This window comes from Rhizobium atlanticum (assembly GCF_030182485.1).
In the GTDB taxonomy this organism is placed as follows: domain Bacteria; phylum Pseudomonadota; class Alphaproteobacteria; order Rhizobiales; family Rhizobiaceae; genus Rhizobium.
In genome coordinates, this window is sequence record NZ_JAQJCJ010000007.1 from 113,983 (window position 1) to 171,653 (window position 57,671).

General features: G+C 61.2%; 51 protein-coding genes, 1 tRNA gene and 1 pseudogene (2 of these 53 only partly in view). 34 read left to right on the forward strand and 19 right to left on the reverse strand.

Features of this window, described 5'->3' with window-relative positions; all coding sequences use genetic code 11:
• The 3 genes in view from PH551_RS12420 to PH551_RS12430 are tightly spaced (at most 9 nt apart) and all read right to left on the reverse strand, a layout consistent with a single transcriptional unit that may run on beyond the window.
• Positions 1-659: the 5' portion of an amino acid ABC transporter ATP-binding protein gene (locus tag PH551_RS12420; RefSeq protein WP_285193215.1), read on the reverse strand. 142 nt of this gene lie to the left of the window's left edge; only the first 659 of its 801 coding nucleotides appear in the window; it begins with the start codon at positions 657-659; the stop codon falls past the left edge of the window.
• A gap of 3 nt (positions 660-662) precedes the next feature.
• Complete coding sequence (locus PH551_RS12425) at positions 663-1,406, reverse strand: amino acid ABC transporter permease (RefSeq protein WP_285193216.1); 744 nt, start codon at positions 1,404-1,406, stop codon at positions 663-665.
• A 9-nt stretch (positions 1,407-1,415) separates the two neighbouring features.
• A complete protein-coding gene (locus PH551_RS12430; protein WP_285193217.1) occupies positions 1,416-2,333 on the reverse strand; it encodes a substrate-binding periplasmic protein in 918 nt (305 codons plus the stop codon).
• Between the two features lie 148 nt (positions 2,334-2,481).
• Between PH551_RS12430 and PH551_RS12435 the strand changes: the two genes are divergently transcribed.
• Positions 2,482-3,150, forward strand: a complete 669-nt coding sequence (locus PH551_RS12435; protein ID WP_157131437.1) for a GntR family transcriptional regulator — start codon at positions 2,482-2,484, stop codon at positions 3,148-3,150.
• A gap of 170 nt (positions 3,151-3,320) precedes the next feature.
• On the opposite strand, the gene efp is transcribed toward PH551_RS12435, so the two are convergent.
• Complete coding sequence (gene efp, locus PH551_RS12440; RefSeq protein ID WP_064696465.1) at positions 3,321-3,890, reverse strand: elongation factor P; 570 nt, start codon at positions 3,888-3,890, stop codon at positions 3,321-3,323.
• Positions 3,891-4,036: 146 nt separating this feature from the next.
• Between efp and epmA the strand changes: the two genes are divergently transcribed.
• From epmA to PH551_RS12485, 9 genes are all read left to right on the forward strand, one after another.
• On the forward strand, positions 4,037-5,098 hold the full coding sequence (gene epmA, locus PH551_RS12445; RefSeq protein ID WP_285193218.1) for an EF-P lysine aminoacylase EpmA: 1,062 nt from the start codon (positions 4,037-4,039) through the stop codon (positions 5,096-5,098).
• Positions 5,095-6,147 carry a lysine-2,3-aminomutase-like protein gene (locus PH551_RS12450; RefSeq protein WP_285193219.1) on the forward strand — a complete coding sequence of 351 codons (1,053 nt, stop codon included), beginning with the start codon at positions 5,095-5,097 and terminating at the stop codon, positions 6,145-6,147. Before epmA ends, PH551_RS12450 begins: the two co-directional genes overlap by 4 nt.
• A gap of 263 nt (positions 6,148-6,410) precedes the next feature.
• Positions 6,411-6,662 (forward strand): acyl carrier protein, encoded by a 252-nt coding sequence (locus PH551_RS12455; RefSeq protein WP_085779839.1) that lies wholly within the window; start codon positions 6,411-6,413, stop codon positions 6,660-6,662.
• The gene (locus PH551_RS12460) at positions 6,662-7,843 is read left to right on the forward strand and encodes an acyl-CoA dehydrogenase family protein (protein WP_285193220.1); all 1,182 of its coding nucleotides are present in this window, start codon (positions 6,662-6,664) and stop codon (positions 7,841-7,843) included. The genes PH551_RS12455 and PH551_RS12460 overlap by 1 nt, the downstream gene beginning before the upstream one ends.
• 4 nt (positions 7,844-7,847) lie before the next feature.
• On the forward strand, positions 7,848-8,756 hold the full coding sequence (locus tag PH551_RS12465; protein WP_285193221.1) for an amino acid--[acyl-carrier-protein] ligase: 909 nt from the start codon (positions 7,848-7,850) through the stop codon (positions 8,754-8,756).
• Positions 8,757-8,764: 8 nt separating this feature from the next.
• On the forward strand, positions 8,765-9,724 hold the full coding sequence (locus tag PH551_RS12470; RefSeq protein ID WP_483315418.1) for a DUF1839 family protein: 960 nt from the start codon (positions 8,765-8,767) through the stop codon (positions 9,722-9,724).
• Between the two features lie 16 nt (positions 9,725-9,740).
• Positions 9,741-12,221 (forward strand): glycoside hydrolase family 2 protein, encoded by a 2,481-nt coding sequence (locus PH551_RS12475; RefSeq protein WP_285193222.1) that lies wholly within the window; start codon positions 9,741-9,743, stop codon positions 12,219-12,221.
• A gap of 41 nt (positions 12,222-12,262) precedes the next feature.
• Entirely contained in the window at positions 12,263-13,441 is a 1,179-nt protein-coding gene (locus tag PH551_RS12480) for a glycosyltransferase family 4 protein (protein ID WP_285193223.1), read from the forward strand.
• A gap of 191 nt (positions 13,442-13,632) precedes the next feature.
• Positions 13,633-16,944, forward strand: a complete 3,312-nt coding sequence (locus PH551_RS12485; RefSeq protein ID WP_285193224.1) for an oligosaccharide flippase family protein — start codon at positions 13,633-13,635, stop codon at positions 16,942-16,944.
• Between the two features lie 22 nt (positions 16,945-16,966).
• On the opposite strand, the gene PH551_RS12490 is transcribed toward PH551_RS12485, so the two are convergent.
• The 3 genes from PH551_RS12490 to PH551_RS12500 all read right to left on the reverse strand — a co-directional run bounded on the left by PH551_RS12490 (position 16,967) and on the right by PH551_RS12500 (position 19,502).
• Positions 16,967-18,145 carry a glycosyltransferase family 4 protein gene (locus PH551_RS12490; RefSeq protein ID WP_285193225.1) on the reverse strand — a complete coding sequence of 393 codons (1,179 nt, stop codon included), beginning with the start codon at positions 18,143-18,145 and terminating at the stop codon, positions 16,967-16,969.
• Positions 18,146-18,288: 143 nt separating this feature from the next.
• On the reverse strand, positions 18,289-18,525 hold the full coding sequence (locus PH551_RS12495) for an Lrp/AsnC ligand binding domain-containing protein (protein WP_003567502.1): 237 nt from the start codon (positions 18,523-18,525) through the stop codon (positions 18,289-18,291).
• Positions 18,526-18,593: 68 nt separating this feature from the next.
• On the reverse strand, positions 18,594-19,502 hold the full coding sequence (locus PH551_RS12500; protein ID WP_285193228.1) for a LysR family transcriptional regulator: 909 nt from the start codon (positions 19,500-19,502) through the stop codon (positions 18,594-18,596).
• A gap of 101 nt (positions 19,503-19,603) precedes the next feature.
• Between PH551_RS12500 and hglS the strand changes: the two genes are divergently transcribed.
• From hglS to PH551_RS12530, 6 genes are all read left to right on the forward strand, one after another.
• Positions 19,604-21,016 carry a 2-oxoadipate dioxygenase/decarboxylase HglS gene (gene hglS, locus PH551_RS12505; protein ID WP_285193229.1) on the forward strand — a complete coding sequence of 471 codons (1,413 nt, stop codon included), beginning with the start codon at positions 19,604-19,606 and terminating at the stop codon, positions 21,014-21,016.
• Positions 21,017-21,082: 66 nt separating this feature from the next.
• The gene (locus tag PH551_RS12510) at positions 21,083-22,366 is read left to right on the forward strand and encodes an NAD(P)/FAD-dependent oxidoreductase (RefSeq protein ID WP_285193230.1); all 1,284 of its coding nucleotides are present in this window, start codon (positions 21,083-21,085) and stop codon (positions 22,364-22,366) included.
• Positions 22,367-22,411: 45 nt separating this feature from the next.
• Entirely contained in the window at positions 22,412-23,950 is a 1,539-nt protein-coding gene (amaB, locus tag PH551_RS12515) for an L-piperidine-6-carboxylate dehydrogenase (RefSeq protein ID WP_285193231.1), read from the forward strand.
• Between the two features lie 193 nt (positions 23,951-24,143).
• Positions 24,144-25,166: an iron ABC transporter substrate-binding protein gene (locus tag PH551_RS12520; RefSeq protein ID WP_285193232.1), complete on the forward strand. Its 1,023-nt coding sequence runs from the start codon at positions 24,144-24,146 to the stop codon at positions 25,164-25,166.
• A 104-nt stretch (positions 25,167-25,270) separates the two neighbouring features.
• Entirely contained in the window at positions 25,271-26,938 is a 1,668-nt protein-coding gene (locus tag PH551_RS12525; protein ID WP_285193233.1) for an ABC transporter permease, read from the forward strand.
• Positions 26,935-27,972: an ABC transporter ATP-binding protein gene (locus PH551_RS12530; RefSeq protein ID WP_285193234.1), complete on the forward strand. Its 1,038-nt coding sequence runs from the start codon at positions 26,935-26,937 to the stop codon at positions 27,970-27,972. Before PH551_RS12525 ends, PH551_RS12530 begins: the two co-directional genes overlap by 4 nt.
• Positions 27,973-28,014: 42 nt before the next feature.
• Here PH551_RS12530 and PH551_RS12535 read toward each other — a convergent pair whose 3' ends face one another.
• From PH551_RS12535 to PH551_RS12550, 4 genes are all read right to left on the reverse strand, one after another.
• Positions 28,015-29,349, reverse strand: coding sequence for a glucoamylase family protein (locus PH551_RS12535; RefSeq protein WP_285193236.1), 1,335 nt, complete (start codon positions 29,347-29,349; stop codon positions 28,015-28,017).
• Between the two features lie 352 nt (positions 29,350-29,701).
• On the reverse strand, positions 29,702-31,144 hold the full coding sequence (locus PH551_RS12540) for a M81 family metallopeptidase (RefSeq protein ID WP_285193237.1): 1,443 nt from the start codon (positions 31,142-31,144) through the stop codon (positions 29,702-29,704).
• Between the two features lie 288 nt (positions 31,145-31,432).
• The gene (locus PH551_RS12545) at positions 31,433-31,792 is read right to left on the reverse strand and encodes a Fic family protein (protein WP_285193238.1); all 360 of its coding nucleotides are present in this window, start codon (positions 31,790-31,792) and stop codon (positions 31,433-31,435) included.
• A 22-nt stretch (positions 31,793-31,814) separates the two neighbouring features.
• On the reverse strand, positions 31,815-32,522 hold the full coding sequence (locus PH551_RS12550; RefSeq protein WP_285193239.1) for a Fic family protein: 708 nt from the start codon (positions 32,520-32,522) through the stop codon (positions 31,815-31,817).
• A 503-nt stretch (positions 32,523-33,025) separates the two neighbouring features.
• On the opposite strand from PH551_RS12550, the gene PH551_RS12555 reads away from it, so the two are divergent.
• Positions 33,026-34,216, forward strand: a complete 1,191-nt coding sequence (locus tag PH551_RS12555) for an IS481 family transposase (protein WP_285193240.1) — start codon at positions 33,026-33,028, stop codon at positions 34,214-34,216.
• A 44-nt stretch (positions 34,217-34,260) separates the two neighbouring features.
• On the opposite strand, the gene PH551_RS12560 is transcribed toward PH551_RS12555, so the two are convergent.
• Positions 34,261-34,350 (reverse strand) — tRNA-Ser (locus PH551_RS12560).
• A 305-nt stretch (positions 34,351-34,655) separates the two neighbouring features.
• Here PH551_RS12560 and rplU point away from each other — a divergent pair.
• The 4 genes from rplU (at position 34,656) to PH551_RS12580 (ending at position 36,643) form a co-directional block, all read left to right on the forward strand.
• Positions 34,656-34,973: a 50S ribosomal protein L21 gene (rplU, locus tag PH551_RS12565; RefSeq protein WP_007824851.1), complete on the forward strand. Its 318-nt coding sequence runs from the start codon at positions 34,656-34,658 to the stop codon at positions 34,971-34,973.
• Between the two features lie 34 nt (positions 34,974-35,007).
• The gene (gene rpmA / locus PH551_RS12570; protein ID WP_004676172.1) at positions 35,008-35,277 is read left to right on the forward strand and encodes a 50S ribosomal protein L27; all 270 of its coding nucleotides are present in this window, start codon (positions 35,008-35,010) and stop codon (positions 35,275-35,277) included.
• 125 nt (positions 35,278-35,402) lie between these two features.
• On the forward strand, positions 35,403-36,059 hold the full coding sequence (locus PH551_RS12575; RefSeq protein WP_285193242.1) for a GNAT family N-acetyltransferase: 657 nt from the start codon (positions 35,403-35,405) through the stop codon (positions 36,057-36,059).
• Positions 36,056-36,643: a GNAT family N-acetyltransferase gene (locus PH551_RS12580; RefSeq protein WP_285193243.1), complete on the forward strand. Its 588-nt coding sequence runs from the start codon at positions 36,056-36,058 to the stop codon at positions 36,641-36,643. Before PH551_RS12575 ends, PH551_RS12580 begins: the two co-directional genes overlap by 4 nt.
• Before the next feature lie 70 nt (positions 36,644-36,713).
• On the opposite strand, the gene PH551_RS12585 is transcribed toward PH551_RS12580, so the two are convergent.
• Positions 36,714-37,580 carry an endonuclease/exonuclease/phosphatase family protein gene (locus tag PH551_RS12585; protein WP_285193244.1) on the reverse strand — a complete coding sequence of 289 codons (867 nt, stop codon included), beginning with the start codon at positions 37,578-37,580 and terminating at the stop codon, positions 36,714-36,716.
• Between the two features lie 84 nt (positions 37,581-37,664).
• Here PH551_RS12585 and obgE point away from each other — a divergent pair, with 84 nt between their 5' ends.
• The 7 genes from obgE (at position 37,665) to modC (ending at position 45,094) form a co-directional block, all read left to right on the forward strand.
• The gene (obgE, locus tag PH551_RS12590) at positions 37,665-38,753 is read left to right on the forward strand and encodes a GTPase ObgE (RefSeq protein ID WP_285193245.1); all 1,089 of its coding nucleotides are present in this window, start codon (positions 37,665-37,667) and stop codon (positions 38,751-38,753) included.
• Entirely contained in the window at positions 38,740-39,909 is a 1,170-nt protein-coding gene (gene proB, locus PH551_RS12595) for a glutamate 5-kinase (protein WP_285193246.1), read from the forward strand. The genes obgE and proB overlap by 14 nt, the downstream gene beginning before the upstream one ends.
• Positions 39,902-41,185 (forward strand): glutamate-5-semialdehyde dehydrogenase, encoded by a 1,284-nt coding sequence (locus tag PH551_RS12600; RefSeq protein ID WP_285193247.1) that lies wholly within the window; start codon positions 39,902-39,904, stop codon positions 41,183-41,185. The genes proB and PH551_RS12600 overlap by 8 nt, the downstream gene beginning before the upstream one ends.
• 37 nt (positions 41,186-41,222) lie before the next feature.
• Positions 41,223-41,822 (forward strand): nicotinate-nucleotide adenylyltransferase, encoded by a 600-nt coding sequence (locus tag PH551_RS12605; protein WP_285193327.1) that lies wholly within the window; start codon positions 41,223-41,225, stop codon positions 41,820-41,822.
• A 475-nt stretch (positions 41,823-42,297) separates the two neighbouring features.
• Positions 42,298-43,086: a molybdate ABC transporter substrate-binding protein gene (modA, locus tag PH551_RS12610; protein ID WP_285193248.1), complete on the forward strand. Its 789-nt coding sequence runs from the start codon at positions 42,298-42,300 to the stop codon at positions 43,084-43,086.
• 242 nt (positions 43,087-43,328) lie between these two features.
• Positions 43,329-44,030, forward strand: a complete 702-nt coding sequence (modB, locus tag PH551_RS12615; protein WP_285193249.1) for a molybdate ABC transporter permease subunit — start codon at positions 43,329-43,331, stop codon at positions 44,028-44,030.
• Positions 44,027-45,094 (forward strand): molybdenum ABC transporter ATP-binding protein, encoded by a 1,068-nt coding sequence (gene modC, locus PH551_RS12620; RefSeq protein WP_285193250.1) that lies wholly within the window; start codon positions 44,027-44,029, stop codon positions 45,092-45,094. The genes modB and modC overlap by 4 nt, the downstream gene beginning before the upstream one ends.
• Here modC and PH551_RS12625 read toward each other — a convergent pair whose 3' ends face one another.
• Complete coding sequence (locus PH551_RS12625) at positions 45,095-45,472, reverse strand: winged helix-turn-helix domain-containing protein (RefSeq protein WP_097598295.1); 378 nt, start codon at positions 45,470-45,472, stop codon at positions 45,095-45,097. It abuts the gene before it with no gap.
• Positions 45,473-45,681: 209 nt separating this feature from the next.
• On the opposite strand from PH551_RS12625, the gene rsfS reads away from it, so the two are divergent.
• From rsfS to PH551_RS12655, 6 genes are all read left to right on the forward strand, one after another.
• Positions 45,682-46,125 carry a ribosome silencing factor gene (gene rsfS / locus PH551_RS12630; protein WP_085779863.1) on the forward strand — a complete coding sequence of 148 codons (444 nt, stop codon included), beginning with the start codon at positions 45,682-45,684 and terminating at the stop codon, positions 46,123-46,125.
• 117 nt (positions 46,126-46,242) lie between these two features.
• Positions 46,243-46,725 (forward strand): 23S rRNA (pseudouridine(1915)-N(3))-methyltransferase RlmH, encoded by a 483-nt coding sequence (gene rlmH, locus PH551_RS12635; RefSeq protein WP_221113834.1) that lies wholly within the window; start codon positions 46,243-46,245, stop codon positions 46,723-46,725.
• A 177-nt stretch (positions 46,726-46,902) separates the two neighbouring features.
• Complete coding sequence (locus tag PH551_RS12640) at positions 46,903-48,303, forward strand: murein hydrolase activator EnvC family protein (protein ID WP_285193252.1); 1,401 nt, start codon at positions 46,903-46,905, stop codon at positions 48,301-48,303.
• Positions 48,293-49,615, forward strand: coding sequence for a S41 family peptidase (locus PH551_RS12645; protein WP_003543943.1), 1,323 nt, complete (start codon positions 48,293-48,295; stop codon positions 49,613-49,615). Before PH551_RS12640 ends, PH551_RS12645 begins: the two co-directional genes overlap by 11 nt.
• Positions 49,616-49,691: 76 nt before the next feature.
• The gene (locus tag PH551_RS12650; protein ID WP_285193253.1) at positions 49,692-50,888 is read left to right on the forward strand and encodes a divergent polysaccharide deacetylase family protein; all 1,197 of its coding nucleotides are present in this window, start codon (positions 49,692-49,694) and stop codon (positions 50,886-50,888) included.
• A gap of 24 nt (positions 50,889-50,912) precedes the next feature.
• Positions 50,913-51,446: an RNA pyrophosphohydrolase gene (locus PH551_RS12655; RefSeq protein WP_085779867.1), complete on the forward strand. Its 534-nt coding sequence runs from the start codon at positions 50,913-50,915 to the stop codon at positions 51,444-51,446.
• Between the two features lie 81 nt (positions 51,447-51,527).
• Here PH551_RS12655 and bfr read toward each other — a convergent pair whose 3' ends face one another.
• The 5 genes and pseudogenes from bfr to PH551_RS12680 all read right to left on the reverse strand — a co-directional run.
• Positions 51,528-52,013, reverse strand: coding sequence for a bacterioferritin (gene bfr / locus PH551_RS12660; RefSeq protein WP_064805736.1), 486 nt, complete (start codon positions 52,011-52,013; stop codon positions 51,528-51,530).
• Positions 51,979-52,387 (reverse strand): annotated as a pseudogene (locus PH551_RS12665) ((2Fe-2S)-binding protein). Before PH551_RS12665 ends, bfr begins: the two are co-directional and overlap by 35 nt.
• A gap of 99 nt (positions 52,388-52,486) precedes the next feature.
• The gene (locus tag PH551_RS12670; protein WP_285193254.1) at positions 52,487-55,942 is read right to left on the reverse strand and encodes an error-prone DNA polymerase; all 3,456 of its coding nucleotides are present in this window, start codon (positions 55,940-55,942) and stop codon (positions 52,487-52,489) included.
• Positions 55,939-57,486 carry a Y-family DNA polymerase gene (locus tag PH551_RS12675; protein WP_285193328.1) on the reverse strand — a complete coding sequence of 516 codons (1,548 nt, stop codon included), beginning with the start codon at positions 57,484-57,486 and terminating at the stop codon, positions 55,939-55,941. Before PH551_RS12675 ends, PH551_RS12670 begins: the two co-directional genes overlap by 4 nt.
• Positions 57,398-57,671, reverse strand: partial view of an ImuA family protein gene (locus tag PH551_RS12680; RefSeq protein WP_285193255.1) — the end only. Its footprint extends 680 nt past the window's final position; 274 of the gene's 954 nt are visible here — the last part of the coding sequence; the start codon falls outside the window, past its right edge — the gene reads right to left on this strand; its stop codon occupies positions 57,398-57,400. The genes PH551_RS12675 and PH551_RS12680 overlap by 89 nt, the downstream gene beginning before the upstream one ends.

Genomic DNA, 57,671 nt, shown 5'->3' on the forward strand with positions numbered 1-57,671 from the left:
GGCAGCTCATGGGTGACGAGGATCATCGTCATGCCGTCGGCAGCAAGCTCCCGCATGACGCGGAGGACCTCGCCGGTCGATTCAGGATCGAGCGCCGATGTCGGCTCGTCGAACAGCAAAACCGTCGGTTCCAGCGCCAAGGCGCGTGCAATCGCCACACGCTGCTGCTCGCCGCCCGACATCTGTTCCGGATAGGCCATCGCCCGTTTGGCAAGGCCCACTCTCGTCAGAAGTTTCACTGCCCGTTTCACAGCCTCTTTCTCGCCGATCCCGGCTGCGTGTATCTGAGCGAGAACGACGTTCTCGACGGCCGTCAGATGCGGGAACAGATTGAAACGCTGAAACACCATGCCGACGCGCTGCCGAAGCTTTGCAAGATTGCGGCAGGTCACCTGGCCGTCGGCGAAGATCGTCTCATCGCCGACGGTGATCGTTCCCTCGTCGGGACGTTCAAGCAGATTGACGCAGCGCATGAGAGTGGTCTTTCCTCCGCCGCTCTGGCCAATGATACTTATGATTTTGCCGACAGGAACCTCGAGATCGACGCGGTCGAGCACCAGGCGCCCATCGAAAGACTTGCGCAATCCGCTAATTTTGACGGCGGGGCGACCGGCCGGCTGGTTTGATACGAAGACGGTTTTGGCAGGAGTGGTCGTCATGGGTCAGACTCTCCCCTGGGCGAGATAGGTTCTGGCTAACTTGAGCCGTCGCCTTCTGGCCAATGACAATGGCGCGCCGGCATGGATCTTGCGCTCCAGCAGAAGCAGACATTGTGACACCGGGTAGCAGATGGCGAAATAGGCCGCGGAGATCACGAGATAAACTTCAAGCGCCCGGAATGTTTCCGAGGCTATCAACTGTGCTTGCGTCATCAGTTCAGCAGCGGAGATCGTCACAAGCAGCGAGGTCGATTTGATCAAGTCGACGAACATCGTATTGGTGCCGGGAAGCGCCAGCCGAACCGCCTGCGGCAGGACGACATGGCTGAATGTCTTGCCTCGCCCTAGCCCGAGAGCTTGAGACGCCTCTTGCTGGCCTTGGTGTACGCCGGCGATAGCTGCCCGAAAGATCTCGGACAGATAAGCGGCGTAGAAGAGCATTAAGCTCAACACTCCGGCCTCGAAAACCTCCAGCCTGATGCCTACGGAAGGCAGGCCGAAGTAGGTGAGAAAAATGATCGCCAGAAGCGGTACGTTTTTAAAGAGCTCGGTGTAAAAGGCTGCGGGGACACGGACCAGGCGCAGCCGATTGAGCCTCATCAGCGCAAGGGCAAGACCAAGGATCGTCGCGCCGATGAAGCCGGCCACGGTGTAGCCGAGGGTCCTGAGCAGACCCACGACAATGTTTCCGACGTAGTCATTCCAGGGCACCTGGAAAATATCGGTGAGGGATGACAACGCCGTCATGCTTCGATCTCACTTTTCGATGGAGGGCGGGTTCCAGTCGGCGGGACGGTCAACGCCGCGCCGCCGTGCCGCCATTTCGGGCGATGGAACCAGGAACTGCTTGGGATCACCGCCCCATTTCGTGATCAAGGCGGCAAGGGATCCGTCCTTGTACATGGCGTCGATCTGATCGGACACAGCCTTGGCCAGCTTCGGCGACTGCTTGGGAAGGTAGAATCCGGTCATGTAGGCCTGGAAGTATTTGTAATCGGGGTGAGCGGCCACCTGCTCGTTTGTCGGCTGCTTCAGGTATTCGATGCGAACCTTCATGTCGGGGCGCTGCTGTTGTTGATAGGTGATCAGCAGCGGATCGAGAAAGCCGACGTCCAGACGCCCGGAAGAAATATCCTGGAACACACCCTCGGCGCTCGGGAAGGTATGAGGTGACGCGTTAGGGACCTGCGCGATCGATTTCGCCCAGACATACCCCGTCACAGTGCCGAGATTCTTGCCTTCCAGGCTCGCAACATCCGGAAAACTCGTCGTGCCGCTCACGGCCATAGCCGGCGGCGAATAATACGGAGGATCCGTAAACAGGCCGACCTTCTGGCGCGCATCGGACCATGCAATTCCGCCAATGGTTATATCAGCCCGCTGCGTCTGCACGGAAGCGAGCATGCCTGGAAAGTCGGTGACGTTGATTTCCATCTTGAGACCAAGCTTATCGGCCACGGCCGTCAGGATATCGCTGTCGAGGCCGACCAGCTTTCCATCCTTGACCGCCGTATAGGGCATGTAAGGCTCGACCGTAACGACGAGCGTGCCCGGCTTCATCAGTTCCAGATCGTCGGCATTGGCCGCGGACGGCACAGCCGTCGCCAACAACCCCAAACTCAGGATTGCCAGAACGAACCCCTGCGCTTTTTTCGTCAATTCAGCATGTTTCATTTGAACCCCTCTTGGCGGTTATATATTGCTGATATATTAAGAATATGCAGACATGATATGAAGTCAAGCAGATTCGTTAACCGCCTTTTTTCTATGCGGAATAGCGCTTAGCTGTGCGGAAATGGACAGAGAGAGGAACGCGCCGAATATGTTCGAAGTGGATTACGAAGCGGCTGAATCAACGCTGGCGGAGCGGACCTATATTCGGTTGCGAGACGACATCATCACGACACTGCTTCCTCCGGGCACGCTTCTGCGGGAAGCCGAGATCATGAAACGCATGGAGGTCGGGCGCACGCCGGTCCGGGAGGCGATTCAGCGTCTGCAGTATGATGGTTTCGTTGTCGTCAGCGCGCGGCGCGGCACATTTGTCAGTAAGATCGATATCAATGATCTTACGGCGGTCTATGAGGCACGGGCTCGGATCGAGTCCTGGGCAACCCGACTGGCTGCGGAAAGGCTGCGCGAGTTCGAGCGGCAAGAAGCGCGGCAACTGATCGATGAGCTCAAGCAAACAACCGGTCCGATGGCGCTGGATGATATCCTTGCTTTAGATCGCCGGGTTCACCGATTCATTTACAGGGTGGCGAAAAACCCTTTCTTGTCCGCTACGCTGGATCACTACCACAATCTGTCGCTGAGAATTTTGTACGTCGCCATGAAACGGTTTCCGACCTTGGTGCCGCGCCTCGAGGACGTGTTGCATGACCAGGTCCTCATGCTTGAGGCGGTATGCAGAGGGGATTCAGATGAAGCTGAAAAGATCGCAATGGCTCATGTCATGAGCTTCGAGAGCGAGGTCCGAAAGGTAATCTGATTCGGCTCTTGGAATTGGGTGCAGCTTTGGCTGAGCGAAAATACTCCGGCAAACGAGCAGTCCGAAACAATCGCGCGCTGCGAGTGGACGCGGCATCGACACCTGCCTGCATTCCACATTTCAGTCAGAGGCCGGCGTGAGCCGGCCTCTTCAATTGATGAAAACCAGGATCAGTCCTTGGCGCGTTCGACGTAGGAATTGTCTTCCGTCGCGATGACGACGCGGGTGCCGGCGTCGATATGCGGCGGGACCGAGGTGCGGATGCCGTTGGAGAGCATGGCCGGCTTGTAGGACGAGGATGCCGTCTGGCCCTTGACGACCGGTTCGGTCTCGACGATCTCGAGCGTGACGTGGCGGGGCAGTTCGAGCGCCAGCGGAATGCCTTCGTGGATCGACAGGATGCAGGTCATGCCTTCCTGCAGATAGGCCTTCTGGTCGCCCATGGTTTCCGCGCTGACGACCACCTGGTCGTAGGTCGCCGGGTTCATGAAGTGGAAACCTTCGCCATCTTCATAGAGGTACTGGAAGTTGACGTCTTCGACGAAGGCGCGCTCGACCTGTTCGGTGGTGCGCCAGCGTTCGGAGACCTTCACGCCGTCGACGATGCGGCGCATGTCGACCTGGGTGACCGGCGTGCCCTTGCCCGGATGAAAGTTCTGGGCGGTGAGAACGACGTAGAGCTTGCCGTCCACGTCGAGAACGTTGCCCTTGCGGACCGAAGAGGCGATGACCTTGACCATAAGACTTCCTTGTAACTCGGCTTTCGGCGTCGTAGAGGACTGTCGAGACGCCCCAAGACGCAAATGTTTTTCTTTGGGGCGCAACTAACCTAAAATCCGGGAAATAGCCACCCCCATACCGGCTTCTCCGGCGAAGAAAGCTTGGAATGAACTTTTCGGCCAAAGCGTCCCCCTGGTGGACCCCGTCCGTGCATGCCGACCGCCGCCCGTTCCTGATCGGGCGCAATGCGATTCAGGCTGCGCTGCGCGGGTTTTTCGCGCGCGAGGATTTCATCGAGGTCGACACGGCGGTGCTGCAGGTCTCCCCCGGCAACGAAGCGCATCTGCATGCCTTCGCGACGCAAGCGATAACGACGGACGGTCAGGCGGCACCGTTCTATCTGCACACCTCGCCGGAATTCGCCTGCAAGAAGCTGCTTGCTGCGGGCGAACAACGCATCTCGTGTTTTGCCCATGTCTATCGCAATCGCGAGCGCGGGCCGTTGCACCATCCAGAATTCACCATGCTCGAATGGTATCGGGCCGGTGAAAGCTATGAGAGCCTGATGATGGATAGCGTGCGGATCCTGGCGCTGGCGGCCGAAACAGTGAAGACGGACAAACTTTCCTATCGTGGCAGCGAAAGCGATCCCTTCGCCGGGCCGGAGCGGATCAGCGTCGCAGAAGCCTTTGAGCGGCATGCCGGCATCGATCTTCTTGCCTCCGTTGCCGCCGACGGTTCGACCGATCGCGAGCATCTGGCGGCCGAACTCAGGCGTGTCGGCATGCGCGTCGCCGGCGACGACGGCTGGGCCGATCTGTTCAGCCGGGTGCTGGTCGAAAAGATCGAGCCGCATCTCGGCTTCGGCCGTATCACCATTCTCGACGAATATCCGGTCTCGGAGGCCGCACTTGCACGTCCCTCGCCGCGCGACCCCCGGGTTGCCGAACGCTTCGAGCTCTATGCCTGCGGCGTCGAGCTTGCCAATGGTTTCGGCGAACTCACCAAAGCCGGCGAACAACGGCGGCGCTTCGAGATCGAAATGGCCGAGAAGGCGCGGATCTATGGCGAGACTTATCCGATCGATGAGGATTTTCTTGCCGCGCTGTCGCTGATGCCCGAGGCAAGCGGCATCGCGCTCGGCTTCGACCGGCTGGTGATGCTGGCCACGGGGGCGTCGCGGATCGACCAGGTGCTGTGGGCGCCGGTTGCGGAGTACGGAAGATGAATGCCGTCAAACCGATCAAGAGCGTCGACGATCTCGTGAAGGCGGGGCTTGCCGCGCCTGCCGACCGCGCAGCGCTCGAGGCGGTCGCCGCGCGTTACGCCATCGCGCTGACGCCTGCCGTCACCAGGCTGATCGATCACGCCGATCCCAGCGACCCGATCGGCCGGCAATTCGTGCCCGATGCGGCCGAACTCATCGTCGCGCCCGAAGAACGTGTCGATCCGATCGGCGATCACGCCCACAGCCCGGTCGAGGGCATTGTGCACCGTTACCCGGACCGGGTGCTGCTGAAGGCCGTGCATGTCTGCCCGGTCTATTGCCGTTTCTGCTTCCGCCGCGAAATGGTCGGGCCGCAGGGTCTCGGCACGCTCGATGCGGCGGCGATGGAGGCAGCCTTCGATTACATCGGGAGTCATCAGGAGATCTGGGAGGTCATCCTGACCGGAGGCGACCCGCTGGTGCTTTCACCGCGGCGACTCCGCGAGATCATGGAGGCGCTCGCTAATATTGCCCATGTGAAGATCGTGCGTTTCCATACGCGCGTCCCCGTCGTCGATCCGGAGAAAATCGATGCGGCGCTCATTGCCGCGCTGAAGGCAAGTGGCAAGACGATCTATGTGGCGCTGCACGCCAATCATGTCAGAGAGTTGACGATGGAAGCGCGGGCGGCCTGCGCGCACTTGGTCGATGCCGGCATCGCCATGGTCAGCCAATCGGTGCTGCTCAAGGGGATCAACGACGACCCTGCGATTCTTGCCGAACTGATGAAGGCTTTCGTCGAAATCCGCGTCAAACCTTACTACCTCCATCATCCCGATCTCGCGCCCGGCACCAGCCATTTCAGACTGACGATCGAGGAGGGGCAGAGGATCGTCGCGGCGCTGCGCGGCCGGATTTCCGGCCTCTGCCAGCCGACTTACATTCTCGACATCCCGGGCGGCCATGGTAAAGCCGTTGTCAGCGGAAGCACTGTTCGGACGACGGGCGACGGGTGTTATTCCATCTCGGATTACCGCGGCGGCGAGCATTCCTATCCGCCGGCTGACTGACCCGAGGTCGCGCTTTTGCGTATCATTTCTGTACTCGCCGCGTCGGAAGCCGCGTCGAGCATTTCCATTGAAATGATCTTAGCTCATTGATGTAAAATGAATATTCCTGCCGTCACCGGAAGGATCGTTAAAATCCTAACTATGAGGACCCATCATCTTTAACCCAACCTGTTAGCGGAATGTTCTGTTTTCCGCACTAAAAGGACGCTCATGACAAGGCGATGAACGCCGGTTCGGGATCATGAGAACCTTGGAGTGATGGGATGAATAAGACAATCCGCGACCTCGTAGCCAAATTCGGCAAACTTCCTACGCCGGTTGACCAGATCGCCGACGACGCCGATCTTTATGCGGCAGGTCTGACGTCCTTTGCCTCGGTGCAGCTGATGCTCGGCATTGAAGAGGCGTTCGACATCGAATTTCCCGACAATCTGCTGAACCGCAAATCCTTCGCGAGCATCTCGGCCATCGCCAAGACGGTCGATATCATCCAGGATGGTCGGAAGGTCGCCTGATGAACTTCCCCGTCAAGATCATAGAGGACGGTCTTGTCGCAAGGGTCGCCCGTGTCGCCGAAGTTGCGGCGAGACATGCGGATGCCGTCGACATCGAAGGCCGCTTCCCCAGGGAAGCCGTGGATGCGATGAAGGCCGAGAGGCTGCTCGGCATTCAGGTGCCGCGTCCGCTCGGCGGTGAATCGGCCTCGATCACCCAAATCGCCGAGTTGTGCTCGATGCTCGGCCAAGCCTGTGCCGCAAGCGCCATGGTCTTCGCCATGCACCATATCAAGCTGTCCAGCCTCGTTGAACACGGCGCCGACAGCGAATGGCATTGCGGCTTCATGCGCGGCATCGCAGCAGAACAACTGCTGATCGCGTCGGCCACCACCGAAGGCGGCATCGGCGGAAACCTGCGCAACAGCATTTGCGCGATCGAGATCGACGGTGATACCTGCCGCCTCGAAAAGGATGCGACCGTCATTTCCTACGGCTCGCATGCCGACGCCATCCTTATCACTTCGCGTGCCCATCCGCAGGCGGCCTCCTCCGATCAGGTGCTGACGGCCTTCCTCAAGGACCAGTACACGCTCGAGAAAACGCATGTCTGGAATACGCTCGGCATGCGTGGCACCTGCTCCGACGGCTTCCTCTTCAAAGGCCAAGCGCCAGCGCGGCAGATCCTGCCGAAGCCATTCGCCGAGATTGCGGCGCAATCCATGCTCGCCTCCTCGCACCTGCTCTGGAGCGGCGTCTGGTATGGCATCGCGGTCGATGCTGTTGCCCGCGCCCAGGCCTTTGTGCGCGCCGCTGCCCGCAAAGCGCCGGACGCCCAGCCGCCGGGCGCGCTGCGCCTCGCCGAAGTCTCGAACCTGCTGCAAATGGTGAAATCCAATGTCGTTGCCGGGTTGAAGGCTTATGACGATGCCAAATCAGACCCGGACAGGCTGTCGTCGATGGGTTTTGCGGTGGCGATGAACAACGTCAAGATTGCCTCTTCCGAGACGATCCTGGAGATCGTCAATCACGCCATGCTGATCTGCGGCATTATGGGCTACAAGAACGGCACGCCCTTCAGCCTCGGACGCCATCTGCGCGATGCTCATTCCGCACAGCTCATGATTTCGAACGACCGCATCCTCGCCAACACATCGAGCATGCTTCTCGTCCACAAGCAGGACACTAGCCTACTGGGATAAAGCCATGGATATGCAGACCTCGTTTCTGGACCGGCTCTTCGAGTCCGGCCTGCTGATCGATACCGGCGTTGACGGTCTCTATGGCCGCAGCGGCCAGTTCGAAGATGTCATCACAGCCTTCGAACGGCTGATCGACAGGTTCGGCGGTGCCGACGGCGCCGAGGCGATGCGTTTCCCGCCCGGCATGAACCGCGCGCTCTTCGAAAAGAGCGGTTACATGAAAAGCTTCCCGCAGCTTGCCGGCACGGTGCACAGTTTCTGCGGCAGCGAGCTCGACCATATGAGCCTGCTTGAATGCATGGAAGTCGGCGAGGACTGGACCAAGGATCAGCAGGCGACCGATATCGTGCTGACGCCGGCTGCCTGCTACCCGCTCTATCCGACGGTCGCCAAGCGCGGCGACCTGCCGAAGACGGGCGGCCTGTTCGATCTGCAATCCTATTGTTTCCGTCACGAGCCGTCCAAGGATCCGGCCCGCCAGCAGCTCTTTCGCATGCGCGAATATGTCTGCATGGGAACGGAGCAGCACGTCACCGATTTCCGTCAGAAATGGATGGACCGCGGTGTCGAGATGATGAAGCAACTCGGCCTCGATGTGACCATCGACGTTGCCAACGACCCCTTCTTCGGCCGCGCCGGCAAAATGATGGTCAACAACCAGCGCGACCAGAACCTGAAGTTCGAGCTGCTGATCCCGATTACCTCTAGGGCGAAGCCGACGGCCTGCATGAGCTTCAATTACCATCAGGACTCCTTCGGTCTGAAGTGGGGCCTCAATCTGGAAGACGGCAGCGTTGCGCACACCGCTTGCGTCGGCTTTGGCCTGGAGCGTATCGCGCTCGCCCTCTTCCATCATCACGGGCTCGACATGAAGCAGTGGCCAGCCAGCGTGCGGAAAACGCTGTGGGGCTGATGACGGCGATGACATCGGTCTTCCCGGCGATCAGTCCGGAAACCTACCGGCAGCATGCGCTGCATTCCGGCGAGCGCGCATGGCCGGAAACCAACTGCTATGTCGATCTCTGGATCGAGGTGCTGAACACCGCGGGCGTCGCGCCCGAGGCGATGCTGGGTTTCACCCTGGCGCAGGATTTCGAAGGCGATCAGTTCACCTTCTTCAAGGTGCCGCTCGAAGATCTCGAAGCGCTTTACGGCATCCGCGCGACCGAGCTTGCCATCTACGACCGTGTCGAACGGCATGTCGAAGTGCAGATCGCGCGCGGTCGTCTCTGCCTGATCGAGATGGATTCCTTCTACATGCCGGATACGCGCGGCACCTCCTATCGGCAGGAGCATGGCAAGACGACGGTTGCGGTCAACCGGCTTGATGTTGCGGCAAAGCGCGTCGAGTATTTTCACAATGCCGGCTATTTCCGCCTCGAAGGCGAGGATTTCGATGGGCTGTTCCAGCAGCAGCTGACGGAGAACGACCCGCCCTTCTTGCCCTATACGGAATTTGCCCGGTTTCCGGAAAAGCCCGCTGACGAAGCGCATCTGCGCGCGACCGCACGGCGGCTTGCGGGTTTTCACTTCGCCAGGCGTCCCCGCGAAAACCCGATCCGCGCCTTCGCGCGCGTCTTACCCCAACAGGTGGAAGCGGTGGCGGAGCGGCCGTTCGGCTTCTTCCACAAATACGCCTTCAACACGCTTCGACAGGTCGGCGCCAATTTCGAACTGGCGGCCGATCATCTGCTCTGGCTCTCTCCCGAATTTACGGCCGCCGCCGAGGATGCGCGACGCATTTCAGACGCGGCGAAGTCCGTGCAGTTCCAGCTTGCCCGCGCCGTTGCCCGCAGGAGGTTCGAGCCGCTGCAGGCAGCCCTTGATCCGGCCGCCGATGCATGGGATTCCATGATGGCATCGCTTGCGGAGCGAATCTGAAGCCGGAGATCAGACAATGCGGGGGCGTTTGGCAAGCATCGGAGCCCGGGAAAGCGTGCTTTCCGAAGGCTGGAATTTAATCCTGACGGAGCCGGGCGCCTGCGCCGTACCGCACGATATCCCTCTTTCCGCGCAGTTCATCCCTGCGCCCGTTCCCGGCACGGTTGCGGCAGCGCTTGAAAAAGCCGGGCTCTTCGATCGGGAAAATCCCGAACCGTTGAATACGAAGGACGCTTGGTATCTCTGCCGGCTTTTTGATGCCGAGCCCGGCGAAGCCATCCTGCGTTTCGGCGGGCTGGCCACGATCTGCAATGTCTTCCTCAACGGCCAGGAAATCCTCTTTTCCGAAAGCATGTTCACGGCGCATGAGCTCCCGGTGACGCTTTCGGGTGGCGACGAGCTGGCGCTCTGCTTCCGGGCGCTCGGCCCTCGGTTGTCCGAACCCGGTCCGCGTGCGCGCTGGCGGCCGCAGATGATCACGCCGGCGGGCCTGAAGAATTTCCGTACGACGCTGCTCGGCCATATGCCAGGCTGGTGCCCCGATATCCACGCCGTCGGGCCATGGCGGCCGATTTCATTGGTGCAACGCGATCCCAAATCGATCGACAATGTCTGCATCCGCGCGGTACTGGAGGAAAGCGGCGCCGGCCGGCTGAGCGTTTCCTTGCATAACAATGCAGAAGACCCGGCAATGCTGCTGCGCTGCGGCGGCATGGAACAGCCCTTCGAGAAGATCGGCGAAAATCATTATTCGGCTATCCTCAAGCTGTCCGACATTGAGCCCTGGTGGCCGCATACGCACGGCACGCCACGTCTCTACGATCTGACGCTGGTTTCCGCCGGCGAGGAATATTCGCTCGGCAGCACCGGCTTCCGGCGCATCGACGTCGACCGCGGTGCGGATGGCGAAGACTTCGCGCTCCTTGTCAACGGCGAGCGTGTCTTCTGCCGCGGCGCGGTCTGGACGACCGCCGATATTGCGCAGCTGCCGGGCGGGCGCGCGGATTATGAGCCGTTCCTGCGGCTTGCCTGCCAAGCCGGCATGAACATGATCCGCATCGGCGGCACCATGGCCTATGAGACGCCCGATTTCTTTGCGCTCTGCGACGAACTCGGTCTGCTCGTGTGGCAGGATTTCATGTTCGCCAATTTCGATTATCCGCGCAACGACAAGGCTTTCCTCGGCCATGTGCATGCCGAGGTTGAGGAATTCCTGCACGGTGTCCAGGCGTCGCCTTCGCTCGCGGTACTTTGCGGCGGCAGCGAGATTCATCAGCAGGCGGCGATGCTCGGCCTGCCCATGGAATTTTGGAGCGGACCGGTCACCGACGAAATCATCCCGGCGATCGCCGCGCGCATGCGTCCCGACGTGCCCTATGCGCCGAATTCGCCCTATGGCGGAGCGATGCCCTTTGCGCCCAATTCCGGCATTGCGCATTATTACGGGGTCGGCGCCTATATGCGGCCGATTGCCGATGCCCGCCGCGCCAATGTGCGCTTTGCCTCCGAAAGCCTCGCCTTTGCGCATGTGCCGCAGCAAAGGACGCTGCAGCGCCATCTCGACGTACCCGCCGTCCACAGCCCGCTGTGGAAGGCGCGTGTGCCCCGCGATCGCAGCGCATCGTGGGATTTCGAGGATGTTCGCGACTTTTATCTGGAGCTTCTCTACGACTTCGATCCGGCCCGGCTGCGCCGCGAAGATCAGGAACGCTATCTGGACTTTTCCCGTGCCGTGACCGGCGAGGTCATCGAAGAGACCTTCGCCGAATGGCGGCGCAAAGGCTCCGGCTGCAACGGAGCGCTCGTCTGGACGCTGCAGGACCTGCTGCCCGGCCCCGGCTGGGGCGTGATCGATTCCACCGGCGAACCGAAACCTGTCTGGTATGCGATGCGCCGAGCCTTCCGGCCGGTTCAGGCGATCTTCACCGATGAGGGAACCAACGGTCTCGACGTGCATGTCGTGAACGAGACCGACACCGACCTTGACCTGGAACTCGAGGTCGCCTGCCTGCGTGATGGAAAACAGCAGGTCGTCAGCGGCAACATGGCTTTCAAGCTGGCTGCAAGAAGCGCCGAACGCTTTGCCACCACCGCGCTGTTCGGCGCCTTCTTCGATACGACCTATGCCTTCCGTTTCGGCCCGCCGGCCCATGATGCCAGTGTGGCGCGCCTGCGCTCGCTCGCCGATGGCGTCGTTCTCGCGGAAAGCTTCCATTTCCCCTGCGGACGCGGAAAGGCCCTGCACGACGCCAGCATCGAGGCGTCACTCGGCAGAGACGGCGACAGCTGGGTCATCGATCTCAGGACCGACCGACTGGCGCAATCGGTGCATATCGACGTCGAAGGCTACAGAGCCGACGACGACTGGTTCCATCTTGCTCCCGGCCCGGTGCGGCGCGTGAAGCTCTCCGCGCTCTCCGGCACTGAGAGCGATGTTCCACCGACGGGCGAAATCAGAAGTCTTGGCAGTTCGCGTCGCATCGGGCTCACGGCCTGAGGCTCGCAGGGAACAATGCAAACTCACCGAAAGATCGCAATTTGAGAACGATATACCGCTATCTACGCGCCCATCTCCTGCAGCGGCTGATCCCGCGGTCGCGTCTCGCCTTCAATCCGCGCAAGCCGGTCGAAATCATCGGCTATTTCTCGATGCCCGTTGGTGTCGGTGAATCGGCAAGGCTTTGTGCCGGGGCGCTTTCGCAAGCGGGACGGGCGATTTCGCTCTCAGATGTCAGCACGCATCCGGATGAAAAATCCTTTGACGGCTGGGTGTCGTCGGACCTTCCGGCCGAACCGCCGGGAAGCCGTATCTGGCATCTCAACCCGCCGATGCTGCCGCGCGCCATCCTGAAGATGGGTGTCGCCAATTTCACCCGCGCCTTCAACATCGGCTATTTCGCCTGGGAGCTTGAAGTCGCGCCGGCGGAGTGGCGCAACGGGTTGCGCTACATGAATGCCGTCTTCGTACCCTCGGAATTCACCAGACGGACGATTGCACCGCTGACGGCGGCGCCCGTCATCGTGGTTCCGCATCCCGTCACCGAGAAGCCGGCCGCAGAGGGCATACGGGAGAAGTTCGGCATCGAGAAAGATGCCTTTCTCGTCAGCTTCATCTTCAGCGCCGGCTCCTCGATCAACCGGAAGAACCCGCAAGCCGTCATCGAAGCCTTCAGACTGTTCAGCGCCGAATGCCAGAGCGCCTTTCTGCTGATGAAGGCGAGCGGTGATATCGGCAAGGATCAGGGATTACGCGAACTGATTGCTTCGGTCGCTGGCGATAGCCGTATCCGGATCATCACCGACAAGCTCTCGAATGCCGAGATCAACGGCCTCATCCGCTCTTCCAATGCCTATCTCTCGCTGCATCGCTCGGAAGGTTTCGGGCTGACGGTTGCTGAGGCGATCATGCATCGTACCCCTGTCATATCAACCGCTTGGTCGGGCACGGAAGATTTCTGCGACCCCGAGAACAGCTGGCTGGTCGCCTCTCCCCTCATCCCTGTCGTCGATTCCCATCCTGAATTTGCGGGGCTGCCGGGCGCGGTTTGGGCGGATCCCTCTCCCGAAATCGCGGCTGCGCATCTCGGCGATATCTTCCGTGCGCCCGAGCGCGCACGAGAGAAGGCCGGCAAGGCGCGCGAGTTCCTGCTGCGCTACCTCGCAGAGAACAGTTATGAGAAGGCGCTCCAGAAGCTGGCGGCGATGCAGACGAGCTAAGGTGAGGTCACCACTCCGCTCTATTTTAACATTTTCGCATTAGTGATGACGGGCATGCGGCCGCAAAGCATGTTGCGCAAAAGTGTGCAGCGGTTTTGCGATAACGACATGCGTAAAACAAAAGCCTAAAGCGCGAGGAGCGAATCTGAAAGATCGCGACGCGCTTTAGGCTGATCCCCGCGGATGGACAGATGTCGAAGGGTATTATCGCAAATTCGGTGATGAATGCGGCGGCGGGCATGCTGCTGCTGCTGACGGGCTTCGTCTCTTCGATCATCACCGCGCGGCTGCTTGGGCCGGAGGCCAACGGCATCGTCGCCTTCTCGCTGTGGCTGGTGATGACGGGCGCCTCGATCGCCGAACTCGGCTCCAGCATCACGCTGCTGAAGACCCTGCCGCAGCTTTCAGCGGAGGGCTATGACGCGCGCCGCCGGCGAGGCTTTGCCGCCATCCTCGTCAGCTTTATGATGTTTTCGACAGTGCTGCTGCTGGCGCTCTACGCCCTGTTCTTCCTGACTTCGGAGGAGATGCACTGGGCAGAAACCGCGCCTTCCGTTGCGCTCGTCACCGGCGCGCTGTTTTTCATCCAGGCGATCGGATCTTTCGTCAAATTCTACCTGATCGGCGAAAAGAAGCTCGGCAGCTTCTTCAAGCTGACCGTCGCCGTCTCGATAATCCAGCTCGCCGGGGTCGCCACCGGCGCCGTGCTCTATGGCGTCGAGGGCGTTCTCGTCGGTTATGCGCTCGGCCAGCTCGTGCTGTTTTTCGCCACGCTGCCGATCCTTCTTACACGGCGCGACTGGTGCGGGGTCTCGCTGAAGTACCTCGCTTCCTCCTCCATCATCCTGTCGCTCCAGTTCATCATCGATTCCATCTTCCTCAACCGTCTCGAACTGCTCTTCCTGCAGCAGTTCTGGTCGGTGGAAATGGTCGGCTATTACGCCGTCGGCCTGTCGATTGCCAATATCGCGCTGCAACTGCCGATCCAGATGACCGGCAGCCTGCTGCCCTATTATTCCGAACGGCGGCACAGCAGCGACGATTCGACCTTGCCTGTCGAGGTCTTCGCCGCAGTCACCCGCAGCATGGCCTATATCGTGCTGCCGATGAGCCTCGGGCTGGCCGCCATCTCCAGCGAACTGGTGCTCGTCGTGTTCGGGGAAGCCTTCCGCCGCAGCGGCACGGTGGTCGCGCTGCTCGCGCTCGTCGCTCCCGCCTACACATTCATGCAGATCCTCAGCCTCTATCTGCTGTCGATGGACAAGGCCCGCTCCCGCCTCAACATCAGTGTGATAGGTGGCATCCTCATGGTAGCGGGTTGTTTACTGATCATACCTAGGCTTGCCGCCGAGGGGGCCGCAATCGTACGCATTCTCGTGTTCGTTGCGATGTCGGTGATGATGATCAGACAGACAGGATTCGGGTCCCAGCTTTCGGGTCTCTACGCAAGCCTGACGAAGGTGACGCTCGCCTCCGTTTTGTGCGCCTGCGCGGCGATTTCAGTGCTGGAATTCGTCCATGGCCCGATCGGTCTTATCTTCGCGATAATCGCCGGCACGATTGCGCATTTCGCCGCACTCCGAGTGCTGCGCGCCGTGCCCGTCGAGGATGTCGAGGTGATGCGTTCCATTGTCGAAAAAATGCCGTCGGCACTGCGGCGGCCGGTCAGCCGCGTAATCGACTTCATTGCACCGGGGCGCCCCGGCGATCCAGACCGCGCCAAGGTGGCGCCCGGCGAATTTTCGCCCGAACCGGCCGAAGGTGCCGGACGCAGCGCCGCCCTGCCCGTTGTCTTCGATGGGACGATCGGGCTGTTCATGCCTGAGAATCCTGAATCTGCCAAGCGCTCGGCCGCGGTCCTTTTCGTCAGTCCATGGGGCTTCGAGGAGATGTGCAGCCGCAAGTTCTTCCGGGTCGCGGCTGAACATTTCTCCGATATAGGCGTGCCCAGTCTGCGTTTCGATTATCGCGGCACCGGCGATGCGCTCGATTTTAGTGCGCTGCCGGCAAGGCTGGAAACCTGGGAAAACTCGATCCGCGCGGCGGCCGCCAAGCTGAAATCGCTTACCGGCTGCGACCGCATCATCCTGATCGGCCAAGGTCTCGGCGCGACCCTTGCCCAGCGGATCGGCTCCTCGATCGAGGGCGTCGATAGCCTCGTCATGCTGGCGCCGGTGCTGAGCGGCCGCGCCTATCTGCGTGAGCTCAACATGTGGTCGAAGATCATCGACGCCGATCTCGGCCTCGGCCATGAGCATGTGCAGGCTGCAAAGGTGCAGATCGCCGGGCTCGTCATGCCGGAAGAGATCGCCGCCGAGCTCGGCAAGCTCAACATCGTCGCGCCGCAGGGGCTGGCGGCGTCCCGCTATCTGATCCTCGAACGCCCTGTTAGGGCCGAAGATACTGGCTTTGCCGATGCGCTGCAGGCGCTTGGCGCCAATGTCGAGCAGAAAGTGTTCGACGGCTATGACGAACTCGTCACCAATCCGCTCTTCGCCAAGACACCCATGGCTGTGGTCGAGCTTTTGACGGCCTGGCTGAAGACCGCGACCGCGGAGACATGCGCCGTTCATTCGCCGGCCGCGATCGAAACCATCCCGCTTGCCGGCGACGGTTTCCTGGAAACGCCGGTGCGTTTCGGAAGTCACGATCATCTGGTCGGTGTCGTCAGCCGACCGCTTGGCGAGATCAGGGGCAATGCCGTGCTCTTCCTGTCGACCGCCTATGACCGGCATGCCGGCTGGGGACGGACGACGGTGGACATGGCACGCGAACTCGCGCGCCATGGCGTCGTTTCGCTGCGCTTTGATTCCGCCAATGTCGGCGACAGCCCGCCGCGGCCGGATGCGCCGGAGCAGGTGCTGTATTCGATGACGCAGACCGCCGATGCGATCGCCGCTCTCGATCTGCTCGAAAATGTCGTTGCTGGCCCTATCATGGTCGCCGGCCGCTGCAGCGGCGGCTATGTAGCTTTCCGCGCCGGCGTCGCCGACGAGCGGCTGAAGGCGGTCGTCTCGATCAATCCCTTCGTCTATTACTGGGATCCGAAGGTGCCGGTGCGCCGCGAGCATGTCGTCTCCGTTCCCCGCAGCCTCGACGATTACGGCCAGCGCCTGGCGCGGCTCGACACGTTGAAGCGGCTGCTGCGCGGTCAAGTCGACGTCGTGTCTGCGCTGCGCAATATCGTCATCGCCGGTGGCCGGCGGCTGTCGCCCTTCGTCGCGCCATTGCTCGAACTGCTTCCCGACCGGCGCCATACTGCCCGTGAGGTCCGGCAGTCCTTCGCGCTGTTCGGCAAGCGAAAGGTGCCGCTGACACTGATCTACAGCGAAGGCGACGTCGGCCTCGACCATGTCTATTTCCATTTCGGCCCGCGCGGCGCCAGGCTTTCCCGCTATCCAAACGTGCGGCTGCTGATGCTGCCGGATGCCGACCACAATCTGACGCCGCCGCAATCACGCAAATTCGTCCTCGACGAGATCATTCGTCTTGCGCGGGCGTAAGCGGATCTTCTGTCGGGGTAGGTCAGCGGCTTTCCGCGGCGGCGATATCAAGCGATCTGTAGAGATCGATGTAACGCCCGGCGACGATATCCCAGGAATAGCCGCGCACGGCGTCGAGAAGCTCAGAGCGAAGGACATCCGGTCGGCCCGCAAGGCTGTCATAGGCCGATTCCACGGCGGTCGCGGCACTCTCCGGACTGGTGAAATCGGCAAGCCTGATGACGCGGTGCCGATCGGCGAGCGTCTGAAAGGCGTCGTTGGCGTTCAGCACCGGCAGCAGGCCGGCACTCATCGCCTCCAGCGCGACCAGGCCGAAACCCTCATATTCCGAAGCGGAGGCGAAGAGCGAAGCCGCAGTGATGATCCGGCGGATGGTCTCATTGTCTGGCGACACATGCAGGGTGACGCGGCCGGTCAGGTCCCGGCTTTCGATCTCGCCTTCGATATCCACCCGGTTCAGGTCGGATTCGGCCCCGACAATGTCGAGATGCCATTCCGGATCGCGGCTCTTCAGAACTGCTATCACGTCGAGCAGATGGTCCAGCCGCTTGTTCACTGAAAATCGGCCGATGGTGACGATGCGGCGTCTTGCGCGACGCGAGGCGGTGTCGGCGAACTTGCCGACATCGGCGCCGTTCTCGACCAGCACGCTGTCCGGCACGATTTCGGAAAACTGCTTGAGATCGGAGGCGCTGCAGCAAACCACACGGCGATAGGCCCTCGCTGAGGCGCGGGTCAGCGTGCGGAACCATATCTTCTTGATCGCCGCATATTTCCGGGTGTGGAAGAAACCGCCATGGGTGGTGACGATCATCGGTTTGCGGTGCAGCATCCGGCCCCAGGCGAGCGCATCGAAGAAGAAGTCGATGGCATGGACATGCACGAGATCGGCGTCGCCGAGATGGCGAAAAACCTGCGGCGCCAGCGGATAACGACTGCTGCCGGACCACGGAATGCGCACCACCTCGATACCGTCGATATTTTCGCGCGACGGCAGCCTGTCCTCTGGCGCGGTAAACAGGGAGTTCAGCGTAACGACACGGACACGATAGCCACGCCGAAGGGTCTGGCGGCTGAGATTGGCGACGACGTCTTCCAGGCCGCCGCGATTGGGCAGGAACTGGCGCACGACATGGACGATCAGCGGAGCCGTTTGCGGCTGCGGATTCTCGCGCACCCTGTCTGCCTCGACGATCGCCATTTTCTACCTATCGCTGCGTATGCCAAACGCGTGTTGACGCGGATTTATAGCAACGACCAGTTATCTCAGGCGTTAAGGCGTGGTTTCAGCGACGTCCTGCGGAGGCGATTCTTCGCAACAGGGTTAATCGTGTCTGACGGTGTTCAGAAGGCTTTGAAGGTGAGGGTCGTCAGCGACCGGACGATGCCAGGAATGTTGGCGATATTGTCGTTGATGAACTTGCCGATGTCCTGGCCTTCCTCGATATAGACCTTCAACAGCAGGTCGTAATCGCCGCTCGTTGAATAGAGCTCCGAGACCAGCTCGGTCTGGTAGATGGCGTCGGCGACCTCATAGGTCTTGCCGGGGGCGCATTGGAGCTGGACGAAGATCGGTTTCATGGAGATTTCCTGCAAAGTTGTTTGGCGCGCATAATGGTCGAAAGCGCCATGCCGATGCAAGCCGTTCCTCACACGGTCCCTCCGGCCGCCGCTTCGGCGACGATCCAGTCGCGAAAGGCGGCAAGCGGCGCATAATCGGCGCGCTCGCTGGGACAGGCGAGATAATAGCGCTCGCGGCTCTCCATCTCCCGGTCGACGGCGGCGACGAGATCGCCGCGCTTGAGTTCTTCATGCATCAGGAATGTCGGCAACAGGGCGACACCGAGGCCGGCGATCGCCGCTTGCGCTGCGGTGGCGAACTGATCAACGAGCATACCGTGCACGCTTTCGAAGGAAACGCCGTTGCCGGCGAACCATTGCTCCCAGGCATCGGGGCGCGTGGTCAGATGCAGGAGTGGAACGGCAAGCAGGTCCTCTGGCTGCGAAATCCTGCGCTGTTTCAGAAAATCAGGGCTGCAGGCCGGCACCGTACGCTCCGACATCAGCAAGGTGAGTTCCGCGCCAGGCCAGTGCGGGTGGCCGAAATGGATCGCGGCGTCAATCGAATCGAGCCGGAAGTCAAAGGGCGAAAGACGAGTCGCGAGATTGATCGTTACGCCGGGATTGGCGCTGAGAAAGCGCCCCAAGCGTGGCGCCAGCCAGCGCGTGCCGAAGGTCGGCAGGATGGCGAGAGTGAGCGTGCCGCCGTAGGGGTTGGCGCGCAGGTTCAACGAGGCGCTCGAGATCCGGCGCAGCGCCTCGCGAATCTCGCGGGCGTAACCGTCGCCGGCCAGCGTCAGCCGCATGGTCCGGCGTTCACGCAAGAAGAGCTCGACTCCAAGCTGCTCCTCCAACGCGCTGACCTGACGGCTGACGGCGCTCTGTGTCAGGTCGAGTTCGCGCGCCGCCGCCGTCACGCTGCCTGTGCGGGCGACCGCCTCGAAGGCGGCGAGATGTGTAATCGACGGCAGAAAACGCCTTGAAGCGAGCATGATCATTCCGTTTCAGAATGAGCTATTTCCGAAATGTCGATATTTCTGCCTTTGCGGTGCTTGTAAAGGGTTTCATCCTGCAAAATCGGAATGAGCCGGAGCCTTAGATGCCACAAGCCTTCATTTCAACAGATCGTATCCGCTCGCTCTTCACCGACGCGATGTCGCAGATGTACCGGACGGAGGTGCCGCAATATGGCACGCTGATCGAGCTCGTGGCGGATGTGAATGCCGGTTGCCTCGAAAGCAATCCGGATCTGCGCGAGCGCCTGGCCCGCGCCGGCGAGCTGGAACGCATCGATGTCGAGCGTCACGGCGCCATCCGCCTCGGTACGGCGGAAGAGCTTTTCACCATCCGCCGGCTGTTTGCCGTCATGGGCATGCAGGCGGTCGGCTATTACGATCTTTCGGTCGCCGGCGTGCCGGTTCATTCCACCTGCTTCCGTCCGATCGACGAGGCGGCGCTCAACATCAATCCGTTCCGCGTCTTCACCTCGCTGCTGCGCCTGGAACTGATCGAGGATGAAGGCCTGCGGCGGGAGGCCGAGGCCATTCTGGCCAAGCGGCGCATCTATACGCCGCGTGCCATCGCGTTGATCGAGCGTCACGAGCAGAATGGCGGCCTGACCGAGGCGGAAGCGACTGAATTCGTCGCCGAGGCGCTTGAAACCTTCCGTTGGCACGGCGAAGCCACCGTCAGTGCCGAAACCTACAAGCGCCTGCACGACGCGCATCGGCTGATCGCCGATGTCGTCAGCTTCAAGGGGCCGCACATCAACCACTTGACGCCGCGCACGCTCGATATCGATGCGGTGCAGGCCCGCATGCCGGAACGCGGCATCACTCCGAAAGCAGTCATCGAAGGGCCGCCGCGCCGGCAGTGCGATATCCTGCTGCGGCAGACGAGCTTCAAGGCGCTGGAGGAGGCGATCGTCTTCTCGGGTGACGAGGGTGCGGTCCAGGGCACGCATACCGCCCGCTTCGGCGAGATCGAACAGCGCGGCGTGGCGTTGACGGCCAAGGGCCGGGCGCTCTACGACCGACTGCTTGCCTCGGTTCGCGGCGAAGTGCAGGTCGGCGCCGGCGGCTCCAAAGCCGGCGCCTATGACCAGGAACTGGCTGAGCGCTTCAAGGCGCTGCCGGACAGCTGGGATGAGCTGCGCAGCCAGGATCTCGCCTTCTTTCGTTATTCCGCCACGCCCGCGGGCATTGCCGCCGCGATCGCCGGGACCTTGCCGCGCGATCCCGAAGCGCTCCTCGCCAAGGGCTATCTCGCTTTCGCGCCGATCGTCTATGAAGACTTCCTGCCCGTCAGCGCGGCCGGCATCTTCCAGTCGAATCTCGGCACCGATCAGCAGCAGAATTATGCGATGCGATCGAACCGCGACGCCTTCGAGACCGCACTCGGAGCGACCGTTCAGGACGAGCTGGCGCTTTACGCGGAACGGCAGGCCGCATCGCTGGATGCCGCGATGAAGGCGCTCGGGCTCGCAGGCCTGCAGCTGAGGACCGTTGCGTGAAATCACCGCTTCAACCGCTGTTCTTATGCGCTAGAGTACACCGGTTTCATCCGATCGGACTGTGCCATGCTGAATGATCCGCGCTCCCACGGCCTCTGGGAAAAGACCGCAGGCGAACCGCCGGCGACCTCGCCTCTCCAAGGCGCGGTATCGGCCGACGTCGTCATCGTCGGTGGCGGCTATACCGGTCTCTCCGCTGGCCTGCATCTCGCCGAGGCCGGTTCGAAGGTGGTGCTGCTGGAGGCGAAGGAGATCGGCTTCGGCGGTGCGGGGCGCAATGTCGGTCTGATCAATGCCGGCATGTGGGTGATGCCCAACGACCTCCCCGGTGTGCTCGGCCCAGTCCATGGCGAACGGCTGCTCGATTTGCTCGGAAATGCGCCGAAGCTCGTCATGGAACTGATCGACAAACATGGGATCGCCTGCGAACTCGAGCGCAACGGCACGCTGCACTGCGCCGTCGGCGCCGAGGGGCTGAAGGAGATCGAGGAGCGCGCGGCGCAATGGTCCGCGCGTGGCGCGCCCGTGAAACTGCTCGATGCGGCGGAGACGGCCAAACGCATCGGCAGCGATGCCTATGCCGGTTCGCTGCTCGATCTGCGTGCCGGCACACTGCAGCCGCTTGCCTATGCACGCGGCCTCGCCCATGCCGCCGTCAAGGCAGGCGTCGCCATTCATACATCGAGCCCCGTGACCGCAACGGAGCGACAAGGCAGCCGCTGGGCCGTGAAGACGGACGGCGGCGAGACCAGCGCAGACTGGATCATCGTTGCGACCGATGCCTACAGCACAGGCCCCTTCGAGCAGGTGCGCAACGAGCAGGTTTACCTGCCCTATTTCAATTTCGCCACCGCACCGCTCGGCCACAATCTTCGTCAGTCGATCCTGCCGGGCCGGGAAGGCGCGTGGGACACCAAGGACATTCTATCCTCCTTCCGCATGGATCGGGCTGGGCGCCTCGTCTTCGGCAGCGTCGGCGCGCTGCGCAATACCGGCCTTGCGGTGCACAAGGGCTGGGCTAAGCGCGCCCTGAAGCGGCTCTTTCCCGTTATCGGCGATGTCGAGTTCGAATGCGAATGGTATGGCCAGATCGGCATGACCGACAATGCGCTGCCGCGCTTCCACAAATTCGCCCCCAATGTCATCGGCTTTTCGGGCTATAATGGCCGCGGCATAGCCCCGGGCACGGTCTTCGGCCGCACATTGGCCGAGCATATTCTCGGCCGGCTAGCCGAGGCCGATCTGCCGCTGCCGCTGACGTCACCCACCGAGCCGAGCTTTCGTGCGCTCAAGGAACTATGGTACGAAGCCGGCGCTCAGGTCGCCCATTTCGCCGATGCCCGCCTCTGAGAACCGACAAGCGCTTCTGAGAACAATAAGATTGGAAACACGACAATGACCATCGCCGTCCTCGATCTCGCCACCGAAACCGCCAAGCTGCTTGCCGAACTCGGCGTCGATGCCGGCCGCTATCAGGGCGGCACGCTGTCCGTCTCCTCGCCCGTCACCGGCAAGGAGATCGGCAGACTGAGAGAAAATTCCGTTTCCGAAACGAAAGCGGCGATCGAAGAGGCGCACAAGGCTTTCCTGGAATGGCGTAATGTGCCGGCGCCGAAGCGCGGCGAGTTGATCCGCCTGCTCGGCGAGGAGCTGCGTGCCGCCAAGACGGCGCTCGGCCGCCTCGTCTCGATCGAAGTCGGCAAGATCACCTCCGAGGGCCTCGGCGAGGTTCAGGAGATGATCGACATCTGCGATTTCGCTGTTGGCCTGTCGCGCCAGCTCTATGGCCTGACGATCGCCACCGAGCGCTCGGAGCACCGGATGATGGAAAGCTGGCACCCTCTCGGCGCGATCGGCATCATTTCTGCCTTCAACTTCCCGGTCGCCGTCTGGTCGTGGAATGCAGCGCTGGCGATGGTCTGCGGCAATTCCACCGTCTGGAAACCCTCGGAAAAGACGCCACTGACCGCCCTTGCCGTGCAGGCGCTGTTCGAAAAGGCCCTGAAGCGCTTCGTCGCCGAGGGCGGCAAGGCGCCGGCCAATCTATCCACCCTGATCATCGGCGGCCGTGAGGTCGGCGAGGTGCTGGTCGACCACCCGAAAATCCCGCTGGTTTCCGCCACCGGCTCGACGGCCATGGGCCGCGCCGTCGGCCCGCGCCTGTCGCAGCGTTTTGCCCGCGCCATACTCGAACTCGGCGGCAACAATGCCGCGATCGTCTGCCCGAGCGCCGACCTCGACCTGACGCTGCGTGGCGTCGCCTTCTCCGCCATGGGCACGGCCGGCCAGCGCTGCACGACACTGCGCCGTCTCTTCGTCCATGAAAGCGTCTACAACAAGCTGGTGCCGCGCCTGCAGAAGGCCTACGGCTCCGTCACCATCGGTAATCCGCTGGAGACCGGCACACTGGTGGGCCCGCTGATCGACGGTCAGGCTTTCGAGAAGATGCAGGCGGCGCTCGGCGAGGCAAAGGCGGCCGGCGGCAAGGTGACCGGCGGCGAACGCGTCGACAATGGTTCGGCCGATGCCTTCTACGTTCGCCCGGCGCTGGTCGAAATGCCCGATCAGATCGGCCCGGTCGAGCACGAGACCTTCGCGCCCATTCTCTACGTCATGAAATACAGCGATTTCAATGCGGTGCTGGACTTGCACAATGCCGTGCCGCAGGGATTGTCGTCGTCGATCTTCACCAACGACATGCGCGAGGCGGAAACCTTCGTTTCGGCGCGCGGCTCGGATTGCGGTATCGCCAACGTCAACCTCGGGCCTTCGGGCGCCGAAATCGGCGGCGCCTTCGGGGGCGAAAAAGAGACCGGCGGCGGACGCGAATCCGGCTCGGATGCGTGGAAGGCCTATATGCGCCGCGCCACCAACACGATCAATTACGGCAGCACGCTGCCGCTTGCGCAAGGCGTCAAGTTCGACGTCGAATAAGCACAATCTCAACAAAGGCGACACTGGGCCCACCGTCGCCTTTTTGGCTCGATCGAGATTTATTCCCTCGCAATCTGAAATATTGGGTCAAAATTTTGTGATGCTTTTTTCTCAGCGACGAAACTTGAAATGAACAGTCAGGAAAAATATACGCCTCTTACCCTGTTGGGGTGACATCGCCATGGAGGCCCTCATGATAACTGCTGTTAACCGTTTTTCCCACGTGCTGGCGCTCGCCGCTTCGCTTCTCTCCACCACGGTGCTCGCAGGCAGCGCCAATGCGCAGGATGAAGGTCTCGTCGTCTACAATGCGCAGCACGAAAGCCTGGGCCGCGAGTGGATCGATGCCTTTACCAAGGAGACCGGCATCAAGGTCACCATGCGCCAGGGCGGCGACATGCAGTTCGCCAACCAGATCATTCAGGAAGGCGACGCATCCCCCGCCGATGTTTTCCTGACCGAGAATTCGCCGGCCATGACGCTGGTCGACGGCGCCGGCCTCTTCGCCCCGGTCGAAAAGGAAACACTGGATCAGGTGCCGGAGCAGTATCGTCCGGCCGACGGCATGTGGACCGGCATTGCCGCCCGCTCTACCGTCTTTGCCTATGACAAGACGAAGCTCAGCGAAGACAAGCTGCCGAAGTCGCTGCTCGACCTCGCCGACCCCGCCTGGAAGGGCCGCTGGGGTGCATCGCCCGCCGGCGCCGACTTTCAGGCCATCGTCGCGGCGCTGCTGCAGCTGAAGGGTGAAGATGCCACCAAGGCATGGCTGAAGGGTCTCAAGGACAATGCGACGCCCTACAAGGGCAACAGTGTTGCCATGAAGGCGGTCAATTCAGGTGAAGTCGAAGGCGCGGTCATCTATCACTACTACTGGTTCGGCGATCAGGCAAAGACCGGCGAAAACAGCAAGAATGTCGGCATGCATTACTTCAAGAATCAGGATCCGGGCGCTTTCATCAGCGTTTCGGGCGGCGGCGTCCTGAAGTCCACGCAGCACATGAAGGAAGCGCAGGCTTTCCTGAAATTCGTCACCAGCAAGGCAGGCCAGGCGGTTCTGAAGAACGGCTCGTCCTATGAATATGCCGTCGGCAAGGACGCCCCTTCCAATGACAAGCTCGTTCCGCTTGCCGATCTCAATGCTCCGAAGGTGGAAGCCTCGACGCTGGACAGCAAAAAGGTCGTGGAACTGATGACAGCGGCAGGTCTGATTTAGGCTCTCTACGTGTCGTAGCGCTTATGCGCGATAGGCTCCGGCCTTTCTGCCGCAGGCTTGCAGCAGCCAAAACTATTGCTTTTGGCTCAAGAAAACCTTAGGGCATGACGGGATCGGGCAACTGTCTTTCCAAGACGGTTGCCTTCCTTTTTCAGCGTACGAAGGCATCGGCCTTGCTGCAGGACAACAGATTTTTCGTCGCCGGCAACGAGGCGCCGGTCGCGCCGAAGCGCGCGCGAATGCTTTTGCCGCGCCGGCGCATGCCGCACGCGCCCATGATGCTACTCGCCACCGTCATCGCGATCTTCAGTCTCGTGCCGCTCGGCTTCATCGGCTGGATAACTTACGATGTTGGCTGGGAGACGGTGAAAACACTCGTCTTCCGGGCCCGTGTCGGCGAACTCCTCATCAATACGGTTCTTTTGGAATCAATCACCATCCCGCTGTCGATCGCGCTGGCCGTGACACTTGCCTGGCTGACCGAACGAACGGACATTCCGTGCGCCAAGCTCTGGGCCTGGCTGGCGATCGCGCCGCTCGCGGTACCGGCCTTCGTGCACAGCTATGCCTGGGTCAGCCTTATCCCCGGCATGCGCGGCCTTGAGAGCGGCGTCTTCGTTTCTGTCCTCGCTTACTATCCCTTTCTCTATCTGCCGGTTGCCGCAGCGTTGCGCCGTCTCGACCCGGCCATCGAGGATGCCGCCGCTTCCCTTGGTCTCGACCCCTGGCGCGTCTTCTTCCGAACCGTGCTGCCGCAGTTGAGGTTTGCCATTTGCGGCGGGTCGCTGCTGATCGCGCTGCACCTGCTGTCGGAATACGGCCTGTTCGTCATGATCCGGTTCGACACTTTCGCCACCGCGATCGTCGACCAGTTCCAATCCTCCTACAACAGCCCGGCCTCCAACATGCTCGGCGGTGTACTCGTTGCCTGCTGCCTTTTCCTGCTTGGCCTCGAAGTGCTGCTGCGCGGCAACGAACGTTATGCCCGCGTCGGTTCCGGCTCGCCGCGTCCGGCCGATCGCCGGCGTCTCGGCTGGTTCGTGGGGCTGGCCATCCTGCTGCCTGTTGTCCTGGCGATGCTGACGCTCGGCGTGCCGTTGCTGACACTCGGCCGCTGGCTCTATCTCGGCGGCAGCGAGATCTGGCGCATCGAAGTCGGCACCGCCTTCCTGCAGACGATGGCGCTCGCTATGGCCGGCGGCGTGCTGGCGACGATTGCCGCAGCCCCCATGGCCTGGCTTTCCGTGCGCGCGCCCGGCCGCTTTCAGCGCCTGCTCGAAGCCTGCCACTATTATGTCGGCTCGCTGCCCGGCGTCGTCGTGGCGCTGGCGCTGGTGACGATAACCGTTCGTATCGTGCTGCCGCTCTATCAGACCTTCGCAACGCTGCTCGTCGCCTATGTGATGCTTTTCCTGCCCCGGGCCATGGTCGGCCTGCGCGCCAGCATCGCCCAGGCGCCGGTGGAGCTGGAGCGCGCCGCGATGGGCCTCGGCCGCACCCCCGGCCAGGCTGTGCGGCAGATCACCATGCGGCTTGCCGCACCGGGGGCCGCTGCCAGCATCGCCCTGACCGCACTTGGCATTACCAATGAACTCACGGCGACGCTGATGCTCTCTCCAAACGGCGTCGATACGCTGGCGACGAAATTCTGGTCGCTGACGAGCGAGATCGATTATGTCTCCGCCGCCCCTTACGCCGTCATGATGGTCGTGCTGTCGCTGCCGCTCACCCTGACGCTTTATACGCAATCGAAACGGACCGCCGGCCAATGACGCTGCTTACGATCGAAAACATCAGCAAGCGCTACGGGCCTGTCCAGGCGCTGAAGGATATTTCGCTCGATGTCCAGGCCGGCAGCCGCACAGCCGTCATCGGCCCGTCCGGCTCGGGCAAGACGACCCTGCTGCGCATCATCGCCGGCTTCGAGCAGGCCGATGCCGGCAGGGTGACATTGGATGGCGACGTGCTGGCCGATGGCCTGGCGGCGGTGCCGGCCCACAAGCGGGGCATCGGCATCGTCTCCCAGGATGGCGCGCTGTTTCCACACTTGAGCGTGGCTGAAAATATCGGCTTCGGCTTCGAACGGGGTGCTGCCGATCGTGAGCGGCGCATCGCCGAACTGCTCGATATGGTCGAGCTCGACCGCGGCATGCTGGCGCGGCGCCCGCACCAGCTCTCCGGCGGGCAGCAGCAGCGCGTGGCGCTCGCCCGCGCGCTTGGTCGCAAGCCGCGGCTGATGCTGCTCGACGAACCATTCTCGGCGCTCGACACCGGCTTGCGGGAAAACATGCGCAAGGCTGTCGCGCGCGTCCTCCAGGCGGCCGGCATTACCGCGGTTCTCGTGACGCACGATCAGGAAGAGGCACTGAGTTTTGCCGATCAGGTCGCGGTCCTGAGGGAAGGGCGGCTGATCCAGGCGGGTTCGCCGCAAACGCTATATCTGCATCCAAAAGACCGCGAGACGGCGCTGTTCCTCGGCGATGCGGTGCTGCTTCCGGCCATCATCCGGAACGGTCTTGCCGACTGCGCCCTCGGCCATGTCGCCGTCGAAGGCAACCGCCAGGGCAAAGCGGAAATCATGCTGCGGCCCGAGCAGATTCGCGTCATTGCCGGGGAAAGCGATCGCGACTACGGCGGACGGGTTGTCGAGGTGGAGTTCGGCGGCGCGGTCTGCACGGTCGCCGTCTCGCTCGATGGCGTTGCCCTGCCGCCGATCCGGATCAAAACCTCGAGCGTCGCCCTTCCCACGCGAGGCGATCTCGTGCGCCTGGATATATCGGGCAAGGCACACGTCTTCGATCGCTGAGCATAATCCGTTCCGGAAAATCAGTTTCCGTCGGCTTGTGCGCTAACCGACCCTGCGCACCAGCTCTTGCGGCTCGATGTCCTCAAGCCAGCCGCCGGTAAAGCCGGCGCGCTCGAGCCCGCGGCGGATAATCGGCGATTGCCGCATCAGCTTCCAGATGAAATCGGAACGCTCGTTTTCCACGGTCATGACGATCAGGCCCTGGTCGATGCCGACGGTGCGGTCGTCCACCCAACCCTCCGGACGTTTGGTCTGGACGGTCGGATTGAAGCCGCCGGGGAAGCCGCCCTCCAACAGCAGGTTCGGATAGGTGGTCAGCAGCGTCTTGGTGCCGTCGAGAGCCGCCTGCCGGTCATAGGGCAGGCAGGCAAGTGCGGCCCAGGGTGCTATCGTGCCGTCATCGGGTCCGAGCGGCGCGCCGCGTGCGGCATAACCCAGAACCTTCGGCTGCCGGCCGCCGCGCATGCGCCGGGTGGGCGGTGGGCCGTCGCAGGCGGTAAAGCCCCAGACATTCCTGTTGTAACCGACGAAACCGCCGGGATTGCGCTCGGCATAGTCGCGCTGCATGTTGATGACGACCTGGGTGTTGCGGAAGTAGTCCCAGTTGCGCTCCCTCATCGGCCTGTCCTGGATGCCGCGGAAATCGATCCAGGCATGCGAAAAGAGATGAATGAAAAGCGGGCCGGCATAGAGATATGGCTGGTCACCGAACATCATCCAGGAATAGCTCGATGTGAAGGCGTCGTAGCTCGACTGCGGGATGGGATGCGTCGGCGAGGCGAGCGCTAGCGCATAAAGGATGATCGCCTCGTCGAAGCCGTGATAACGCCAGCGCAGGAAGCCCGACGAAGGCTTCCATCCCATGGAAATGGCGTCACCCTTGTTCAGCGCCCAGCGCCAGTCGACGCGTTCGTAGATGAAGGTCGCGAGCTGACGGATTTCGATCTCCGTCTCGTCGTCTCCGCGATTGAAATATTGCGCTGAGGTCAGTACGCCGGCGATCAGCAGCGCCGTGTCGATGGTCGAAAGCTCGCTGTTCCAGGCGCGATTGCCGCTATCCATGTGGAGGAAGTGGTAGAAGAAGCCGCGATGGCCGGTCGCATGGCGCTCTTCGCCCTGGCGCGCCTCGGCGAAGAAACGCAGCGTATTGACCGTGCGCTCGGCTGCTTCCTTGCGGCTGATCCAGCAACGCTCGACAGCAACCGGATAGGAGGAAAGGGCAAAACCGACGGCCGCAATGCTCGCCGGTACGCCGCCGATCGAGGTATCGGCCACCAGGCCATTTTCGGGATTGGAATATTTCAGGAAGTACTTGAATGCCGAATGCTGCAACCTGTCTATGAGGGCTGCATCAATGTCTTCGATCCGCTGCAGCATAGGCTCCTACCCAACTGTTGCACCGCCCCATGCATGAACATGGTGGTCGTCCCCGGGCAAATCAAACCTTTTTGATTCGCAAGGATAAGAGAACACAAACGGAGGCGATTGGTCGTTAACAATTATCGGTGAAATAATATCTAGCATAAGTCATATAAGCGGTGCAGCAAAGGCACGGGGGCGCACCGCACCAGCACAGCGTATCTCAGGCAATACTTGGAGCCTCGCAGGCGCTTTGCGACGTGGCGCCGCTATCGTCCGACTGCATAGGCTTGCATGAGGCGCGGGGTAGCTGCGGCGCGCATAAGCCCGTCGGCATCGCCAAATCCTCTCTGTTCGGGTCGGTAGGACCTTAAGCCCGCAGCGAACGCGCGGAGAGAAAGACCTGCGGCTCGAAGGCAAAATCCTTGTCGAAGGGATAGGTCGGATGCTGCTTGCGCAGCCGCGGTAGGCGCTCGACGAACTGATCGACCACGCCCTCCGACAGCGCCATCAGGTTAGGGTTTGCGATCGGCGCCAGTTCCGGCGAGAGATAGCCCGATTTGACGACGATGATCTTGGCAGCGTGCGGGTCGAGGCCGAGCCGGGTGAAATCGGCGATATTGTGGTAGGGTCGCCGTTTGGCCGAGAGCACGAGATCGATGCCGTCGATCGAAACGACCGCCTGCCGATCGGCGGCGTCGGCGGTCTCATGCAGGAATTTGACGGTAAAGCGGGCATTGACCGGTCTGCTGCCCTTGGTATCGAGCGAGGCCCCGACACTGAGGACAAGCTCAGCCCCGACACCTGCGGCGTAACAGGCTTCGGTCGCCGCCTTGTCGGCAATGCCGGCAAAGAGGACGCCGTCAGCACCTTTGGCGATCAGCTCGGCCAGGACATCGGCCCGGTCTCCGACGCCGCCGCCGGTCGGGTTGTCGCCAGATTCGGCGAGCACGACGGGAGCGGTCGGGCTGGCGATCGCCCTCGCAACGCACTCCTCGACCGAACCGGTCTCGCAGCCGAAGACGAAGTCTTCGCGGGCATCCCAATAGGCCCTGGCGAGCCGCCTTGCCTCACGCTCCAGCACGGCACGGTCGGTGCCGGTCATGATAGCGGCGGCCGTGGCGCGCGGTTCGTCGGCCCAGACGTAACCGACCATCAGCGATGCGTCCCAGACGCCCGCCATGGCATCGATCTCGGGCAGCAAGGCATAGAGGCTCTTCGCCGGCTCATCGACCGTGCTGGTGCGCTCGCCGGGCAGGACGACCGGGATCGGCGCCCAGAGAACGATCGGCCTCACACCTGTTTTCAGGCTTTTGACCAGCATGGAAACCGAACGGCGCATCGTCTCCTCGACATCGATATGCGGCGCGGTGCGATAGGTAGAGTAGATGTCGAGCGCATCGATGATGCGCTGGGTGACATTACCGTGCAGGTCATAGCTTGCCGAGACAGTGCATTCCTCGCCGACGAGGGCGCGGGCCGCACCGATCCAGTCGCCTTCGGCATCCTCCATGCCCTCGACATACATGGCGCCGTGCATGGCAAGGTACAGACCATCAAGCGGTAGCAGCGACTTCAGCCGCGCGAGGAATTCGCTCTTGAAGCCCTCATAGGTGCCGCGCGAAACCGGCCCGCCGGCAATGGCGCGGGCATGGATCGTCGGCAGGAACTCGGCATCATAATCCTTCAGAAAGGCGAAATAGGGCGATTCCAGCAGCCCCTCCCCGCGCAACACCCGAAAGTCCTTTTCCTCATTCAGAACGGGATTGTATGTGCTGCATTCGATATGAATGCCACCGACGGCGATGCGCATGGGAAACCTCGGTTATATTGGAAGCAATCAGGGACGGCATGGCGATGAGCTGAAAGTGGAGTGGTTTCGGTCCGACGGAATGCCAGCCTTATCCGATCCTGATGATAGTTCGCGAAACGCGCCAATCAACCGCAAATAGATGATAAAGTTGCTCCGAGCCGATCCTGATATCGATGACGCGTGTAGACTACACTTACGCCTGAGACTACTGCAGAGGCATGAAGTGAGGTCGGATAATCCACGGGAACGCCGCAGCCGTCGCTCGCCAGCTGCTGACCTGGAATTCAGTCACTCGGAGACCTTCAGAAAGAGGGCGACGAGACGATCATTAATATAATAGTTGTTTCTTCCACTCTGATGTTTGCTGACGAAGCCAGCATCTGCGAGCGTATCCAGGTAGCGAGCGGCAGTCTGGCGTGTAATATTCAGCTCCTTTTGAACGTAATCAATTCTCGTGTAAGGATGCCGGAAGAGGTTGTTTAGTAGGTCCTGCGAATAAAGCTTAGGGAACTCGTCTCTAAGCCTGCGCTTCGTCGTTGACATTTGTTCGCGAATATTTTCAATCAGATCGAGGGTGGTCTTAGCGGTATCATTGACCGCTTCGAGCATATACACCAGCCAGCCTTCCCACTCGCCGGTGTCACGCACATGTTGCAGAAGCCGGTAGTATTCACTCTTTGAAATTATTAATTGCCCTGCTGAGATAGAGAATTGGAGTCTCGAGCAGGTCGGCACGCGTTAGATAAAGGACGTTCAAAATACGTCCTATCCGTCCATTTCCATCCGGGAATGGATGTATGCTTTCGAACTGATGGTGGACCAGCGCCATTTTGATGAGCGGATCAAACGGTGAAAGCCGGTCGTCATTTATAAATCGCTCCAAACTGTCCATAGCGAGAACGATCTCTTTATGATCCTGAGGCGGGACATAGACGATTTCTCCGGTGCGATCATTTTTCAAGGCAGTACCGGGTGTTTGTCGAAAGCCATCGTCCCGCTGCTTGAGGAGTCTGAACATACCTATGATCGTTGAATTCGGTAAAAGACCTTCAAGCTGGTTCAGCCGATCAAACCCATACTTAAGTGCATCGCGATAAAGAGCAACTTCTTTGGCGGCTGGAGACTCTGGGCCTTCAGGGAATAGTTCTGCTTGAAAGAGCTCGTCTTGCGTCGTGACGATATTTTCAATCTCCGAGCTTGCCTTCGCTTCTTGCAGTGCAAGGGTATCAATCAGAATGCCCTGGTTTGGGATCGCAGCTGCTCGTCCCTTTAATTCAGCGAGCGATCTGTTGGCTGAAGCTAATGCCCTTAAAACCGCGATCGTTTCCAGGTCGGCGAGCTTAGGGAGATCCGGCAAAGAGTAGGTTGGTTTTAACATGTGCGACTCGATGCGTAAAAAAAAACGGATTTTCTTAACACGTCAGAGCTCCATGTTAAAATAGCGGACATTTCCTTTGGTAACCGACAAACGTTCCCCGAACCATGCTCGCGTTACGCATCCTTAGAAAACAAGAAAATTCGGAGCAGAAGATAGGACGCTGAGAGATTTTAGATGAAGAACCGCTGAAATTGAGAAGCCCCGCGTGGCCAAGATGTGTGGACCATAAGTGTGTCACGGCAGGTGGGCAGATAGCTCTTATCCGAGAGCAAAGGCGTGAATTTTGCTGGCGCTACGGTGAAGGATCAAGTGATCTCAACCACCAGGAAGCTGAAGAACTGGCTTCGGTGTAGCCTAGCCAATTTCGGCATCAGCATCAAAGATTGAAGGAAATCAGGCGATCGGCGGAAAACCTTTGGCCAAGTGCCCGGCCTGAGAGATAGGTAACGTTTCGTACCGGAGACATGGGTGACACTTTTTGCTTTTTGAAGCGGGAGGTGTTGATGCCGTGGAGAGAGACTTCGGTGATGGAGGAACGTCTGCGTTTCGTCGCCCGGCTGCTGGAGGGCGAAGGCATGAGCGATGTGTGCCGGGAGTTCGGCATCTCGCGCAAGACCGGCTACAAGATCTTCAATCGCTACAAGGACGATGGTCTGGAGGCGCTGACGGATCGGTCTCGACGGCCGGTGCGTTACGCCAACCAGTTGCCCGAGCCGGGGGAGGCAATGATCGTGCGGCTCAGACAAGAGAAGCCGCATTGGGGTACCAGGAAGATCCGGGAGCTTTTGGTGAAGCGCCTGTCCGGCGATGTGCGCGTGCCGTCGAAGAGCACGGTGCATGCCGTTCTTGACCGGCATGGGCTGGTCGCCCATGCCCGCAAGCGGCAACGGCACCGGGCCGAGGGGACAGTGTTGTCACAGGCGCTGATGCCGAACGATCTGTGGTGTGCCGACTTCAAGGGCGAGTTCAAGCTCGGTGACGGCCGATACTGCTACCCGCTGACGGTCACAGACCAGGCGTCACGCTACCTGCTTGCCTGTGAAGCCTTCGAATCGACAAAGGAGGTGGGTGTGTTCGAGGCGTTCCGTCGTTTATTGTTTGCCGAACATGGCCTGCCGCGCGCCATCCGCAGCGACAACGGCCTACCGTTCGCCAGCCCCAACGGGCTCTACAATCTCTCGAAGCTGTCGGTCTGGTGGCTCAGGCTCGGCATCGCGCTCGAGCGCATCAGGCCGGGCCATCCGCAAGAGAATGGCCGGCATGAGCGCATGCACCTGACGCTGAAGAAAGAGGCGACCCGGCCACCTGGCAGAAATATCCTGCAGCAACAGGCGCGCTTCGATGCGTTCGTCAGCGAATTCAATACCGAGCGGCCGCATGAAGCCCTGGCGATGAAGACGCCGGTCGACCTCTACACGCCATCGGCGCGCCGCTATGACGGACTGCCGGAGATCGATTACCCGTTCCACGACCGGGACGCACTGGTGACCCATTGCGGCCGCATCTGCATCCACCGCAAGAAGATCAACATCTCGACCGTGCTGGCCGGACAGAAACTGGGAATCAAGGAGGTCGACGATGGTATTTGGCTCGTCAGCTTCATGCACTATGATCTGGGATATATCGACCTGGAGCAGAGGACTTTGCAAACCATCGACAACCCGTTCGGCACGAGGTTGTCACCCATGTCTTAGGGACAAATTGTTACCTATGTCTCCGGGTCGGACAAAGACCATTATGGCGGAGAGGGTGGGATTTGAACCCACGATACCCTTGCAGGTATGCCGCATTTCGAGTGCGGTGCATTCGACCACTCTGCCACCTCTCCGCGGTCTTGGTCGGCGCTTGTTCGGCGCGGGCGTTCTCATAACGGGCAGATGACAGGTTGGCAAGCCGAAATCTCAAGCTTTTCCATCCTTTTGCCTTGACACCTTTCTGTCACTCGCGTATCCCGCATCCGCAATAGGAGTGGAGTAGTCCGCCCCTTGCCCGCCTCGCGCTCGCGCGGGGTTTCACCGGCAGACCAGAGTTCCGGGCTAGTTCCCTGAAATCCCTGCTTAACTTCGACTGATAAAAAGACGGCCACCTGCGGAAATAGCGGGAAGCGCCGGAACGAACATGAAAGGATAAAAAATGTTCGCAGTCATCAAGACCGGCGGTAAGCAGTACCGTGTGGCAGCCAATGACGTGCTGACCATCGAGAAGCTTGAAGCATCCGCTGGCGACTCCATTGAATTCACCGAAGTCCTCGTGATCGGCGAAGGCGCCGACGCGGCGATCGGTGCGCCCTTCGTAGCCGGCGCCTCCGTCAAGGCGGAAGTCGTCGACCAGACACGCGGCAAGAAGGTCATCGCCTTCAAGAAGCGCCGTCGTCAGAATTCGAAGCGTTCGCGCGGCCATCGCCAGCATCACACAGTCGTCCGTATCACGGACATCGTGGCTGCCAAGTAAGATCAACGGGTTTCAGGTTTAAAGGAGAACTCCAATGGCACATAAAAAAGCTGGCGGTTCCTCGCGCAACGGTCGCGATTCCGAATCCAAGCGCCTTGGCGTGAAGAAGTTCGGCGGCGAAGCCGTCATCGCAGGCAACATCATCGTGCGTCAGCGCGGTACGCAGTGGCATCCCGGTTCCAACGTCGGCCTGGGCAAGGATCACACGATCTTTGCACTTACCGCCGGCAATGTGGACTACCGAACGAAGGCCAACGGTCGCGTCTACGTGTCTGTCATGCCGAAAGCGGAAGCAGCGGAATAAGCCGGTAGCGCTCAAAAACAGCCGGCGTCTCATCGACCCGGCTGGCCGTACCAGGTTCAGTCCAGAAAACAGGGGAGATGGGGCGCCATCTCCCCTTTTTCTTTGTCCAAACAGGAGGACTGAACATGCAAGGCGAATTGATAAGGGTTGACCAATCACGGTCTTCCCGGGAAGACCAGCGGTCTTCCAAGGAACGGCTGAGGCCGGAGCGGTTAAGGACCGATTGCCCTGTCTTGTTATCGGAAAGGCTCGTCATGCGCGCGCCCCACGAGGAAGACATCGACGCCCTTGCCCATCTCGCCAACAACGCCAAAGTCGCCACCATGGTATCGCGTATGCCGCACCCCTATACCGCCAATGATGCCGCCGACTTTGTTTGGCGTTCGCGAAATGGCGAGATTGGCAAGTGCGTCTATGCCATCACCAAAGCCGAAAACGGCGCCTTCATGGGGTGCTGCGGCGTGGAACCCCACAGCGACGGCAGGACCGTCGAGATCGGTTACTGGCTGGGTGAGCCCTATTGGAACCAGGGCTACACCACCGAGGCCTGCCATGCCCTCGTCGACATGGTGTTCCGGACCCGTCAGGACGTCGATCAGATCGACGCCCGCTGCCGGGTGATGAACGTCGCCTCGCGCCGCGTCATCCAGAAGTGCGGCTTCCAGTTCCAGGGATCGGGCCTCGCGGCCTCGCTGGCGCTCGGCAGCAACGTGCCTGTCGAATGGTACAGGCTCGACCGCAAGACCTGGATGTCGCTGCGAAGCTGGGGGAACATCGCATGAGCACGTCGGCACTGCAAAGGCCGGATACCAGGCCGAAGATGCCCGGCCCTGCGCCGGTCATCCCGACTGCCCGGCTGACGCTCCGCCCCCACCGGCTGAGCGATGCCCCCGCCATCGCGGAATCGCTTGCCGATTTCGCCGTGACGCGCATGCTTTCCCGCGTCCCCGCGCCCTTCGACAGGCAGGATGCGCTGGATTGGCTGATGCCGGTCACGTCAGGCACGCTGCCGGACTGGTCGCTCGCGATCACCGGCAAAGACGATGTCCATATCGGCGCCGTCTCGATCGAACTGCGCCACGGCCGCTGGCACCTCGGCTATTGGCTGAACCGCTACTACTGGCGGCGCGGTTATATGAGCGAGGCGGTGGCGGCGATCATCGAGCGCTTCTCGCGCCGCATGCCGGAGACGCCTGTTCATTCCGGTGTCTTCGCCGACAACCCGGCTTCGCTGCGATTGCAGGAGAAGCTCGGGTTCCGCATGACGGGTTGCGGCGAAATCTATTGTTTCGCCCGCAACACAATGGTGTCGCACATCGAAACCGTGCTCCAGCCGGGCGCGTTGCAGCCGCGCAAGATCGCATAACAGAGCATGGTGCCGGACATGCTCTGAAAGAAGTGGAAAAGAAGACGCCGCCGGCTCGGCGGCGTCTTCGTCAATCGCCGATCTCGACCCAGACAGGGAAATGATCGGAACCGAGGGATTGTGTATCGATCCGGGCGGATTTCAACCGGCTCTCCAGGCCGCAACTGACGAAGCAGTAGTCAAGATGCATGCGTTTGCCGTGATCATCAGGATCCATCCAGCTGTAGCTGTCCGGCCCGTAAGCCTTGATCGCCGCAAAGGCGTCGACCGGGGTGCCGACCCTGGCGACACGGCCGTAATATCCGCCGCCGGCGCCGGCAAGCGCACAATATTCCGGCGATTCCGGCTCCATGTTGAAGTCGCCCATGATCATATACTCGTCGGGCAGCGGCAGCTCCGGCAGATCAAGCTCGCCACCGCCCGTCAGCGATCCGCCCTCGTGGACGAATGCGTTGACTTGCCCGTTTAAGAATTGCAGCTGGCGGATGCGCTCGTCGGCGGAGACATGGTCGAGATGCACGGAGTAGACGCGGATCGCTCCGCCCGGAATGGCGATCAGCGCCTCGATTGCGCCGCGCTGCAGGTTGATCTTGGCGATCGTCCGGCTGCGTGGCAGAAGCAGCGTCCGCGTCGACAGGATCGGCCAGCGCGACAGCACCATATTGCCGAACTGAAAACGCGTGCCGTGCACCGGCAGCAAGCCGCCTTCACCCGCGTCGATATGTATGTCGCAGGCCGGCCCATACACCCAGAAATGGTCGGGAAACAAGGTGGAAAGCCCGGCCACCATGTCGGCAAAACCGTTGCGGGAAAAGCCGCGGGTCACTTCTTGCAGCGCGATGACATCGGCGCCTTCGAGGCTCCGGGCGATCCGCGCCAGATCGTATCGGCCGTCGAGACCGAAGCCGTACTGTATGTTATAGCTGACAAAATTCACGATAATCTTTGACCTCCGTCGGAACCGCCTATATCGAGTGGGCCAAGACGGGCCGTCCAACTGCCACGGAACATTGGAAGTAAAATGAAATTTCTCGACGAAGCAAAGGTCTATATCCGATCCGGAGATGGTGGCGCGGGCAGCGTTTCCTTCCGGCGCGAGAAATTCATCGAGTTCGGCGGCCCCGATGGCGGTGATGGCGGACGCGGCGGCGATGTCTGGGTGGAGGCCGTCAACGGCCTCAACACGCTGATCGATTTCCGCTACCAGCAGCATTTCAAGGCGACGATCGGCACCCATGGCATGGGCCGCAACCGCACCGGCGCCAATGGCAGCGACGTGACGTTGAAGGTCCCCGTGGGAACCCAGATCTTCGAGGAAGACCGGGAAACGATGATCTGCGACCTGACCGAGGAAGGCCAGCGTTACTGCCTCGCCCATGGCGGCAATGGCGGCTTCGGCAACGCCCATTTCAAAACTTCGGTCAATCAGGCCCCGGACTGGGCCAATCCCGGCCTGCCAGGCGAGGAAAAAACCATCTGGCTGCGGCTGAAGCTGATTGCCGATGCCGGCCTTGTCGGCCTGCCCAATGCCGGCAAGTCGACCTTCCTCGCATCGGTTACCCGCGCCCGGCCGAAGATCGCCAACTACCCCTTCACCACGCTGCATCCCAATCTCGGCGTTGCTACGGTTGACGAGCGGGAGTTCATCCTGGCCGATATTCCGGGCCTGATCGAAGGCGCTCATGAGGGCGTCGGCATCGGCGACCGTTTCCTCGGCCATGTCGAGCGCACCCGCGTGCTGCTCCATCTCGTCTCCGCCCAGGAGGAAAAGGTCGGCAAGGCCTATAAGACGGTCAAACACGAGCTCGAAGCCTATGGCAATGAGCTGACCGACAAGCCCGAGATCGTGGCGCTGTCGCAGATCGACGTGCTTGACGAGGCCGAACTGAAGAAGAAGACGAAGGAGCTGGCGAAGGCCTGCGGCAAGACGCCGTTCCAGATCTCCGCTGTCACCGGCAGGGGCATGACGGAGGTTCTGCGCGCGCTGCGCGATATCATCGTCGAAGAAAATGCCGAGGAAAAGCCCGCCAAGGTGCCGAAGCTCCGGCATCGCGACATGATCGTCAGCGAAGAAGGCACGGACGAGGATGCGGCCAATGACCAGCCGTAAGCCGCTTGGCCGCTACCGCCGCATCGTCATCAAGATCGGCTCGGCCCTGCTGGTCGATCGTAAGGCCGGGCTGAAGAAGGCCTGGCTCGATGCGATGTGCGCCGATATTGCAGGCCTGAAGGCCAAGGGGGTCGACGTGCTCGTCGTCTCCTCGGGGGCAATCGCCCTCGGCCGCTCGGTGCTCAACCTGCCCGCCGGCGCGCTGAAGCTAGAGGAAAGCCAGGCCGCCGCCGCCGTCGGCCAGATCGCCTTGGCGCGCGCCTGGTCGGAGAGCCTGTCGCGCCACGAAATCGTCGCCGGCCAGATCCTGCTGACGCTCGGTGATACCGAGGAACGCCGCCGCTATCTCAACGCACGCGCCACCATCAATCAGCTCCTGAAGATCGGCGCCGTGCCGATCATCAACGAAAACGATACGGTCGCGACCAGCGAGATCCGCTATGGCGACAACGACCGGCTTGCCGCCCGTGTGGCGACGATGACCGGCGCCGACCTGCTCATCCTCCTTTCCGATATTGACGGCCTCTACACCGCGCCGCCGCATCTCGATCCGAATGCGGCCTTCCTCGAGACGATCGGCGAAATCACCCCGGAAATCGAGGCGATGGCCGGAGGGGCCGCTTCCGAGCTCTCGCGTGGCGGCATGCGCACCAAGATCGATGCCGGCAAGATCGCCACCACGTCGGGCTGCGCCATGATCATCGCGTCGGGCAAGACCGACAGCCCTCTGTCGGCGATCGAAAACGGTGCGCGCTACTCCTGGTTCGCACCTTCGGGAACACCGGTCACCGCCCGCAAGACCTGGATCGCAGGGCAGCTGCAGCCGGCGGGCGAACTGCATGTCGACGAGGGCGCCGTCACCGCGCTCGGCGCCGGCAAGAGCTTGCTTCCCGCCGGCGTGCGCAGCGTTTCCGGCCTCTTCAGCCGTGGCGACACGGTAGCGATCATCGGACCGGCCGGTCGAGAGATCGCCCGCGGCCTTGCGAGCTACGATGCCGAGGATGCCCGCCGCATCGCCGGCCGCAAATCGGCCGAGATCGCGGCCATTCTCGGTTATGCCGGACGCGCCGCCATGGTCCATCGCGACGACATGGTGATGACCGCCCAGATCAGACCGAAATCGGAAAGGCAGAAGAAGGACGCGAGCTATGCTTGATACCGTTGCGCCGGGGCCTGACATTGATGCGCTGATGAACGACATCGGCCGCAAGGCGAAGGCTGCCGCGCGACCGTTGGGCTTTGCGTCCACCGAGGCGAAGAACAAGGCCCTGAACGCCATGGCAGACGCGATCCTGGCGAGCAGGGCGCATATCCTGGCGGAAAACGCCAAGGACCTGAAGGATATCGAAGGCAGCGAAACGCTTGCCTCCTTCGTCGACCGGTTGACGCTGAACGAAAAGCGCATTGCCGAGATGGCCGAGGGAATCCGCGCCATCGCCGCCCTTGCCGATCCGGTCGGCGAAGTCATCGCCGCCTGGGACCGGCCGAACGGCCTGAAGATCGAGCGCGTCCGCACGCCGCTCGGCGTCATCGGGGTCATCTTCGAAAGCCGGCCGAACGTCACCGCCGATGCCGGGGCGCTCTGCCTGAAAGCGGGCAATGCGGTCATCCTGCGCTGTGGCTCGGATTCGCGCCGTTCATCGCAGGCTATCCATGCCTGCATGGTCGAAGGCCTGAAGGTAGCAGGACTTCCAGAGCACGCGATCCAACTTGTTCCTGTTATCGATCGCGCTGCGGTCGGCGCCATGCTGCGCGGCCTCGAGGGTGCAATCGACGTCATCGTGCCGCGCGGCGGCAAGAGCCTGGTGGCCCGCGTCCAGAGCGAAGCCCGCGTGCCGGTCTTTGCTCATCTCGAAGGCCTCTGCCACATCTATGTCGATGCATCGGCCGATCTCGAGATGGCGAAGAAGATCGTCGTCAACGCCAAGATGCGCCGCACCGGCATCTGCGGTGCGGCCGAGACGCTGCTCGTCGATGCTGCTGCGATCGGCACGCATCTGACGCCACTGCTCGAGGTGCTGACCGACGCCGGCTGCGAGATCCGCGCTTCGGCGGCGGTGCTGAAGGTTGCGCCCGGCCTGAAGCCCGCGACGGAGGAGGACTGGTCGACCGAATATCTCGACGCGATCATCTCGGTCGCCGTGGTCGACGGCATATCGGGTGCCATCGCCCATATCCAGACATACTCCTCGAACCACACCGAGGCCGTCATCGCCGAAGACCCCGGCGTCGTCGAGCGTTTTTTCACCGAAGTCGATTCGGCGATCCTGCTGCACAACGCTTCTACCCAGTTCGCCGACGGCGGCGAGTTCGGCATGGGCGCGGAAATCGGCATCGCCACCGGCAAGATGCATGCCCGCGGTCCCGTCGGTGTCGAACAACTGACCTCCTTCAAATACCGGGTGCGCGGTGCCGGACAGACCCGACCCTGACGTGACGACGGAAGAGCTGGACCGACGTTATCTCCGCATGCCGCACAGCGAGCGCGGCATGGTCGTCGGCCTGTTCGGCGGGTCTTTCAATCCGCCACATGAGGGCCATGCGCTCGTCGCCGAAATCGCCATCAAGCGGCTCGGTCTCGACCAGCTCTGGTGGATGGTGACCCCCGGCAATCCGCTGAAAAGCCGCAATCTTCTCGCGCCGCTCGCCGAACGAATTGCCGAAAGCGAGCGTGTCGCCGCCGATCCGCGCATCAAGGTCACCGCTTTCGAGCAGGCGCTCGGCGTCAGCTACACCGCCAATACGCTGGCCCGCGTCAAGGCCCGCAATCCGCATGTGCATTTCATTTGGATCATGGGCGCCGACAGCCTGCAGACCTTTCACAAATGGCAGAAATGGCAGGAGATCGCCCGCACCTTTCCGATCGCGGTGGTCGACCGGCCGGGCGCGACGCTCTCCTATCTCTCTTCGAAAATGACGCGGAGCTTCGATTTCGCGCGCGTCGACGAGGACGATGCGCGCGTTCTCTGGAAGAAGCGGGCTCCGGCCTGGACCTTCATCCACGGCCCACGCTCCGGCCTGAGCTCGACGGCAATCCGCAACGGCGCTTTGCCGGGCACGGTCAGATAGTTGATTTTGGAAAAAATCCTGGAAACGAGAAAGCCCGACGGGGGAGGAGATCCGTCGGGCTTATAAACTCGATCGACAACTGGGAGGAGGAGTGTCGCCGATCCTGTCGAACGGCTATGGGAGGAGGAGAAAGCCGTTTCGATGAATGTGTTATACCCATATTCCGCGGCAACGTGAATATCATTTTGTGCAATGCAGCAATGCAACCGACGCAATACTGCGGCACAAGGCGTCGAATGCTGCCGCATTAATCGGCAAGCTCTGCAAAACAACTCTTTCCCCTGCGGGGTCCGCTGACTTGGCAATCGCCATCCCCGCTCATTGCGCGCCTACGGACCAACCTCTCAAAAGCAAGCCCGTCATGAAGAGATAAGCCGGCCGCCGGTAGGGTTATATTTTCATGGACATATCCCCTAGCTAAACTATGAGTATCGTTATATTCGTAGAAATATTTCGAGACCTGGGGAGTGAATGCATGCAGAACCGCTGCCAATGGATGAAGCTGGCAACCGCCGCGATCGCGGCTCTCTGCATAGGCGCGGCGCTGCCGGCACCCACCGCAGCCGCTGAGAAGCTGACCGTGTTTGCCGCGGCAAGTCTCAAAAATGCGCTCGACGCCGCCAATTCCGCTTGGACCCAGGAGAGCGGCAAGGAAGCCGTCGCCTCCTATGCGGCGAGCGGGGCTCTTGCCAAGCAGATCGAAAACGCCGCGCCGGCCGACATCTTCATCTCGGCCGACCTCGACTGGATGGACTACCTCGCGGATAAGAAGCTGATCAAAGCCGACACCCGCTCGAACCTGCTCGGAAACCGGATCGTGCTCGTGGCCGAAAAGGACAAGGCAAAGCCGGTCGAGATCAAACAGGGTTTCGATCTCGCCGCTTTGCTCGGTGAGGGCAGGCTTGCCATGGGTGAGCCGAAATCGGTTCCCGCGGGCAAATACGGCATGGCTGCGCTGGAAAAACTCGGCGTCTGGACATCGGTCGAAAGCAAGGTCGCCGGCGCCGAAAGCGTACGCGCAGCCCTCGTCCTTGTCTCCCGCGGCGAAGCGCCTTATGGCATCGTCTACCAGACCGACGCGGCGGCCGACAAGGATGTCGCGATCGTCGGCACCTTCCCGGCCAACTCCCACCCACCGATCATCTATCCGGTCGCGATCCTTGCCGAGAGCAGGAACCCGGATGCCGCAGCCTATCTCGACTTCCTGAAATCGGACAAGGCAGCCGCCTTCTTCACAGGGCAGGGGTTCACCATTCTGAAGTGATGGCCTGAATTGATTGCGGAATCAACATCGACAGCTTAGCGTGCCGATAGCTGCCCCTCACCCTAACCCTCTCGCCGCTCGCGGGGAGCGGGGACGTGCCTTGCGAGGGGTGGGCGAGGGACGGAGAGGCCCGTGGTAGATCCCCTTCGCCCTGCAAGCGGGGAGAAGGTGCCGGCAGGCGGATGAGGGGCTGGTCTCGGCTCGCCTCATCATGCCTTGGATTTCAAGGGAGACCACTGCATTTGAACATATCCGGCCTGAGCAACGAGGAATGGACGGCGATCCTGCTCAGCCTGCGCGTCTCGATCGTCGCCATGCTGGCGAGCCTGCCCTTCGGCATTCTCGTTGCCCTGCTCTTGGCCCGCGGCCGCTTCTGGGGCAAATCGGTGCTGAACGGCGCCGTTCACCTGCCGCTGATCCTGCCGCCCGTCGTCACCGGTTTCCTTCTCTTGATCCTCTTCGGCCGCCGCGGCCCGATCGGCAGCCTGCTCGACCAATATTTCGGCATCGTCTTTTCCTTCCGCTGGACGGGCGCGGCTCTCGCCTGTGCCGTCATGGCGTTCCCCTTGATGGTGCGCAGCATTCGCCTGTCGATCGAAGCAGTCGACCGCAAGCTGGAGGAGGCGGCCGGAACGCTCGGTGCCGGCCCTGTCTGGATTTTCCTGACGATCACGCTGCCGCTGACGCTCCCCGGCATCATCGCCGGCATGATCCTCTCCTTCGCCAAGGCGATGGGGGAATTCGGCGCGACAATCACCTTCGTCTCCAATATTCCCGGCGAGACCCAGACCCTGTCGTCCGCGATCTACACCTTCACCCAGGTGCCGGGCGGCGATGCCGGCGCGCTGCGGCTGACGCTGGTCGCCATCGTCATTTCCATGGCTGCCGTGCTCGCCTCCGAATTACTCGCTCGTCTCGCCGGCCGAAGGATCGATCCAGAATGACCCTGATCGTCGAGGCAAAACAGAGGCTCGGTGCCTTCGCGCTCGACGCCGCCTTCACCTCCGAAGGCGGTGTGACCGCATTGTTCGGCCGCTCCGGCTCCGGCAAAACCTCACTGATGCGCATCATTGCCGGTCTCGCCCGTCCGGATGAGGGCCGCGTCGTGCTTGACGGCGAGCGCCTCACCGAAACGACAGCTGGCATCTTCGTCCCGAAACACCGCCGCCGTTTCGGTTATGTCTTCCAGGAGGCGCGGCTGTTCCCGCATCTGAGCGTCCGCGCCAATCTTTCTTACGGCCGCTGGTTTGCCCCAAAGGCGGCACACCGCGAGAGCTTCGATCATGTCATCGACCTGCTCGGCATCGAGCCGCTGTTGGGACGCAGCCCCGCAAAACTTTCCGGCGGCGAAAAGCAGCGGGTCGCGATCGGCCGTGCCCTTCTCTCCTCGCCGCGCCTGCTCCTGATGGACGAGCCGCTTGCCGCCCTCGACGAGGCGCGCAAGGCCGAGATCCTGCCCTATCTCGAGCGGTTGCGCGATGAGACCGAAATCCCGATCGTCTATGTCAGCCATGCGATCGCCGAGGTGGCGCGGCTGGCAAACCAGGTCGTCGTCATGCACGACGGCAAGGTGGAGGCGACAGGTCCCGCAGTCGACATATTGAGCCATCCCTCTGCGGCTTCCGACCGGAAAGAGGTGGGGGCGCTGCTCGAAGGCAGGGTCGAGAGCTTCGATGCGCGCCACCGCCTGTCGATCGTCGCCCTGAAATCCAACCGGCTGCATATTCCCGGCACCGCCCTCGCACCAGGCAGACCGGTGCGCATCCGCATTCCTTCCCGCGATGTCATGCTGGCGACCGCAAGGCCCGAGGGCATGAGCGCGCTGAACATTCTTGAAGGCAAAATCGAAGACATGGCGCCGGACGACCACGGAACAGTCGAAATCCGGCTCGATTGCGACGGCGATGCCGTTCTCTCCCGCATCACCGCGCTTTCCTGCGAGCGCCTCGATCTTCGGCGCGGCAAGATCGTCTTCGCCATCATCAAGACGGTTGCCCTGGAAAGCTGATCAATCGTGCTCGCCAAGCAGCAGGTTACGCTTGGCTTCGAGCCAGGCGAGATCCTCGGCAAGGCTCTCCCGCACCGTCTGTTCCATCCGGCGAAACCGCGCTAGCAATTCTTCGCCGAACGGCGTCAATGCCGCGCCGCCGCCCTTCTGGCCGCCGCGCTGCGGCTCCACCACCTGTTCTGAGAACATCCGGTTCATCTCGCTGACGAGCAGCCACGCGCGGCGATAGGACATGTCCATCGCCCGCCCGGCCGCCGAGATCGACCCGGTCGCGCGGATATGCTCCAGCAGCTCCATCTTGCCGTGACCGAGGCGGTGCTCATTCGGGAAGCTGATTCGCAGGACGGGAACAGGTGTTTTTACGGCTGAGTCGGTCATCGAATCGGAAAATCGAGGAATTTGCCGCACTTTACGCCGCGGTACGGAAACTGTACACCGACCGCACAAGCAGCCCCGGCGGCAATATTCTTCATTTCGGACATCAGATCGGATTTTCGGCCGCTCTGTACCTTAGCACGTCTTGAAACATTAATGGTTTGATGCCTATCTTAACCATGATCCGGCCTTAATCGGATCTCGTGTTGTGCATGGTTTGTCATTCCAGGAAAGGGAAAAAACTGACAACAGTACACGCCAAGGGAAAAACGCTCGCCGTTGTCCCGAAGAGTGCGGAACGTGGCGCCGATGCCGCTGCCCGCGCCTTAGAAGCCGTCCTCACCAGCCTTGAGGACTCCAAAGCTGAAGATATCGTCACGATCGACATTGCCGGAAAATCGGCGCTTGGAGACTACATGGTGGTCGTCTCCGGCCGCTCGAACAGGCACGTCCTGGCGATCTCGGATCACCTGCTCACCGATCTCAAGGACGAAGGCTTCGGTACGGCCCGCGTCGAAGGTCAGGAAGGCGGCGACTGGATCCTGATCGACACGGGTGACATCATTGTGCATGTGTTCCGTCCCGAAATCCGCGAGTTCTACAACATCGAAAAGATGTGGGCGGCTCCGGATATGGATGAAGAGACACGGCACTGACAGGCGGGCCGGCATCGCCCGGCGCCTGAGATGCGGCATTTGACTGGCCGGGAAACATGAGAAGCCGGCCGCGGTGTATCGTGTGCCTGAGATGCCGTCACGAGCAGGAGCGGGGAAATGCGAATTGGTCTTTTTGCGGTGGGACGGCTGAAGTCCGGCCCCGAAAAGGATCTTGTGGCCCGTTACCTCGATCGTTTCGCCAAGGCCGGCTCTGCTGTCGGCCTCGAATTCACCCGCGTTGCTGAAGTCGGTGAAAGCCGGGCCTCCAATGCGGAGACTCGAAAGCGAGAAGAGGCGGCGATGCTGCTGAAATCGCTGACCGAGGGCAGCGTTCTCATCCTTCTCGATGAACGCGGCAAGGCGCTCGACAGTGAAGCCTTCGCCAAGCTGCTCGGAAACTACCGTGACCAGGGCAAACGTGAGCTGACGATTGCAATCGGCGGAGCCGACGGCCTTGATCCCGGCCTTTACGACCGGGCCGACGCCACGCTTTGCCTGGGCAAGATGACCTGGCCGCATCAACTCGTGCGCACCCTGATCGCCGAGCAGCTCTACCGCGCCGTCACCATTTTGTCCGGCCACCCCTATCACCGCGTCTGACTATTCAGGCTAGTCCATTGCTCGGCTATGCGTCGCATTGTCACGCAGCCGTGTTTTGCGCAGGCAGGCTTTCTCCTGCAAACTTTCTGGCAAAGCGTGCCAAATCAGCTTAGTCTCCGCGCAATTTGAGAGAGTGCCCTGACACGCATGACGACGACTCCAACCAGGCGACACCGCATGATTTTGCCGGCACTTGCAGCCGGTTTTGGTGTTGCGGTCATCCTCGTCTCGACAAGCCCGTTTTCAGTTCTGGCCCAGGATGCCGCCCTGGAAGCGGCGCAATCTTCACACCCGCCGCCCGCCGAGGCGCCGCCGCCCGATCCGGCCGCCGAACTTGCCGCCAGACGGGATCAGACCCGCGTCGAACTCGAAACCCTGTCGAAATCAATCAGCCTCTCCTCCGATAAGGTGAGCGAACTCCAGCAGAGTATCGCCAATCTGGAAAAGAGCACGCAGAGCATTCGCCAGGCGCTGATCGATTCCGCCGCCCGCCGCAAGGGGCTGGAAAAACAGATCCTTGAGAGCGAGAAGAAGCTTGCCGACCTCGGCGTCAGGGAGGATGGCATCCGCCGTTCCCTGCACGAACGCCGCGGCCTGCTGGCCGAGGTGCTGGCGGCACTACAGCGCATGGGCCGCAATCCGCCGCCGGCTTTGCTCGTTACCCCGGACGACGCGCTCGCATCCGTGCGCAGCGCCATCCTGCTGGGCGCCGTTGTTCCCGGCATCCGCAAGGAAACCGACAAGCTCGCCGCCGATCTCGCAAGCCTGGCCGCGCTACAGACGGCAAGCGCCGCCGAGAAGAGCCAGCTGACGGCGACGATGACCGACAGCATCGAGGAAGAGCGGCGCATGGATCTGCTGCTTGCCGAAAACGACAAGCTCAGCCGCAGCAACGCCGCTGATCTGGAGGCCGAGAAGAAGCGGTCCGAGGAACTCGCGGGCAAGGCGACCAGCCTCGAAGGCCTCGTCGCCTCGATGGAATCCGAGATCGCCTCAGTACGCGAAGCGGCCGCCGCGGCCCGTCAGGCGGAGGAGAACCGCAAGCTCTTGACGGACGAGCAGCGGGCTCAGGCCAAGGTGCTGGCCGAGAGCGGCGTGCCCGATAAAAACCGCATTGCGCCCGCATATCCCTTCGCAGATTTGAGGGCGAAATTGGAACTGCCCGTGGCAGGCGATATCCTGCGCCAGTTCGGCGATGCCGATGGCACCGGGCATGAAGCCATGGGAATGACGGTCGCCACCAACCCGGAGACAGTGGTGACGGCCCCGGCAGACGGGCTGGTGGTTTTTGCCGGCGCTTTCCGCAGTTACGGTCAGATGATCATTCTCGACGCGGGCGACGGATACCACCTGGTTCTCTCGGGAATGGATACCATCAATACCCGTCAGGGAAAATTCGTTTTCTCTGGTGAACCGCTCGCCATGATGGGAGCGAAAAGAGTGGCGAGCGCAACTGCATTGGCGCTGGAAACGGACCGGCCAACGCTTTACATTGAATTTCGAAAAGACGGTAAACCGGTCGATTCCCGACCGTGGTGGACCGCCAAGGACACTGGAAAGGCACGCAATGATTCGTAGGGCTTCTCTTGTTCTGGTCGGCGCATTGATGGGTGCGACCGCGATGAGCGTCATTTATTCGGCAGGTGTGCCGGCAGAAGCAGCCGGATCCTCCACCTACAAGGAACTGTCGGTATTCGGCGATGTCTTCGAACGCGTGCGCGCGCAGTACGTCACGCCGCCGGCCGAAGACAAGCTGATCGAAAACGCCATCAACGGCATGCTGTCTTCGCTCGACCCGCATTCGAGCTACATGAATGCGAAGGACGCCGAAGATATGCGCACCCAGACGAAGGGTGAGTTCGGCGGTCTCGGCATCGAAGTCACAATGGAAGACGAGCTCGTCAAGGTCATCACGCCGATCGATGACACGCCCGCCGCCAAGGCCGGTGTTCTCGCCGGCGACTACATTTCCGAGATCGACGGGCAGTCCGTTCGCGGCCTGAAGCTGGAAGACGCCGTCGAGAAGATGCGCGGCGCCGTCAACACCCCAATCAAGCTGACGCTGATCCGCAAGGGCGCCGACAAGCCGATCGAGCTGACGATCGTCCGTGACGTCGTCGCCGTCCAGGCCGTCAAGTCGCGCGTCGAGGACGATGTCGGTTATCTCCGCATCATCTCCTTCACCGAAAAGACCTATCCCGACATGGAGAAGGCGATCAAGAAGATCAAGGACACCGTTCCGGCCGACAAGCTGAAGGGTTACGTCCTTGACCTGCGCCTCAATCCGGGCGGTCTGCTCGACCAAGCGATCAATGTCTCCGATGCCCTGCTGCAGCGTGGCGAGGTCGTTTCGACCCGCGGCCGCAATCCCGATGAAACCCGCCGCTTCAATGCCGGCCCGGGCGATCTGACGGACGGCAAGCCGGTTATTGTGCTGATCAACGGCGGTTCGGCGTCCGCATCGGAAATCGTCGCCGGCGCCCTTCAGGATCTTCGTCGCGCCACCGTTCTCGGCACCCGCTCCTTCGGCAAGGGTTCTGTCCAGACGATCATCCCGCTCGGCGAAAACGGCGCGCTACGCCTGACCACGGCGCTCTATTACACGCCGTCGGGGCGCTCGATCCAGGGCACCGGCATCACACCCGACATTAAGGTCGAGGAGCCGCTGCCGGAGGAACTTCAGGGCAAGATGGTGACGGAGGGTGAATCCAGCCTGCGCGGCCACATCAAGGGCCAGAGCGAAACCGACGAGGGTTCAGGCTCCGTTGCCTATGTGCCGCCAGACCCGAAGGACGACGTTCAGCTGAACTACGCGCTCGACCTGCTGCGCGGCAAGAAGACCGACCCGGCCTTCCCGCCGAACCCGGACAAGGCCGTCGTCGCCAAGTAATCGATCATTGCAAGGCCGGGCACTCGCCCGGCCTTGACCCTTTCTGCTGTTTCCCGGTTTGGAGCGGGCGAGAAAATTGGGAACGGACCTGCATGCGCCTTTGGGGCGCAACCGCAAAACCGGCAGTCGGCGGCCGGGAGTGCTGCGCCTCGGCCGGATCGCCGCCAGTCTATGCCTTTTCGCGATAGGCGGCTTCTCTCTCTATACGGCCTTTCGCGGCGACGGGCTCGAGCACAAAAAACCGCCGGCAACCGAGCAAGCGGCAGCGCCCTCTTCCAGCACGCCTCAACCAGCGCAGATGCCGGCCGGCCAGGCGGCGGATGGAATGCCGCGCGCGGAACCGCGTTCGGGCGCCAATGTCGAGCAGATGGTCACCGGCGACGGCTCCGTCGTTACCAAATACAGCCCCCGTCCCCGCGACGGCAGCGGACCGGTATTGGTCGATGCAATGCAGGTCGGCCAGGATCCGCGCATGGCGGCGCTGCCGAACGAGACACTGCTCGAGGATTCGGCCTATGGCAGGCTACCGATCGTCGGTCCCGACGGCCGACGGCCGATGGATCAGTATGCCCGCCCCTCGTCCGGCGCCCGCGGTGTGCGCATTGCCATTGTCGTCAGCGGACTTGGGCTCAGCCAGACAGGAACGCAGCGCGCCATCGCCGAATTGCCCGAGGAGATCACGCTGGCCCTTGCCGCAAGCGGCAACAGCCTCCAGCGGTGGATGCAGGAGGCTCGCCGCGGCGGCCATGAAATCCTTCTTCAGGTGCCGCTGGAACCGTTTGATTATCCGGCCATTGATCCGGGCCCGGAGACCCTGCTGACCTCAAAGCCGATCGCCCGCAACATCGAGAACCTGCACAAGGCGATGGGCGAGATCACCAATTACACCGGTATCATGAACTATCTCGGCGGCCGTTTCCTTTCCGACCCTGCCGCCATGGAACCCGTGATGCGCGATATCGGCAAACGCGGCCTGCTCTTCCTCGACGACGGGACGTCGGCGCAGTCGAAAACAGCTGATGTCGCCAAGGGGACCGAACTGCCCTATGCCTTTGCCGATCTGCAGCTCGACGGCCAGCTTAATGTCGACGCCATCCTGAAGAAACTCGACGAGCTCGAACGCATCGCACGCAAAAACGGCCAGGCGATCGGCATCGCCTCGGCTTTTGACGAAAGCGTCGACGCCATTGCCAAGTGGAGCGAGGAGGCTTCGATGCGCGGCATCGAGATCGTCGGCGTCGCGGCGCTTTCCAACGACCCCAAAAACCCCTGAGATGATGTCTCAACGGAGAAGAAGATGAGCCAAGCGACCGTGAAAGCCGAGGATCTGCCCTATCGCCCATGCGTCGGCGTGATGATCCTGAACCGCGATGGCCTGGTCTGGGCCGGCCGACGCATCCCTGACGGCAATTCCGAATATGACGGCTCGCCGCAGCTCTGGCAGATGCCCCAGGGAGGCATCGACAAGGGCGAGGATCCCCTGGATGCCGCCTATCGCGAGCTCTATGAGGAAACCGGCATCAGGACGGTGACGCTGCTCGCCGAGGCAAGCGATTGGATCAATTACGATCTGCCGCCGACGCTGATCGGCATCGGACTGAAAGGAAAATTCCGCGGTCAGACGCAGCGCTGGTTCGCCTTCCGCTTCGAGGGCGACGAGAACGAGATCGCCATCAACCCGCCGCCCGGCGGCCACGATCCCGAATTCGACGCCTGGGAATGGAAGCCGATGCAGGAGCTACCCAGCCTGATCGTCCCCTTTAAACGCGCCGTCTATGACCAGGTGATCGCCGAATTCCAGCATCTGACAGCATTGAAATCGGAGGACTGATCAGACCGCGATGCTTCCGATTTGCGCGCGGCGAGCACGGGAGTGCCGGCCGCCCTGACGCGGCCGGCATCTGGTAGGAGCTTATTCGGCTTCGTCGGCGGAATCGGCGTTGAGCTGGCCGTATTTGCTTTCGCCGATTTTTTCGAGCAGATCGAGCTGCGTTTCGAGGAAGTCGATATGGCCTTCTTCATCGGCCAGCAGCTCTTCGAACAGCTTCATCGACACATAGTCGCCGGCGTCATAACAGATATCGCGCGACTTCTTGTAGGCCGTGCGGGCGTCGTACTCGCCGGCGAGGTCGGCTTCGAGGACTTCCTTGACGTTCTGGCCGATACGCAGAGGGGCCAAGGTCTGCAGATTGGGATGACCTTCGAGGAAGATGATGCGGGCGACAAGCCGGTCGGCATGATGCATCTCTTCGATGGACTCGGCGCGTTCCTTCTTGGCGAGTTTGGTGTAGCCCCAATCTTCGAGAAGACGATAGTGAACCCAATATTGGTTGACCGCACCGAGTTCGAGGAACAATGCCTCGTTAAGCCGCTCGATGACCTTTTTGTCGCCTTTCAATGTCCGCTCTCCTGTTTTCCTCATGGAACTGCTTCAAGCGCGACATGAAATCAAATATTTCGGCCTCCGTCGAGTGGCGACGGGCGTGATATTCCTCGGTCGCCTGGATGATGATGTCGACCACGTTGGGGAAGCAGCCGCAGCAACGGCCGCGTTTTTCCATGGCGTGGTAGACCTTCGCAGGCACGATAAGCTGCCAACAATCTTCGTCGAGAAGGTTGGTGATAACCTCCCGGATTTCCTTGTCGGTTATGTAATTGCAGCTGCAGACAAGCACGTCTTCATTTCCAAACATGACACTGACTATCGTGTTTTCTGCTAAAGAAGATGGTTGCTGTCAAGAAAAAATTCGAGTCCGCTTCCCTGCAAGGCACGTTAGGCGGAGCCTGTTGCAAATTTTCTAATATTCGCTTCGGAGGCGATGACATGCACGACAAAAGACGTGGAGATAAGCCAGGGCAGCGCGACGCGTTTCAATGAAAATTCCGGCCGCGCGGCATGATATCGGCGGTTTCCGCCACATCCGTATGCCGGCTTGCGGCAGCCGTCTCTCGCCCCATCCTCTTGCGCGCATCGCCAAGCTGCCGCTGGTCGCCGCCGGGCCGCAATACCTCGTCCGAGCGTTCGCAAGCGCCGAAACGGCGGGCCTCGCGCTGCAGGATACCAAGGGCAGGCGTCATGTCCTCGATATGCTCGACGACGGTATGAATCACGCCACTCTGGCTTTGCAGTTTTCCGAAGATCTTCACCAACCGCGCACCCATGACGACCGACCGGTATTTTTCGAAAATTTTCGGCCAGACAATCGCATTGGCAACGCCGGTTTCATCTTCCAGTGTCATGAAGATCACGCCGCTGGCCGATCCCGGTCGCTGCCGCACCAGCACCAGGCCGGCAATCGTTACCCGCTGCCCGTTCGCGACGCGCAGCAAGTCGACATTGCGTGTTACGCGAGCATTGCGCAAATCGTCGCGCAGGAAAGATACGGGGTGCGCCTTCAGCGACAGCGACAGGTAGCGATAATCTTCGATCACCTGCTCTCCCGGCAGCATATCCGGCAGCTTTGCCTGAGGTTCGGGCTGCAGATCGATATGGCGCACTTGCCCGAAAAGCGGCAGTTCCTCCGTTGCGCTCTTCACATCGAGAGCCCGTACCGCCCAAAGCGCCTCGCGACGCGATAGTCCGATGGATTGAAAGGCGTCCGCATCCGCCAGTCGCTCGATGACGGATTTCTGCAGCCCGGAACGCAGCCAGAGATCACGCACCGACGCGTAACCTCCTCCACGATTGTCGACGAGCAACTGCATATCGGTGGACGAAAGACCCTTGATCTGCCGCAGGCCGAGCCGTACCGCATGTCGTGTCCTGATGATTTCCCGCATTTCACGGTGCCGGAAATCAATGGCCGTATGATCGAAGGCGGCCTCTTCCAGGGTACAATCCCAGTCCGACTGGTTGATATCAACCGGCAGGATTTTCACGCCATGCTCTCGTGCATCCCGTACCAGTTGGGCCGGCGCGTAGAATCCCATCGGCTGTGAATTCAGCAGCGCCGCACAGAAGACATCGGGATAATAGGCTTTGATCCACGAGGAGGCATAAACCAGCAGCGCGAAGGAGGCGGCGTGGCTTTCGGGGAATCCATACTCACCGAAACCCTTGATCTGATTGAAACATTGCTGCGCAAATTCTTTGGTGTAACGCTTGTTTGTCGTCATCCCCTCGATGAAACGCGTCTCGAAATTGCCGATCGTGCCGGTTCTTTTAAACGTTGCCATGGCGCGTCGAAGCCGGTCCGCCTCCGCTGGCGCAAAGCCTGCCGCAGTGATTGCAATCTGCATGGCTTGCTCCTGGAACAAAGGCACACCAAGAGTTCTTTCAAGAACCGTCTTCAGCTCCTCACTCGGATATTCGATCGGAATATTCCTTTTCGTCTGTTCCCGTCTTTTCAGATAGGGATGGACCATGTCGCCCTGGATCGGTCCCGGCCGGACGATCGCCACCTCGATGACAAGATCATAAAAGCGCCTGGGCTTCAGACGCGGCAGCATGCTCATCTGCGCCCGGCTTTCGATCTGGAAAACCCCGACCGTATCGGCGCGGCCCATCATGTCATAGACCGGCTCGCCTTCTTCTCCATGCTCCCTATTGCCGAGATCGGCGAGCGTCTTCTTGATCTCATAATGCAGTTCAAGCAGCGAGAAAGCTTTCCGCAGGCAGGTGAGCATGCCGAGCGCCAGAACATCCACCTTGAGAATCTTGACATTGTCGAGATCGTCCTTGTCCCACTCGATCATGTATCGATCCGGCATCGCCGTCTTCATGATCGGCACCACTTCGTCGAGCCGGTCCCGCGTGATGACGAAGCCACCGACATGCTGTGTGAGGTGACGCGGAAAACCGAGGAGTTCCGATGCATATTTCAGCACATTCCGCGTCACTGGATTTTTGATGTCGAGGCCAGCCGCCTTCGCATCCCGCTCCGAGAGATTGTCTTCCGACCAGCCCCAGACGAGACTGCTGATGGCCGACTGAACATCCTCCGACAGGCCGAAAGCCTTGGCGACTTCGCGGCCTGCCGAACGAGTGCGATAGCTGGTGACGGCTGCCGTCAGCCCGGCATGCGCGACGCCATACCTTCCATAAATATGCTGGATGACATCTTCACGCCTGTCATGCTCGAAATCGACATCGATATCAGGCGGCTCGTCCCGGTCCATCGAAATAAAGCGATCGAAGAGGAGCGTGCTCTTTTGAGGATCGACTTCGGTAATCTCAAGACAAAAGCAAATGACCGAATTCGCTGCCGACCCCCTCCCCTGGCAAAGCACACCAATCTGATAACGAGCGTGCTGGATGATCTTGTGAACCGTCAGAAAGTAGGAGGCATAATTCTTGTCGCCGATGAGTTTCAGCTCATACTCGATCTGCTGCGCCACTTTCTCGGGAATACCATCCGGATAACGTTTTGCCGCTCCTGCCCACGTCAGCCTTTTCAGAGTTTGCTGCGGGGTTTCGCCGGGATCGTTTTCCGCGGGATAATTATGTTTCAACTCGTTCAGGGAAAAGCTCAGCCCTGCGAAAAACACCTGCGTATTCTCAACCGCGTGAGGATAGTCCCGGAAAATCCTGGATACTTCACGTGCATCCTTGAGAAAGCGTTCGGCATTGGGCGCCAGAAGGAATCCGGCTTCCGAGATCTGCACATGCTCCCGGATCGCAATCACGATATCAGAAAGCGGCCGGCGATCGGGGTGATGATAGAGCGGCTGATTGGTTGCAATCAAGGGCACACGGTTTCGGGCGGCCAGCATGGAAAACACCGCAAAGGCCTGCCGGTCCCGCCCGTCATAGGCTGGCGACAACGCCATGAAAAATCCCTTGCGGAACCGTTTGCGAAACCGCTCCAGATAGTCTTCAAGCACCGGCTGGCGGGCAGGATCGCTGATAAGGCTCCGGTCCGGAACGAGCGCGAGCATCATCTCGTCGCCCCATTCCATGAGCTCTGCTTCTGTCAGAATGCAGGCGCCCTTGACTGCCTCTTCTTTCAGATTGCCCGCGCTGAGGAGACGACAGAGATTCGCCCAGCCCTGCCGATTGCGGGGATAGGCGAGAATATCAGGCGTTTCATCGGAAAAGACGAGTCGGGCGCCCGGCTGAATCCGGATAGGATCGAGAATCTCTTCTCTTTTCCCTTCCTTCGCTGCCTGAGCCATAATCGCATCTCTGTTTTTATATCTCTCCTCAAGCTGCTCGGCCTGCGCATGTGCCCTGACGACGCCGGCAACCGAATTGCGGTCCGCAATGCCGAGACCGCCGAGTCCGAGGTGAGCGGCCTGCACGACCATCTCCTCCGGGCTGGAGGCACCTTCGAGGAACGAGAAGTTCGTTCTCGTGCCGATTTCGAAGAATGCAGGCTCGGCCCTCATGCAAAGACCCCATGCATGAACCAGCGTGGATCGGGTTTTTCACCATAAAGACCCTGACGATAGATCCAGAAGCGGTGTCCAGACTCATCCTCTATTCTGAAATAATCGCGCGTCTGCGCATCATCCCCATCGATCCACCATTCCATGGCGACCCGTTCCGGTCCTTCACTTCTTGCCACCTGATGTTGTGTCCGCCGCCAGCGGAAAGTCTGCGGCGGACCGTCCGGCACTTCAGCAAATGCGACCTCAACAGGCTCCGGGTTTGCAAAGAGCCGCAGAGGGCGCTCCTCACGAAAAGGAAGCGCGCTGTCCTGCTTCACTTTCTGCAATGCCGGTAGGCTCTCCATTGCCGGTACCGTGATCACGGCCCGCTCCGGCACATGGCTCTCCCGAAGTTGGAAACTTTGCAGGCAATCCCGGCCAAGACGGGCCGAAACGCGGTCGACGAAGGTTGAAAGAGAGATTTCATCCTGCCGGTCACCTTCAAAATCGCCCTGCGTGTCGTTGAACGGGTCATGCCGCAGCACATTCAGGCGCAGGATCTCGAAACCATAGCCGGCATCGATATCGTCATAAATCGCATGCAGCCGTTCGGAAAATAACCCTGCAACGAGCTTCGGCTCGCGAAGCGGCCGCGAAGCACCGACGGAAATGCGGAAAACCCTGCCGTCGACACGAAACAGCACTAGCTCGAACACCCGCCCGCCGGCACCGCGCGCTTCCAGCGACGGCTTCAGCGACACGGCAATCTGCCCGGTGACGGCAAGGATCTGTTCTTCCGTTCCGATCGGCTCGATCAGACGACGTTCGGACGAAAGACTGGCGACGGGACGCCGGGGCGAGATCGGCTCCTCCTCGCGGCCCAGCGCCTGGTCGAGCCGCAGAAGCAGCGCCGGGCCAAAACGGCGGGTGAGCGGCGCCCGCGGCGCATGAATGACATCGCCGACATATTTGAGCCCGAGCTTTTTCAAAGCCTCGACGATCTGTTCTTCCAGGCGCAAGGCCGCGACAGGCAGCGGCATCAAAACATGTTCCGTCTCCTCGTCTTCCACGATGCCGCCGTTTCCGAAACGGGAGACAGCCCAGGAAAGGCCCGGCGTCGATGAGATCGCACCTCGTGCATCGAGCCCCATATGGAAGAGCCGCGACAGAATATCCTTGAGAAGAGCTCTTTCCCCGCCGAAGAGGTGAGCGCAGCCGGTAATGTCGAGAAGCAGCCCATCTCTGCCATCGAACGCCACCATCGGCGTATAACGGTCGCACCAGTCGGCAATGGCTTCCAGAAGCCGGCGGTCGGCCGCAGGATCTTCTTCCATGACATCGAGCGCCGGATACATGGCGCGCGCTTCGGCAACGCCTTGATCCTTCCGCAATCCCAACCTCTCGGCGAATTCGTCCAGCGCCGTCAAACGCATGGCGTTGTTGAGCTTGCCGCAACAGACGAGCGGCGGTTCTTCAGGACGCCCTTTCGAACGCCAGGAAAGCCCCCAGCGCTTGCGTGCGATGCGATCTGTGGCCAGATGCGGGAAGCTGAGCGCCAGAATGCGCTGATTTTTCGCCTGGAGACCGAGTGAAGCTTGGTTTGTCGACGGCAAGAAATTCGCGTTCATGGGGGCTCCACTCCAGAAGGAAGGAGAATGGAGCCGGATGTCGGCTCTTCTCCAGCGTGAGACGGAAAATCGGGTTACCGATACTGCCGGCTAGCTTCGATCCGTCCGGTAACGGCCGC

Bases quoted from the DNA above. Each gene is read 5' to 3' on its own strand.
- PH551_RS12475 (WP_285193222.1), top strand. From the start codon at position 9,741: ATGCGGGGGCGTTTGGCAAGCATCGGAGCCCGGGAAAGCGTGCTTTCC.
- PH551_RS12460 (WP_285193220.1), top strand. From the start codon at position 6,662: ATGAACTTCCCCGTCAAGATCATAGAGGACGGTCTTGTCGCAAGGGTC.
- PH551_RS12490 (WP_285193225.1), bottom strand. From the start codon at position 18,145: ATGGCGATCGTCGAGGCAGACAGGGTGCGCGAGAATCCGCAGCCGCAA.
- proB (WP_285193246.1), top strand. From the start codon at position 38,740: ATGACCAGCCGTAAGCCGCTTGGCCGCTACCGCCGCATCGTCATCAAG.
- PH551_RS12555 (WP_285193240.1), top strand. From the start codon at position 33,026: ATGCCGTGGAGAGAGACTTCGGTGATGGAGGAACGTCTGCGTTTCGTC.
- modA (WP_285193248.1), top strand. From the start codon at position 42,298: ATGCAGAACCGCTGCCAATGGATGAAGCTGGCAACCGCCGCGATCGCG.
- modC (WP_285193250.1), top strand. From the start codon at position 44,027: ATGACCCTGATCGTCGAGGCAAAACAGAGGCTCGGTGCCTTCGCGCTC.
- PH551_RS12605 (WP_285193327.1), top strand. From the start codon at position 41,223: ATGCCGCACAGCGAGCGCGGCATGGTCGTCGGCCTGTTCGGCGGGTCT.
- PH551_RS12465 (WP_285193221.1), top strand. From the start codon at position 7,848: ATGGATATGCAGACCTCGTTTCTGGACCGGCTCTTCGAGTCCGGCCTG.
- PH551_RS12670 (WP_285193254.1), bottom strand. From the start codon at position 55,942: ATGAGGGCCGAGCCTGCATTCTTCGAAATCGGCACGAGAACGAACTTC.
- epmA (WP_285193218.1), top strand. From the start codon at position 4,037: ATGAACTTTTCGGCCAAAGCGTCCCCCTGGTGGACCCCGTCCGTGCAT.
- rsfS (WP_085779863.1), top strand. From the start codon at position 45,682: ATGGTTTGTCATTCCAGGAAAGGGAAAAAACTGACAACAGTACACGCC.
- PH551_RS12430 (WP_285193217.1), bottom strand. From the start codon at position 2,333: ATGAAACATGCTGAATTGACGAAAAAAGCGCAGGGGTTCGTTCTGGCA.
- PH551_RS12520 (WP_285193232.1), top strand. From the start codon at position 24,144: ATGATAACTGCTGTTAACCGTTTTTCCCACGTGCTGGCGCTCGCCGCT.
- PH551_RS12510 (WP_285193230.1), top strand. From the start codon at position 21,083: ATGCTGAATGATCCGCGCTCCCACGGCCTCTGGGAAAAGACCGCAGGC.
- efp (WP_064696465.1), bottom strand. From the start codon at position 3,890: ATGGTCAAGGTCATCGCCTCTTCGGTCCGCAAGGGCAACGTTCTCGAC.
- hglS (WP_285193229.1), top strand. From the start codon at position 19,604: ATGCCACAAGCCTTCATTTCAACAGATCGTATCCGCTCGCTCTTCACC.
- PH551_RS12535 (WP_285193236.1), bottom strand. From the start codon at position 29,349: ATGCTGCAGCGGATCGAAGACATTGATGCAGCCCTCATAGACAGGTTG.
- PH551_RS12425 (WP_285193216.1), bottom strand. From the start codon at position 1,406: ATGACGGCGTTGTCATCCCTCACCGATATTTTCCAGGTGCCCTGGAAT.
- PH551_RS12525 (WP_285193233.1), top strand. From the start codon at position 25,271: ATGACGGGATCGGGCAACTGTCTTTCCAAGACGGTTGCCTTCCTTTTT.
- PH551_RS12450 (WP_285193219.1), top strand. From the start codon at position 5,095: ATGAATGCCGTCAAACCGATCAAGAGCGTCGACGATCTCGTGAAGGCG.
- rlmH (WP_221113834.1), top strand. From the start codon at position 46,243: ATGCGAATTGGTCTTTTTGCGGTGGGACGGCTGAAGTCCGGCCCCGAA.
- PH551_RS12580 (WP_285193243.1), top strand. From the start codon at position 36,056: ATGAGCACGTCGGCACTGCAAAGGCCGGATACCAGGCCGAAGATGCCC.
- PH551_RS12655 (WP_085779867.1), top strand. From the start codon at position 50,913: ATGAGCCAAGCGACCGTGAAAGCCGAGGATCTGCCCTATCGCCCATGC.
- PH551_RS12500 (WP_285193228.1), bottom strand. From the start codon at position 19,502: ATGATCATGCTCGCTTCAAGGCGTTTTCTGCCGTCGATTACACATCTC.
- PH551_RS12600 (WP_285193247.1), top strand. From the start codon at position 39,902: ATGCTTGATACCGTTGCGCCGGGGCCTGACATTGATGCGCTGATGAAC.
- amaB (WP_285193231.1), top strand. From the start codon at position 22,412: ATGACCATCGCCGTCCTCGATCTCGCCACCGAAACCGCCAAGCTGCTT.
- obgE (WP_285193245.1), top strand. From the start codon at position 37,665: ATGAAATTTCTCGACGAAGCAAAGGTCTATATCCGATCCGGAGATGGT.
- PH551_RS12470 (WP_483315418.1), top strand. From the start codon at position 8,765: ATGACATCGGTCTTCCCGGCGATCAGTCCGGAAACCTACCGGCAGCAT.
- PH551_RS12645 (WP_003543943.1), top strand. From the start codon at position 48,293: ATGATTCGTAGGGCTTCTCTTGTTCTGGTCGGCGCATTGATGGGTGCG.
- PH551_RS12495 (WP_003567502.1), bottom strand. From the start codon at position 18,525: ATGAAACCGATCTTCGTCCAGCTCCAATGCGCCCCCGGCAAGACCTAT.
- PH551_RS12640 (WP_285193252.1), top strand. From the start codon at position 46,903: ATGATTTTGCCGGCACTTGCAGCCGGTTTTGGTGTTGCGGTCATCCTC.
- PH551_RS12485 (WP_285193224.1), top strand. From the start codon at position 13,633: ATGTCGAAGGGTATTATCGCAAATTCGGTGATGAATGCGGCGGCGGGC.
- rpmA (WP_004676172.1), top strand. From the start codon at position 35,008: ATGGCACATAAAAAAGCTGGCGGTTCCTCGCGCAACGGTCGCGATTCC.
- rplU (WP_007824851.1), top strand. From the start codon at position 34,656: ATGTTCGCAGTCATCAAGACCGGCGGTAAGCAGTACCGTGTGGCAGCC.
- PH551_RS12435 (WP_157131437.1), top strand. From the start codon at position 2,482: ATGTTCGAAGTGGATTACGAAGCGGCTGAATCAACGCTGGCGGAGCGG.
- PH551_RS12575 (WP_285193242.1), top strand. From the start codon at position 35,403: ATGCAAGGCGAATTGATAAGGGTTGACCAATCACGGTCTTCCCGGGAA.
- PH551_RS12455 (WP_085779839.1), top strand. From the start codon at position 6,411: ATGAATAAGACAATCCGCGACCTCGTAGCCAAATTCGGCAAACTTCCT.
- PH551_RS12540 (WP_285193237.1), bottom strand. From the start codon at position 31,144: ATGCGCATCGCCGTCGGTGGCATTCATATCGAATGCAGCACATACAAT.
- PH551_RS12550 (WP_285193239.1), bottom strand. From the start codon at position 32,522: ATGTTAAAACCAACCTACTCTTTGCCGGATCTCCCTAAGCTCGCCGAC.
- PH551_RS12530 (WP_285193234.1), top strand. From the start codon at position 26,935: ATGACGCTGCTTACGATCGAAAACATCAGCAAGCGCTACGGGCCTGTC.
- PH551_RS12625 (WP_097598295.1), bottom strand. From the start codon at position 45,472: ATGACCGACTCAGCCGTAAAAACACCTGTTCCCGTCCTGCGAATCAGC.